Raw genomic sequence first — 57,141 nt, 5'->3', positions numbered from 1 at the left:
GGGTGCGGTCGCGGTCAACTGGCGGATCCTGCCGGTGTTCGCGGTGACCATGAGCGGGATCGTCGCCTACAGCGCGGTGTTCAAGCGCATGGGCTTCGCCGGGAACCTGAGCCGGGGCGTGCTCTCCGCGCTCGCGCTGGCGGTCGGCGCGATGACCGCGGTCCCCTGGCCGCCGTGGGCCCTCGCGCCGGTGGCCGCCGGATTTCTGTTGCACGACACCGCGTCCAACCTGATCGGCACGGTCCGGGACGTTGATGGCGACCGGGCGGGCGGCTACCGGTCGGTGCCGGTGCGGCACGGGGTGGTCGCGGCGGTGCGGCTGGCCGCGACGCTGTGGGCGGCGGGCATCGCCGCGCTGGTGGCCGGTGCGTTCCTGGCCCCCCGGCCCGGCCCCCAGCTGGCCCTGTTCACTGTCGCCGCAGTGGTCGGCGGCTGCGCACTGGCGACAGCCCGACCTGTCGGCCTGACCGCGCGCCGAGCGTTGCGCGCCCACGAACTGCTGGTGGCCGAACGGCTCGTGCTCGCGGCCGCCGTGGTGGCCGGGGCCACGGGTCCTGGCACCGCCCTGCTGGTGCTGCTGCCCGCGCTGGCGTTCTCGATCGTCGTCCAGGCCCGGATGCGGGCCCGCCACGAGTTCCCGGCGCAGGCCGGGGGAGGGGACCGGACATGACCTCGGCTCACACCGGCACGGAAGAGCTCGCCACCGCCATCGAGGAGGGCGCCGAGGCGTTGCTGGCGGCGCAGCGGCCGGACGGCGTGTTCGACTACGGGGCCAGCAGCCTGCGGTCCACCCTGGCCACCGCGGGCGCGATCACCGCGCTGCACTTCGCCGACCCCGGTGGCGCGCCCGACCTGATCGGTGCCGGTGCGGATCGCTTGCGCCGCACGCAGAACGAGGACGGCGGCTGGGCGATGGTGCCGGGCCTGCCGAGCGAACCGGGCCCCACCGCGGTGTCGGCGGCGGCCCTGCACCTGGTCGACCCGGCGGGCAACGCCGAGCAGGTCGCGGCGGGACGGCGCTGGCTGGACGACTACGGCGGCCTGGAAGCGATCCCGCATCCGGAGGTGGTGCTGTGGTGCCGCCAGTTCTACGGCTTCGCCGGCTGGCTGGCCCCCAGCCAGATGCGCCGCTTCCCGCTGGAGCTCGCGCTGGTGCCGGGGCTGTACCGCCGCCTGTTCGACCTGCGGCTGCCGATGGCCTCCGCGCTCGGCCTGGCCCAGACCCGGCACCGCCCGCTGACCCGGCTGCAACAGCGGCTGGCCCGTTGGGCCGAACCCAAGGCGCTCCTGTGCATCCGGCAGGCCTTCGAGCACGAGGGCTCGGCGGGTTCCTGGTCGGAGGACGCGTGGGTGACCGGCCTGGTCTGCGCCGGACTGGCGCGGGCGGGCCTGGCCCCGGACATGGTCGAGGCGGCGGTGGGCTGGTTCCGGCGCACCATGCACCCCGACGGCTCCTGGGCCTCCACCCCGCTGGACGCGGCCTGGACGATGTACGCCGCGCGCGGCCTGCTGGAGGCCGGCTACCGCGACCACCCGGGAGTGGCCGCCGCCCGGGAGTTGTTCGTGCGCCTGCAACAACACCGGCCGTTCCTGGCCTTCGGCTGCCCGCCGGGTTTCTGGGGCTGGTCGGGGCCCAACGGCTGGCCCGCGGTGCTGGAGACCGGCGAGATCATCTCCGTGCTGGCCCGCTCGCCCGGCACCGGGCAGGAACAGGCCATCGCCCAGGGTGTCGCCTGGCTCAGCGACCGCCAGGACAGCCGCGGTTCCTGGGGCCTGTGCGTGCGCAACACCAAGGTCGCCAACAGTGGCCCGTGCCCGATGACCACCGCGCAGGCCGTGGACGCGCTGCTGGACGCGGGCGTGCCCGCCGGGGACAAGCGGATCCGGCGCGCCCTGCGCTGGCTGGGCCGGGCGCAGCTGCCCGACGGCGGCTACGAGTCGGTCTGGTACCGGGAGCACACGATGGGCACCGCCGCGGTGCTGGAGACCTTTGTCCGATGTGGACAGACCGGGTCCACTGCCGCTGTGCGGGCGCGTGACTGGCTGCTCGGCGCGCGCAACGCCGACGGGTCCTGGGGGGACGGGCACGGTGCGCCCGGCACCGTCGAGGAGACCGGCTGGGCGGTGTCCTCGCTGCTGGCGGCGGGGGAGCGGGAGGCCGCCGCGGACGGCGTGCGCTGGCTACTCGCGGCTCGCCTGCCCGGTGGCGGGTGGACGCCGCACCCGGTGCACGAGTACGTCCGCCGGGTCAGCCGCTACGCCAACCCCGGCTTCACCCACGGCATGGCGCTGCGCGCACTCGGCCGGTTCCAGGCGGTCACCCGGTGAGCCGCATCGTGGTCGTCGGCGCCGGGGTGGCCGGGCTGGCCGCGGCCTGCGCGCTGGGCCGTCTTGGGCACCGGGTCCTGGTGCTGGAGAAGCGGCAGACCCCCGCCCGGGTGGCCAAAGGCGAGGTGCTGCAACCAGGTTCGCTGGCGATCCTGCGGCAGTGGGGCGTGACCGAGCTGCTGGACCAGGCTGGTGCGCTGCGACTGTCCACTCTGGTCGCCCGCGCCGCCGACGGTGAGCCGCGGATGGTCCTGGACTACCACCGGCTGCCTGCCGAACAGCCGTGGCTGCTCGCGCACGACTACCCGGTGATCCTCCAGGCGCTCACCGACGCGCTGCCGCCCAGCGTCGAGGTGCGCCGTGGCGTGGTGGTCCGCGAGCCGCTGCGCGCCGGCGACCGGATCACCGGCGTGCGCTGCGATGACGGTGACCTCCCGGCGGCGCTGGTGGTGGCCGCCGACGGCGTGTCCTCGCGGCTGCGGGAGGCGGCCGGGCTGAGCGCGCCGCGCCAGGACTACCCGCACCGGCTGGCCGCCTTCGAGCTGGCCGAGGCGGACGTGCCGCCCGACTTCTCCGCCTACGTCACCGACGGCGGGCTGCGCCTGCACTACCCGCTGCCCGGCAGGCGGGTCCGGCTCTACGTCCAGATCGGACCGGACGAGCTGCGCGGACTCGACCAGGACGGCCTGCGCCGGTGGGCCGACGGGGTGCTGGCGGGCTGCCCCGGCCTGGCACCCCTGGCCGGGGCCCTGCACGCGGGGCTGGCCCAGCGGCAGCTGCTGCCGGTGGGCCGCGCGCTGGCCGCCTCGCTGGTCGTGCCCGGCTTGGCGCTGGCCGGCGACACCGGTCACCTGGTGCACCCGATGGCGGCGCAGGGCATGAACAGCGCGATCGCCGACGCGCACGAACTGGCCGCGGTGCTGCGCCAGGGCGGCTCGCTGGCCCCCGAGGTGGTCGACCACGCGCTGCGCCGCTACGACCGCGCGCGGCGGGCCAACCTCGCGCACATCGGCCGGACCAGCCACAACGCCGCCCGGATGATCACCACCCGGTCCTGGCTCGGGGCCAGGGCGCTGGCGGGCACGGGCGGCAACGACCGCATCCGGCACGAGGTCCTGCACACCATGTCCGGCCTGGGCGTGCGCAAGCTGACCCTGCTGGACCGGCTGCACCAGGCGCGGCTGCTGCCGGATCCTCGGGCGCGCAGGCTGCCGGACTGGGTGCGCACCGCCGCCCCGGCACCGGCCGGGGAGGCGGCGCGGTGACCTCAGGCCTTGCCGTACCCCAGCACCACCAAGCCGTTGTCGCCGTCGGTGCGGTCCGTCCGCACCAGGCCCGCGGCCGCGGCCAGCTCGTCGAAGTCCGCCGGGCTGCGTTCGCGCCCGCCGAGCAGGGTCAGCGACTGCAGGTCGAAGGAGGAGTTGTTCTTGGCGTGCTCGGCGCCGGCCAGCACCTCCACCACCAGCACCCGCCCGCCCTCGGGCAGTGCCTCGGCGCAGCGACGCAGGATCCGCACGGCGTCCGCGTCGGGCCAGTCGGTGAGCACCCGGGAGACGACCAGCACCTGGTAGCCGGTGGGCAGCGGGTCCAGGAAGCTGCCACCGACGAACTTCGCCCGGCCGCCGAGCCCGGCCAGGAACTGCTCGGCCTCGGGCCGGACCTCGGGCAGGTCCAGCACCGCCCCGGTCAGGTGGGGCTGCGCGTCCAGGATGGCCGCCAGCAGCGCCCCGGTGCCGCCGCCCACGTCCAGCACGCTGGACACCCCGGCCCAGTCCGCGCGGGCGGCCACCTCCGGGCCGGTCTGCCAGGCGAAACCGGCCATCGTCTCGCCGAAGAACAGGCGCAGCCGCTCATCCGCCCGGTAGTCCGACCAGAAACCGGTGCCGTGCGCCACGCCGTAGCCGGACTCCCCGGTGCGCACCGAGTGCGGCATGCCGGCGTAGGCCAGGTCCATCTTCAGCCCGGGGCCGTCCGCGTCCAGCCAGGACCGCAGCAGCGCGTTGCGCTCGTCCAGCAGCGCCCGCGACACCGCGGTCAGCGCGTGCTGGCCGGGGGCGGGCTCGGCGAACAGGCCGACCGCGACCAGGTGGCGCAGGAGGCGGGCCAGCGCGTCCGGGTCGGCGGCACAGGCCTGCGCCAGCGCGGGTGTGGTGGTGTGCCCGTCGCGGATGAGCTCGGGCAGGCGCAGCGCGACGGCGGTGCGCACCGCGAACGGCGTGGCGAGGTCGACAAGCCCGGCCAGCGCGGCGGTGGCTGCCTGGTGGTCCGTGGTCTCACTGGTCACGGCGGTCCTTTCGGGAACGGCCCGGAGGTGAATTCACTGCTGGCGTGAGAATGGCATTTCCGAACTGAACCGGGCAAGGTCCCGGGGCTATTTGTCGAATCCATTCCGGGAATCGCGGAATGGTTATCAAGAATGCGTTTAAAGGAGTTCGCGGTATGGGTTCACTCGCTGTGCGGCCGTTGACCGGGGCGCTGGGCGCCGAAGTCCGGGGCGTTACCCTCGCCGAGGTCGACGACGCCCTGTTCGCGCAGATCCACCAGCTGCTGCTCGACCACCTCGTGCTGTTCTTCCCCGAGGCGGCCGGGCTCACCCCGGAGGCGCACAAGGCCTTCGGCAGCCGGTTCGGCCCGCTGGAGGTGCACAAGTTCCTGCCGAAGCTGGCCGGGCACGAGGAGATCGTGGTGCTCGACTCCGACCAGGGCGCCAAGGCCGACGTCTGGCACACCGACGTCACCTTCGCGCCGAACCCGCCGATCGCCTCGGTGCTGCAGATCGTCACCTCCCCCGAGGTTGGCGGGGACACCATGTGGAGCAACCAGTACCTGGCCTACGAGGCGCTGTCCGCGCCGATCCGGGAGCTGGTCGACGGCCTCACCGCCCGCCACGTCTTCGAGCTGCCCGGCGGCTCCTACCGCAGCGAGGCCGAGCACCCGGTGGTCCGCACGCACCCGGAGACCGGCAGGCGCTCCCTGTACGTCAACCGCATGTTCACCAAGCGCATCCCGCAGCTGACCGCCGAGGAGAGCACGGCCCTGCTGACCCACCTGTTCACCGTGTCGGAGAGCCCGCAACGGGTGTGCCGCTACCGGTGGATCGAGGGCGCGGTGGCGATGTGGGACAACCGCGCCACCCAGCACTACGCCGTCAACGACTACACCGAACGCCGGGTGGGCCACCGGGTCACGGTGCTCGGCGACGAGCCGAAGGGCGACGGGGCACGGTGGCCGGACCACCAGGTCACCGGGATGAGCGCGACCGCGGTCAAGGACTGAACGGAGAGCCCGATGAGCAGCATCACCGGCGAGGACTTCCTGGAGTCCTACTGGCGCGACCCGCACCCCGCCCTGGCCTGCGCCCGCGAGCACACCCCGGTCCGCGAGGTGACCTTCGAGACCGGGCCGACCTGGCTGGTCACCCGTTACGCCGACGTCCGGGCGGGGCTGGCCGATCCGCGACTGGCCAAGGACCGGCGGGCCAGCCTGCCCGCCGAGGAGCGCGCCGCGGCCCCGCCCGCCCTGCCCCCGCCCATGTCGCACATGCTCACCTCCCTCGACCCGCCCGAGCACACCCGGCTGCGCAGGCTGGTCACCCAGGCGTTCACCGCCCGCCGCGTGGCCGGCCTGCGCCCGAGGGTGCAGACCTTCGCCAGGGACCTGCTGGCCGGCCTGCCCTCGGACGAACCGGTCGATCTGGTTGCGCGCTATGCGATCCCGCTACCGATGGAGATCATCTGCGAGCTGATCGGCGTGCCCGAGCTGGACCGCGAGACCTTCGCGCACTGGTCGACGGTGCTGATCGACGAGTGCCCGGAGCAGGAGCTGGCGCGGGTCTGCGCCAAGATGGCCGACTACCTGGGCGAGCTCGTCGCGATCCGGCGGCGGGAGCCCGACGAGGCGCTGCTGTCCGGCCTGATCGCCGCCGCCGAGGACGGCAACCGCCTCTCCGACCTCGAGATCGTCGCGATGGCGCTGCTGCTGCTGATGGCGGGCCACGAGACCAGCGCGGTGTTCATCACCAACAGCGTCCGCGCCCTGCTCGCCGACCCGGCGGCCCGGCACCGTCTGTCCACTCCGGACTCCGCCGCCGCCCTCACCGAGGAACTGCTGCGCTGGGTCTCACCGGCGCTCAACGCCTCCGTCCGCTTCGCCACCGAGGACCTGGAGATCGGTGGCACCACCATCCCGCGCGGCGCCTCGGTGACCCTGTCCACCGGCGCGGCCAACCGCGACCCGGACCGCTTCCCGGACCCCACCCGGCTCGACCCGGACCGCGACCCGGCCGGCCACCTCGCCTTCGGCCACGGCCTGCACCGCTGCCTGGGCGCGGCCCTGGTGCGCCTGGAGGCCGAGGTCGCCCTACCCGCCCTGTTCGCCCGGTTCCCGCACATCCGGGCGGCCACGGGGGAGGAGGAGCTCACCTTCCGGCGCAGCGTGCACGTGCACGCGCCGCGGACGTTCCCGGTGCTGCTCGGCCCACCGTCCACAATGGAGTAAACGGAACCGACCGGCGACCTGACCGCGGAGGCCGGCTTGTAGCGCGGGATCAGACGGTGAGGACGAGCTTGCCCTGGAGGTGACCACGGTCGAGCAGCCGGTGCGCGTCGGCAACGCGACCAAACCGCGCAGCGCCAACGGATCCGGGTCCACCGCGATGCCGCTGAAGCGCATCCCGGCTGCCTCGAACTCGGCGATGAGCTCCGCGTCCTCCTCGCCGACTGCCGTGACCAGGTGGCCTCCGGGGCGGAGCACGCCGAGCGACCGTTCGAGGGTGTCACCGCCGATCGTGTCGAGCACCAGGTCGATGTCGCGGACGGCCCTGGCGAGGTCGACCGCGGTCACACCGCCGAGGTCGACCAGGCCCTGCCACGCCGTCAGCCCGACCACCGGCAACGCCGCGGCCACGACTTCGGCATAAGCGTTGGCCGCTCTGGGGAACAGCGGCATTCCGAACACCTCGTCGCCGGTCCGGAACCGCCCAGTCCGCGCCTGCTCGACCACGCCACCGATGTCCCAGCCGAGGACGAACGGCGGCCGGCCGAGCAACGGGAACTGACCGGCGCGCAGCCGCGCCTCCACCGGGTTCAGCCCGATCGCCTTGACCCGGACCAGAACCTCGGTCGGCAGCGGCTGCGGCGCGGGCGCGTCCACGATGGTGAGCGCCTCGGGACCGCCGAACTCCTGCTGGGTGATGACTCGCATGACTCTCCTACTGGCTCCGGACAGGCAAACCCCACGCTAGGTTTCCGACAGGAACCAGCAGGTACCTTTGGCGCCACGAGCGGGTCCGGTCCCTTCCTCGCCGACTGCCCGGCGCGCCTGGCGGTCGAGCTGATCGCCGACAAGTGGACGGTGGTCGAGCCGATCCACGTGCTGGCCGAGTGGGCAAGGGCGAACGGTGAGGCGGTGCTCGACGCCCACTCCGATCCGGTCACCCGCGGCGACTGAGACTCCCGCTGGGGCGTCCCCGCGCGCCTGCGGCAGCCGGCAGCGAGGACCGCAACCGCCGGATGACGGCAAAAGCACTAGCGCATTAGGCTGAGCGGATGGGGAGTTCCTTCGTCCGAGCCGCCGCTGCTTGCGTTCTGCTGCTGGTCGCCACCGCCTGCGGTGGGTCCGAACAGCCGCCCAAGCCGTCCGGCCCACCCGAACTGAGCGTCGCGGACTACCAGCAGAAGCTCGACGGCCTGGTGGCGGCGATCCGCCCGCTCACCGAGCAGCTGAACCCGGCCGCCACCCTGGAGCAGGTCAACCAGGTCCGCGGCCGGCTCGGCGCCGTGCTGGGCGAGCAGCACACCGCCTTCAGCGCTTTCGCGCCGCCCAAGTCCGCCGCCGTGCCCCACCGGGCCCTGATCGAGGACCTGTCCTCCTTCGGCACCGACCTCCGCAAGCCCATCTCCGGCACCGGCGACAACTCCTGCGGCGTGCCCTCGCCGGAAGCGCTCAGCCTGCACGAGGCCAAGGTCGCCACCCGCAAGACCCTGGGCCGCCCCACCACCGCGCCGCTGCCCGAGGCATTCACCAAGGCCGGCCTCCAGTTCGCCGGCTGGCCGCTACCGCCCGAACCGGCCATGCCCGAGCTCGAGACCCGCAGGCCCGGCAACGGCGAGCTCCTGCAACGCGGCCCCGGCGGCCCCACCACGGTGACCATCGCCAACAACAGCGGCAAGCTGGACGCCGTGGTCTTCGCCGTGGCCGGTGAGGACCCCGCCCGGCCGCTTGCCAGTGTCTTCGTCCGCCGCGACAGCACGGTGACCCTCTCCGGCCTGTCCGTCCCGTTCGAGCTGTACTACAAGTTCGGCAACGACTTCGACGCCCAGCGCCGCGGCTTCACCCGGGACTGCGAGTACCGCAGGGTCCATGGCGCGCTCGACACCCCGGGCCGCTGGTCGGTCGGGATCGACACGAGCACCCTCGGCAAGTCCATGCTGCTGAGACTGACTCCCAGCGGCGCCAGCGACTACCGGTCGGTCAGGATCGCCGAAGCCGCCCCCTTCTGAGCGTGCCGCGCGCGAGCGCCTGACCCGAACCGGCCCGGAGACGACGCCCTGGGTGCGTGAGAACGAGTACCGGTTCAGCCAGGACTTCACGGCGTTCGCCGAACACGGAAAGGACCTCCGCGATCGCGCCACTGGGGGTTGAACGACCGGCCATGGTGCGAGTCGGAAGTCAATAGCATCCGGGCCATGACAAGACGAAGTTTATTCCGCAGATCCGTGGCCGGTGTGGCCGGTTTAGTGCTGTGCCTGCCGTTGCTGGTGACGCCCGCCGCGGCCAGCGCTTCGGCACAATCGATCACCAGTGCCCCGTATCCGATCAACGAAACCGCAGCCAAATCGCTGACCCCGACCTTTTCCGTGCAGGTCGAGGCGATCGGCAGCCAGCGTCCGTCGGTCGAGTTCGAGGTCTACAACGCCGAGCAGACCACCCGGCTGGCGAGCGGGACCGGCACTTTCGACGCGACCGGCCGGGTCAATTGGACGGTGCCGAATGGAGTATTCGCCGACACGAACGAATACGCCTGGCGCAGCAGAGCCGTCACCGGCGGCCAGGAGGGGGAGTGGTCGGAGCTCCACCCCATCGCGGTTGACCTCACCGACGGCGTGGACCTGCCCGCGAGCCCGCCGAAACCCGGCGCGGTCGACGGGCTCGTGGTGACCCCCGCCGCCGGCGGCGCCTACCTGACCTGGCAGGCCGCGGACGGCGGTCCCGGCGCGGCCGTGACGCACTACGTGGTGCGGGCCCACCAGACCGGCAGCGGCAGTTCGCCCGGGGCCGAGGTGGTGGTGCCGGCGGGCCAGGACCACGCCGTGGTCAGCGGACTGTCCAGCGAGCTCGAGTACCGGTACAGCGTCACCGCGCACAACGACTGGTTCCCCGGCCCGGAAGCGGTGTCCGGCGCCGTGCGCCCGGCCACCACGCCGTTGCCCGCGGCCCAGTTCACCGCCATGGCCACGGACTACGTCAAGGCCCGCGGCCTGCTCGCCAGCGGCGGCGCGACCAGCCCGGCGCAGGCGGTGGAGGCGAGCCCGCACCGCGAGGTCATCCGGGCGGCGGTGCAGGCCGACGGTCCGGCGGACCTGAAGCAGCGCGAGCACCTGGTGCGGCAGAACCTGTTCGTCGGCTCGCACACCACGAACCTGTCCGAGATCGCGGTCATCCCCGGCCAGGGCGGCACGGTCACCGTGCACGCCGACGTCTACGAGAAGCTCGACCAGGAGGCGGTGGTCAGCACCGCGGAGAAGGTCCAGGTGCCGGAGGAGCGCATCCGCCGTTTCACCTTCGCCTTCACCGTCTCCGGCACCGCCTGGACGCTGACCTCGGCCACCACGCCACTGGAGGGAGAGGGGCAGCCCGATCCGGTGGTGGAGACCCCGGACGTGAAACCGGTGGCCATGGACAAGAACGGTTTTGTCGAAGGCCCGCAGCTCATGTCCAGCACCGCCGCGGTCAACCACGGCAGGATCGCCGCCTACGGCCGGGCGTGGGCGCTCAAGGACAACCCGCATTACAAGATCAAGGGCAATGACTGCACGAACTTCATCTCCCAGGCCCTGCGCCACGGATATTTCCCGATGAAGCGCGGTTTCTACCGCAACGACGGCGTCTGGTGGTACACCGGCGCCAGGCCGATCTACGGATCGTTCACCTGGTACGCCGCGCACAACAGCTTCAACCACATGTGGAAGAAGAAGCGCGCGGACTTCCGCTCCTATTTCAACCAGGCGGTGCCGGGCGACATCCTGTACTTCGATTTCCAGGGCGACGGCCACCTCGACCACGCCGCCGTGGTCACCAACGTCAAGGGCAACCACATCTGGTACTCCCAGCACAGCCCCAAGAAGAAGTACCGCCACCTGCAGGACGTCCTGCCCGGCAACCCCAACCTCAAGCTCTACATCGCCCACCCCAAGGGCTGAACCGCCTCACGGACAGGCCAGTGACGGGTGCCGGACGGCGTCGGTTCGCTCCGGGCGGCCGAGCAGGTCCTGAGTGGACGGTGGGACGGTCCCGGTTCGCCGGTGCCGCCCCACCGCTCCGGCGGGCACGGCGACACCGATCGGGTTGTGGGCGCGGTGAACCGGGGCAGAGCGGGTAACCGGTGCGCACGTGTGTGCGTGCTGCCGTAGAGCTCGATGCGAGAGGAGGACCGTGCAGACCTTCCTTCCCTGTCCCGATTTTCACCAGACAGCCACGGTGCTGGACCCGCTGCGGCTCGGCAAGCAGCGGGTGGAGGCGATACAGGTGCTCCGTGCGCTCACCGTGGCCGGGTACGGGTGGCGCCACCACCCGGCCGCGGCCATGTGGGCGGGCTATGAGGAGGCGCTGGTCCGCTACGGGCTGGAGATCTGCGCGGTCTGGTGTGCGGCGGGCAGGCAGGACACCTGCCAGTCCACCCTCCGGCAGGACCTGCACCGGGTGACGGGGCTCGAACTCGTGCGCACCCAGGCCGAACTGGCGGAGGCGGGTGAGCTCCCACCGTGGCTCGGGGAGCGCGACCTGCACCGCAGCCACCAGTCCGCGCTCGTGCGCAAGGCTGCCGAGCACTATCGCCCGTACTTCCCGGACGTGCCCGACGATCTGCCCTACGTCTGGCCGTCCTCGGACCGGCCACGCAAGGAACCGGTTGCCCGCTGACCGCGTGGTGTCAGCGGAAGTCCGCGACGTGGTCGCGGGCCCACTCCGCGAAGGTCCGGGCCGGGCGGCCGGTGGCGGACAACCGCTGTCCCAGATGAGACATCGTCACGGCGGGTATTTCCGAGACCAAGCCGATTAGGATCCCGTCATGACGAGTTTCCGCGCAGCGGTCGAAGCCCGGGATCCGGAAGCCCTCGCGGCCGCCCTGGCCGACAACGTGGTGTTCACCAGTCCGGTGGCTTTCCGTCCGTACCAGGGCAAGCCGATCACAGCGGCGATCCTGCGCGGCGTGCTGCGGGTGTTCGAGGACTTCCGCTACGTCCGCGAGATCGGCGGCGACCGCGACCACGCGCTGGTCTTCGAGGCTCGCATCGGCGAGACCCTGGTGGAGGGCTGCGACTTCCTGCACCTGGACGAGAACGGACTCATCGACCAGCTGACCGTGATGGTGCGGCCGCTCTCCGCCGCCCAGGCGCTGGCCGAGGCCATGGGAGCGCAGTTCGACCGCGTCAAGCAGGAAGCCATGGGCGGCTGAGACGCCGACCGCAGACCGCGGGAAGTTACTATCTCGCCGTACTGGGGGCTCAACGGACGGTGCCGGTTGTGATGAACCTGATCACGGCGGTTCTCTGCACGCGGCATCGCACGACTGCGCGAGGCAGCTCACCGATGCGCGCCCAGCGCAGCAGCAGCGTGGCCATTCTGAATGGGGGACCGATGAACCAGCCACCACCGGCCGGAGAACCACCACAGGAACCGGAGACCAGCGGGCTTCCCGCCGCTCCGGAGCAGCCTCCCGCAGCGGAGGAACCCACCACACCAGCCGTCGGCTTCCAGACACCACCACCCGCACCCGCCGCGCAGCCGGCCCCCGCCCGGTCGCGCAAGCGCCTCTGGTGGGTCGTCGGCGCTGCCGCGGTCGTCCTGGTGGTGGCAACGGTTGTCACCTGGTCGATGTGGCCCTCGGGGATGAACGCGGTGCCGGGCACGGTGCAGGCCAGCGTCCTGCCGGCCGAAGACGTCAGCAAGGTGCTCGGGCAGACCCTGCAAGCCCAGCACGGCATCAGCGAACCACCACCGGCGCTGACCGCCGACCCGCTGGAGTGCGCGGTGGCGGTCGGTCCGGCCACCCAGGCCGTCTACGCCGGCGGCTGGACGAGTTTCGGGTCGGTGACCTACCAGGACTCCGACTCCCAGGCCGACCACACCGTCACCCAGGTGATCGGCCTGTACCCCACCAGCGACCACGCCCGCCAGGTCTTCGGCACCCTGACCAACGGCATCGCCAACTGCCCCACCGCGGTGCGGGCAGGCGGGGCGGCAAGCACCCGCGCCTCCCAGTGGAACTACGAGCTCCACAACGCCACCGCGGAGGCGGTGAGCTGGGTCGCGACCCAGGACGCCGGCGACGGCTGGGCCTGTCACCGGCAGGCACGGCTGAAAGAACGCGCCGTGCTCCAGGTCGCGGTCTGCCAGGCCGGTGACAGCCGCCAGGCCGCGGCCGCGATCGCCGACCAGCTCGTCAGCAGAGTGAGTGGGTGAGGATGAAGCGCCGCAGTTTCCACACCGTGCTGTTCTTCAGGCGTGCCTTGGCCGTCCTGTCCGTCGCCGTGCTGGTTCTCCTGCCCGGCGGGGCAGTGGCGGCCGCCGACACCGCCGTGCTGGCGCCCCCTCGCCCCGGCGGGATGGACCTGGCCGGCCAGCTCGACCCCAAGTTCCTCGCTGAGCTCAAGGCGATCGAGGCAAAGGTGCTTCAGGAGCAGCAGCAAGCTCAGCAGCTGACCCAGCAGAAGCAAGCCGAAGAAGCCAAGATCCAGGCCCACAACCAGAAATCCGCCGCGGTCCGGCAGAAGGCGGCCGGCTGGAACGGCAAGGCCGCCGCGCTGAACCAGGAGGTCGCGGCCCTGCAGGTGCGGATCAACGCGCACAACGCCAAGCCGAACACCTTCCGGCTGCCCCAGCAGCAAGCGGCGTACGCGGCCTACAACGCCGAAGCCGCCCAGCTCCGGGCCGCGCAGAGCCAGATGCAGGCGCGGCAGAGCGCGCTCAACGCCGAGAAGGCCGCCACCACCGCCGAGCAGAACCAGGTCAACGGTGAGGGTCAGCAGCTCGAGCAACAGAAACAGCAACTCAACCAGCGGATCACGGCCCACAACAACGGGATGACCGCCCTGCAGTCCCAGATGCGGAACCTGCTGGAGCAGATGGCCGCCGCGCTCCAGCAGGCCGCGACGGCACCGCAGGAGAACGGCCAGGCAGCCGATCTGGCGGCCGGCGGCGACCAAGGACGGCCCGCGAAGGTGTCCGCGGACACCGGGCGGGCCGGCAACGACGGCGGTGACCCCAGCTCTCCGAAGGCCATCCGCGACGCCCTGACCCAGTACGGCCAAGCCCAGGGCGTCACCGTCCACCCGCAACCGGTGCGGGTGCTGCTCACCCCCGGCACGGTGAAGCGACTCGCGCCGGACAAGGCGGCGGGGCTGGCCCCCTACCGGTCCTACGACGGCCTGATCTTGAACCCGGGCGGTACGTTCACCGCGCTGCAGGTCGTCGCCCCCGGAGCCCCGCCGGATCCCGTCTCCCAGGCGATCAACGACGGCGGGCAGGCCACCGCCTTCGTCGACGGCAGGATGCTCAACATCATCCGGGTCCAGCCCGTGCCCGGTGGCCTTCCCACCGGGGAACGACCCAAGAAACCGGTCGATTGCGGCCCGCAGGGCTGGGACCGGATCCAGGCCACCGACGCCGCCAACGGAAACCGCGCCCAGGGGATCACCGCGTGCCTGAACCGCGGGTACCTGGCCAGCCACACCGGCACCCCGGCCAGCGCGCAGCCGCCCGGCTACCAGTGGGCGCAGAGCTTCGCCACCAGCAAGGGCCTGAGCCAGACCCGCAACATCAACGCCTGCCACCTGCTCGGCAAGCAGCTCGGCGGCTCCGGCAGCGACCTGCGCAACCTCTCGCCCTGCGCACGCAGCGCCAACGCCAGTCAGCGAGACTCACAGCAGTACCGGTTCAACCACATGGCCCTGTGGGAGAACCAGATCAAGGCTGTGATCGACTCCGGCGACGCGCAGGTGCTGTACAGCGTGACTCCCCGGTACGCGGGCAACAGGACGGTCCCCACGGGCTACCACGTGACGGTGCAGGGCACCTATCCCGACGGGACCCCGGCGATCGGCCTCAACGCCATCGTGCCGAACATCCTCTCCAACGGGTACAACCTGGGCACCCAGACAGACGCGGGCGTACCGGTCCCCACCGCAGGCATGCCGTGACCGGGGGAAGGAGCACCGGATGAGCTCGGCAGCCGATGTGGACGTGCTGGTGACGTTGATGCCGCCGCCACCCACCGGCGGGCCACCCATCGACTGGGCGGAGATCGCCCGGTCCTGGCAACGGCCGTTCCCGCCCGACTACCGGCGCTTCATCCAGGTCTACGGCGCCGGGACGGTCGAGGACTTCCTGGAGGTCGTCCCCCCACAGCCGAAGGCGCCGCTGCACGAGGCCGGCTGGGACGGCATGGTCCACGAGACGGGCAACGCGGAGGACACCTGGGAGATGGCGTTCAAGTCCGCCGAGCTGGCCGGGACGTCCCCCTCGCTGATCGCGTGGGCGGCCTCCAGCGGCGCGGACATGTTCTGCTGGGACGCCACCGCGACGGACCCGGCGGAGTGGCCGGTGCTGGTGTTCGACCGCGGCGAAGGCAAGTTCAGCCGCTACGACTGCGGCATGGCCGAGTTCCTCACCCGCATGCTGCGCGGTGATTTCCCCACCAGTCCCCTGGACGGGAACACCGTCCTGTGGGGCAGGGGAGCGGCGACCTGGAAGCAGCTGTGACAGCCGGCCACACGCTCGGGCACCAGTTCCCGTAGCCGAGTTGTGGGCAGCAGGCCCAGGTCGGCCTGGAGGAGGCGGCTGAACCGGTCGAAGGTGCGGACGGCCTCGGACTGGTTGCCCTCGGCGAGGTGCACGCGGATGAGGGCGGCCTGGGCGCTTTCCCGGAGTGGATCAGCCCTGATGACCGCGACGGCCGCCGCCGTGGCGTCGCCGAACCGGCTTGCCTGCACCAGGCCGTCGACCACGGCCTCCAGGGCGTGCAGGCGGAGCTGGCGCCAGTCCTCGGCCTCCAGCAGCACCCAGTCGTCGTACCAGAGTGGCAGGAGTTCCAGGGAGAGGGTGGCGATCGCGGTCGCGCTGAGGTCGAGCGCCTCCGGTGGGCCGGTGCGGAGCAGCCGGTGGGCCAGCGCCTGGGCGTCGTGCAGGTCGACCACCACGCCCCGGGTGAGCTCCAGGCTGCCCGGGGTGGTCCGCAATGTCCTGCGGCTGACCCGGTCCATGCGGCTCAGGGCCGAGCGCAGGGCCGCGTAGGCATGTCCCTCCGATGAGCCGGGCCAGAGGGAACCGGCCACGACCAGCCGCCCGACCACCTGGGAGCGCGTGGCCACGAACGCGAGCAGGCGCTCGGCTCCGCCGGGCACGGGCAGGACCTCATCACCTGATCGCAGCTCGAACCCGCCGAGGAGCCCGACCCGCACCCCGGACCCGCGTGTGCTCAGCAGCGTCACGGGGTGCGGGCCGGTGTTGCCTGGTGGAGAGTTGAGGAGGTGAACACGGAGGTCCTCTCACTGCGGCTCGCTGCCGGCTGAATTCTTCGATTACCACGGTACGGCACGGCACAAATCGTCGTGGCGCACGCCGAAATGGCCCGATCCCCTGGTGGGGTCCGGGCCATCAATATGTTTATAGTGCTGCTGGCGAACAGGACATCCGGGGATGCCCGACCTGCTACGACTCGCAGCTGCTGCGCAGGTCCGGGGGTACGCCCACGGGGCCACAGGAATCGGTGTTGTCACCGCCGTTGAGCGTGTCCTGGGCGACGTCGGTGCCAGGTCCGCTCAGGGTGTCGTTGCCCGCGGAGCCGTTGAGCGTGTCGATGCCCAGGTCGCCGTAGAGCGAGTCGTTGCCAACGCCGCCGGTGAGGGTGTCGTCGCCGTCACCACCGCGGATGATGTCGTGGTAGACGGTGCCGGTGATGGTGTCGTTGCCGCCGTTGCCGAGGATGGTTTTAGCGGGGTTGGCGCTCGTGCAATCGATGGTGTCGTTGCCGCCGGAGCCGGTGACGGTCGTGTCGGTCTGCGTCACTCCGGGTCCGATGGTGCAGTTGACGGCGGCGGAAGCGGTGCCGACCCCGATGAATCCGCTCGCGGCCAGGGCCCCGGCGAAGGCAAGGGCGCACAGGTTTCGATTTCGCATCTCATTCTCCTTGTCCGTGGTGACTTGTACGTATGTATCGTGTTCTGGCCGGCGTCACCGCCGCGTGACGCCGCTCATTCCAGCGAATCCCGCCTGTTCGCATTTAGGGGAATCTTTGCGCAGCCGGGTGAGTGGCCGTGTTGTGCCTTTTCATCTCGCGCACCGGAGCGGAGGCTGGATCACCGAGGGTGTTGGTTGGCTCCGGTGCTCTCGCACAGCGACACCGGGCAGTGGCCCCAGACCCCGGTCACCACACCACCCCCGCGGGTCCGCGGCAGATCGGCCCGGACCCACCCCACGGGTGGAGGCTGAACATGAGATCGACAACGCGCAGCAGCACAACGGGCCGGGTTTGCCGTGCCCTGATCGGCCTAGGCACCGCCGCCGGGTTCGCCCTGGTGGCGCCTGCCGTGGCGCACGCCGACCCGGTCGGCTGCACCCGGGCAGGCGAGAACATCACCTGCACCGCGGGCATCCCGGCCGGTGAGGTCCTCACCGGCAGCGCCAACGCCAACGTCATCACCATCACCGGCGGGCCGGTCAACGGCACCATCAACGCCCTGGCAGGCAACGACACGATCAACGTCACCGGCACCACCGGGGTGAACGGCGGCAACGGCGCACCAGGCGCCCCGGGCACCGTGGGCACCCCGGCCGGTAGCGCCGGCGGCAACGGTGGAGTCGGGAGCGGCGGCGGCGCCGGAGTCGGCAGCGGCGGGATCATCGACGGCGGCGCGGGCACCGACATGATCACCGTCAAGGGCGGTCCTGGCGGCAACGGTGGCAACGGCGGGACCGGCGGCCTCGGACTCGCCAGCGGCGCCGGTGGTGCCGGTGGCAACGGCGGAGTCGGCGGTGTCGGCGGCACGGCCAGCGCCGGGACCATCATCGGCGACGCGGGCGCCGACACCATCACCACCACCGGTGGCAAGGGCGGCAACGGCGGCCTGGGCGGCCTCGGTGGCAACAGCGGGAACGTCGCGGGCGGAGCCGGTGCCGGAGGTATCGGTGGCGCAGGTGGCGCAGGCGGGGTCGGCAACTCCGGGACCGTCAACGGCGGTGCCGGTGACACCGGCATCGACACCGTCACCACCACCGGCGGTGCGGGCGGCACCGGCGGTGCGGGCGGCATCGGTGGCTGCGGTCACGGTGGCGGCGCAGGTGGCGTCGCTGGCGCGGGCGGCGCGGGTGGTATCGGCAACTCCGGGACCGTCAACGGCGGCCCGGGCAACGACATCATCAAGACCAACGGCGGCATCGGCGGCAACGGCGCGGCCGCGGGCAAGGGCGGCAACGGCATGTCCGCCGTCCAGCCCGGTGGCGCTGGTGGCGTAGGCGGCGCTGGCGGTGCCGGTGGTATCGGCAACTCCGGGAACATCAACGGCGAAGCGGGCAACGACGGCATCACCACCACCGGCGGCAAGGGTGGCAACGGCGGTGGCGGCGGCAACGGCGGCACCGGTTGCGCCGGTCCGGGTGGCTTCGGCGGCCTCGGTGGCGCGGCTGGCGCGGGTGGGGCCGGCAACACCGGCACCGTCAACGGCGGCCTTGGCACGAACACCATCGCCAACGTCAACGGCACTGGCGGCCTCGCCGGCGGCAATGGTGTCGCCGGTACCAACAACGGCGGGATCTGCTCCTGCTGAGCAAACGGGGAGGTGTTGCGGGCGCTGGCCTTCGGAGATCTCCGGAGGCCAGCGCCCCGGCGCGTGGCAGGATCGGGCGGCGCGGCGTTACCGCGGCGTGGTCAGGGATTCGCTGTTCGCCGGATCCGCTTGCGCCGGCGGCGGAACAGCACGCCCTGCGCTGGCGTTCAGGAGAAGTGCGGCGGCCCGCCCGCGAGGCTCAACGCGTGCGCGAGATCCGGCTGGGCGTCCAGCACATCCAGCAGGCCGGTGACGCCGAGCACCCGGCGGAGCAGCACCGTGCCTGCCACCACCCGCAGGTGGACGCCCGCCGCCTGGGCACGGGCCTGGACGGCCAGCAGCACGGTGAGACCGGTCGCGCCGAGGAAGCCCACCTCGGTGAGGTCGATGACCAGCAGCCTGGTGGCGCGGGGGAGCTGGGCGAGCAGCCGGTCCCGCAGTAGTGGGCTGGTGTGCAGGTCGATCTCACCGCGCACCGAGAGCACCAGCGGTCCTGGCGGGACCGAACACACGGTGACGTCGAGGATCTGTTCTGGGGCAAGGAGATCCGGCGCGGGGGTGATCGCCTGGGGTGGTCTGGCGGTAGAAGGCGGCCGCTGGATGGTGGTCATGGCCGAGGCTGCCCGGTCGCGACCGTGGCGCCCTTGGCCGGCGCGGTGAGCCGGGCCTGCCGGGCCGGGTTGCTCCAGCGGACCTCGGTGGCCCAGCCCGCCTTCTCCAGCAGCCAGATCACCCTGGCGGAGACGTCGAGCTGACCGCGCAGCACGCCGTGGCGGGCGCAGGTGGGGTCGGCGTGGTGGGAGTTGTGCCAGGACTCGCCCAGGGACAGGATGGCCAGCGGCCAGAAGTTCGCGGCCTTGTCCCTGGAGCGGAAGGGCCGGTCACCGATCAGGTGGCAGATCGAGTTGACCGACCAGGTCACGTGGTGCAGGAAGGACACCCGCACCAGCCCGGCCCAGAAGAACGCGGTCAGCACACCCTGCCAGGAGGAGCTGATCAGCCCGCCCAGCGCCATCGGCACGGCGAAGCCCACCGCGACCCACAGCGGGAACAACCGGTCGATCACCCGCAGGTCCCGGTCGGCGAGCAGGTCGGGGGCGAACCGCTCGGCGTTGGTGCTGACCCGCTCGAACAGCCAGCCCATGTGGGCGTGCCAGAACCCCTTGGCCAGGGCCACCGGTCCGGTGCCGAACAGCCACGGCGAGTGCGGGTCGCCCTCCTTGTCGGAGAAGGCGTGGTGCCGCCGGTGGTCGGCGACCCAGACGATCACCTGGCCCTGCGCGGCCAGCCCGCCGGCCACCGCCAGCGCGATGCGCAGCCCGCGGTTGGCCTTGAACGCCCGGTGGGTGAACAGCCGGTGGTAGCCCACGGTCACCCCGAGGCAGGACACCACGTACATCCCCGTGGCCAGGGCGAGGTCGGTCCAGCCCAGGCCCCAGCCCCAGGCCAGCGGCACCGCCGCGATGAGCGCGGCGAAGGGCAGCAGCACGAAGACCTTGACCAGGATCTGCTCACCGACCGTCCGCCCGGGAATGGTCATCGGCTGCGACTCGGCGCCGAGCGGTGGGCGAGTCGGTGCGGAGGCGGTCATGACCGTGCGGGACTGGTCACGTGGTCGCGGAGCCGGGCGATCAGCAGCTCCGCCTCGGCGGTGGTGATGAGGGCGTTCCCGGCGGCGCGCAGAATGGCCACGACGGTGCTCTGGTGCGGCTCGGCAACACCTGGAAAAGACATGCCCAAGCGGACTGAATCAACTTGTGCCATCGGGACAACCCTTCGGTCGGCAGAGGTCACGCCGGGGTCCGGGGCACTTGAGGTGAGCGTACTCGCTTTTGCGGCACCGCGCACCCGCGGACCCGCGCGCGGACCGGCGCGCCGATTTCCCGGATCCGCCCACCGCCCTCGCCGGCGTATTTCTCTGATTATCCGGAAATGTGACGACCGGCACTTCGTCTGCGACATTCGGCCAATCGGCGTACGGCGGTGTACTCGCACCAGATAAGGGCGTAGCTTGAGTCGTGCAACCCTGGACCCCGGTGCCGCAGTTTTTGCGAGCCGGGGTCCTTTTCGTGCACAGCTAATTTGTGGGAACAGAAGGCGTTATGCGAAAGATCCGCACAGCCGTCAAGGCCTTGCTCGGCGCCACTGTCGTGGTCGGCGGCATGACGATAGTCGCGCCGGCCGCGCACGCCATCACGATCCCGGTGGCCTGCAGTGAGACCGCCCTGGTCGCGGCGGTCAACCTGGCCAACTCCACCGCCGCCGCGGACACCTTGGCCCTGGCCGGTGGCTGCACCTATGGGCTGACCTCGCCGCACGGTGGCCTGAGCAACGGTCTGCCGGTCATCACCACCCGGATCGAGATGCTCGGCCCGGCGACCATCACGCGGAACTCGTTGCTGCTCTTCCGCATCGCCGAGGTCAGCAGCACCGGCAACCTCACCTTGACCACCTCGGTCGCGATCACCAACGGCAGTGTCGTCGGCGACGGCGGCGGCATCCTCAACCGGGGCGCGGTGACCTTCACCAGCAGCAGCCTGAGCGGGAACCTGGCCACCCTCAACGGAGGCGGCCTGGCCAACGCCGACACCCCGCGAGGGGGCGCGCCGGCCGCGACGTTCACCAGGAGCCCGGTCTCCGGCAACACCTCGCTGCTGCGCGGCGGCGGCCTCTACAACGGTCTGCGCGGCACGCTGACCACCACCGGCGTCTCCGGCAGCCCGATGCCCGTCAACGGCAACACCGGATCCGAGGGCGGCGGCATCGCCACGGTGAACTCGACCGCGACCACCATGACCCAGACCGCGGTCTCCGGCAACCTCGCGTTGCTGACCGCGGGCGGTGTCTTCCGGTTGGGCGGCACCATGACCACCACCAACTCGCCGATCAGCGCCAACACGCCGAACAACTGCGTCGGCAGCGTCCCGGCGGTCCCGAACTGCACCGGGTAACCCGGCTCCGCGATAGCCAGGTGCCACCCGGTCAGGAGTGAAGCCGCCCGTACGCCACGGGCGGCTTCACTGTGTTCAGCCGAGTTCCCGTGGCGGCTCCTCGACCCGCCAGAGCACGGCCAGGTGCAGGGCCTGGGCCACCATTGTGCTGCTGAGCAGGCCCGGGCTCGTCGGGGCGGCCGGCCCGGACAGCGCTTCGGGGTGGTCCCAGACCCGGACGAACACGCCGATGGTGATCAGCTCGGCGGCCAGTTCGTCCTCGGTGATGGCGTAGCAGGCTTGGAACACCGCCTCGCTGAGCTGCTCGTGCAGTTCCACCATGGCGGCCCACTCGCGGTCCTGGATCCGGGTGAGCAGTTCAGGGAACGACGCGGTGAAGCAGTCCCCGGGCATGGCAGCACTTCCGATCTGAAGTCGTGGTGCCGCCGGGGTCTGGGGCGGTGAGAGATGAGAGCGTTGAGCATAGTGCCGGTCACCCTTGGTGATGATTCGCGACCGGGTGACGTGCGTGCCCGTACGGGGGAGGACTAGGGTGGTCCTGCCAGGATCGCAGGTGGCGAGAGGTGACCGACGTGGGCCCGGATCGGCACCGCGACATCCTGGTGATGATCGATGAGATCGCCAGGTCCGACCGCGAACCGGTCAACGTCAGCCATGTCTGTCTGGCCTGCCGGGACCGGTTGACCGCGGTAGGTGTGGCGATCTACCTGGTCGGCACCGCGCAACCGCTCGAGGTCGTCGGACCGGTGGGAGACGAGATGGCCGAGCTGCAGGTCACCTTGGGCGAGGGCCCCGTCTCGGAGGCCGTGCGGCAGAACCGGCCGGTGTTCGTGCCGCAACTGGCCAGCGCCTGGAACGCCACCCGCTGGCCCGCCTTCGCCCCGGCCGCGCTGGCCGCCGGTGTGGCGGCGGTGTTCGTGGTCCCCCTGACGCTGGGGGCGATCGCGCTCGGCGCGCTGGAGATCTGCCGGGACGTCAGCGGCCACCTCACCCGGGACGAGCTCGCCGACGCGTTGCTGTGCGCGGACACCGCGACCGCGCTGTTGCTCAGCCGGTCCGCGACTCCGGTGGCGGAGTTGTCGCACAGCGAGCCGGAAGGCCGCTGGGCGGTGGTGCACCAGGCCACCGGCATGATGTCGGTGCAGCTGGACACCGATCTGGGCCAGGCGCTGCTGCGGTTGCGGGCGCACGCCTACCTCTCCGGCCGGCGGCTGTCGGAGGTGGCGGCCGACGTGGTTGCGCGCAGACTGAGATTCACCCCGGAGACCAATGAGAAGCAGAGGTGAGTCACGTGTTGGACCGGCGGGTCGCGCAGACCTTCGTCGAGTTGTCGGACACGCTCGTGCTGGGGTTCGACACCATCGACTTCTTGCACACCCTGACCGAGCGCTGCGTCGAGCTGCTGGAGGTGGACGCGGTCGGGATCCTGCTGGTGGACCAGCGGGGTGCGCTGAACCTGGTGGCGGCCTCCACCGAGCAGGCCCGGATGCTGGAGCTGTTCCAGTTGCAGGACGAGGAGGGTCCCTGCCTGGACTGCTTCCGCACCGGCGTGGCCGTGGAATGCGCGGACCTGAGCACAGCGCCGCAGCGCTGGCCCCGGTTCACCGTCGCCGCGCGGGAGCAGGGTTTCGCCGCGGTGCACGCGGTGCCGATGCGGCTACGTGAGCAGGTCATCGGCGCGCTGAACCTGTTCCGGACCTCCCCTGGCGCCGTCCCGGCCGAGACGACCGCGCTGGCGCAGTCCTTGGCCAATGTGGCGACGATCAGCATCCTGCAGGTGCGGGCGCTGCGGCACAGCGAGATGGTCGCCGAACAGTTGCAGACCGCGCTCAACAGCCGGATCGTGATCGAACAGGCGAAGGGGATCCTGACCGAACGCCTGCAGATCGGCATCGCGGACGCCTTCTCCTTGATGCGGAAGTACGCCCGCGACAACAACGAGTTCCTCTCCGATGTCGCGCAGCAGGTGATCGCACGATCGCCCGCGGTCGCCGGACTGACCAGGACCACTCCACCGCGCCCGGTTCCGTAGCCGAGCCCTTCGGCCTATCCACACCCCGGAGCCCCTGGCCGAGCGTGGTGCGGACGAACGTGATCGGTGGGTTCGGCTCGGCGGGCTTGACTTCGTGTTCGGCTTCCACAAGACCACTGGCGTCGCCATCGGGCTGACCACGATCGTCGGCGCGCTGACCGCGATCGTCGCCGCCGTCACGAAGCAGCCTTGACCTCGCCTCGCCGGTAATACCTAACGGACCTCAACCGCACGAGCGTGCAATTGCGAGACATCCTTTAGTCATACCCCGCGGGTTCGAGGAACCCAAATAGTGGGGAATCACGCAGTCTCGATACCTCTTTGTGCGCCGGATACCGCCACGTCGCCCCGCGTGCGCGGGCAAGATCTCCAGTCAGGTGCCGTGGAAACTCTGAACCGCACCTGCGATCAGAAGTCTGCCACTAGAGTTCTCCGCTCATTCGGCTTCATCGAACCGGCATCGGGGGGGACGGTGGTGGGGCACTCCGTGGTCGAGCGGACCGTTGACGGCGGGCAGGTCTCGGTGGAGGCCAGCGGCGAAGTTGTGTGGCCAAACCCAGCAACGACGTCCCCGCCACTTCGCGCTGTCCCCGATGGGCAGGTGAACGGCGGCGTCGCAGTCGTAGGAGCCGACCCGGACGATTACGAGAGATCGAAGGGTGCGGGGGAGTGGCCTGCCCAGATCTGGCGGGATGCCTGTTCGGGGTAGGGCAGAGTCTTCGACTCGGTGTCCAGGACGCGGGTGAGGCGCCCGCCGGGCCGGTGAGCGGACCAGCCCGGGTCGCCGGTGGTGACGAAGCGGACCCATGCCTCCTGGAGTTCGCGGGAGAGCGCGACGGCCTCGGCAGTGGGCTCCTCGCCGATGAGCTGGGTGCCGACGGGGCTGTCCAGCGTGCCGAACGCCAGCGGCATGTCGAGGCTGTGGCAGGCGCCCAGGATGCCGCCGAGGACCGGGGCAACCCAGCACAGTTCGAACAGGTACGAGGTGCCGCCGGCTGCGGCGTTCGCCTCGGCCAGCTTCTGTGACGGCATCCGGAAGAGAGCGTCGGAGTACACCGTCTCCACCAGCTCCTCCGGGCCTGCCTGCGGGAACGCGGCACGGTAGGCCCGCGCGCCGTCCGGCTGCGGGGCGAGCAGTTCCAGGGCCGCGTGGGCGTCCTCCTCGGTGAAGGTGCCGTGCCGTCCGCTCATGACGCTGAAGTACCGGAACTCGTCCCGGGCGTGGCCGACGAGCAGCTCGGTCCCGCTCGCGCGCGCGCCGGTCAGCGCGGGCCAAGGCATTTCCGGGAGGACCTCGCCGTCGACGACGGGGCACAGCGCGGAGCCGGCCTCCGTGAGGCGTCCCCAGCTCTCCCGGTGCGCGTGGAGGCCGGCGTTGAAGGAGGTGAGCTCGGCGGCCAGGTGCCACGGGTCGATGTCGCGCAGGGCCTCGGCGGTGGGGGCCGCCGCGCCGAGCCGGTCCGCGAACGCGGCGGTGACCTGCCGTGCCAGCGCGGGGGTGCTGTACAGCCCCGGCACCGAATGGGCGATGGCCCGCCGGAACAGGCCGCGCGCGGACTTCATCGTCAGCAGGGCGGCGACCGAGCCCGCCCCGGCGGACACCCCGCCCACGGTGACCCGGCCGGGGTCGCCTCCGAAGGCGGCGATGTTGCGCTGCACCCACTCCAGCGCCGCGATCTGGTCGAGGAATCCGCGGTTGGGCGGCACGTCGTCGAGGAACGCGAATCCCTCCGCGCCCACGCGGCAGTTGATGGTCACCACGACGACTCCCGCCTCGGCCAGCGCTGCCGGGTCGAACATCGGGTCGCTCGACGCCGCCGAGAGGTAGCCGCCCACCGGGATCCACACCAGCACCGGCAGTCCCGCCGCGCCGGGATCCGGAGTGCCGACGTTGAGCGTCAGCCAGTCGGCGCCCTGCGGGGGCACGTCGATCGGCAGGGACAGCGGCACCACGGGGCCGAACTCGACCGCCTGCCTCGTCCCGTCCCAGCGGTGCGCCGGCGCGGGCGCGGCGAAGCGGAGCGCTCCGACCGGGGGCTGGGCGTAGGGGATGCCGCGGAACACCGCGTGCCCCTGCCGCCAGAGCCCCTGCACCACGCCTTCCGTGGTCCGCACCTTTGGCTGTTCTGACATGACGATTCCTTCCGTCGGGTGACCTCAGGATTGCGGGTCAGGTGTATTATGTCAACTGTATTGGAACAGTCCCGGGGGACGAGGGAGGGGCAGGCGATGCCGAAACAGGTGGATCACCGCGGCCGCCGCGAAGCGATCGCCCGCGCACTGTGGCGGGTGGTGGAGCAGCGCGGCGTCACACAACTGACGATGCGCGTGGTGGCGCGGGAGGCGGGCATGTCACTCGGGCAGCTGCAGCACTACTTCGCCTCCCGGACCGCCATGCTCTCCTTCGCCATGGATTTCGCCTCCGAGCAGACCTCGGTGCGCGTACAACAGGGGCTCGACAAACTCGGTGACCGTCCGCACCCCCGTGACGTGCTGCGACTGACGCTCGCGGAAATGCTCCCCCTGCATGCCGACGCCCGTGCGACCAGCCGGATGAGCGCCGCCTACGTCCTGGAGGCGCTGCACGACGAGGCCGTGCACGAGCAGGCGCGCCGCGGCCTCGGCCAAGGGCGGGCCCTCGTCGAGCAGTTGGTCCGCCAGGCGATCGCCGACGGGCACATCGACTCCGGCCGCGACCCGGCGACCGAGACCAACCTGCTCCTCGCCCTCACCGGCTTCACCCCCCTGATCGAACTCGACGTGATCGAGCCCCGGGACGCGCTCGCCGCGATCGACGTGCATCTGGACCGGCTGTTCAGGAGTACGTGACCTGCCCCCGGACCCGGGGCAGGTGGGGACAAGATCAGCCACGCCAGGAAGCGGGGAACGTGCTGACCGGTGGCGTCACACCGACGTCGGGTTCGCGCTGTCCTGGATGGCGCCGAGGTGTTCGCGGAGGTACCGGGCGGTGAGGCTGTGCGGATCGCGGGCGAGCAGTCGCGGTGTTCCGGTGGCCACGATCCTGCCACCGGCGGTTCCGCCGCCGGGGCCCATGTCGACCACGTGGTCGGCGTTGGCGATCATGTCGAGGTCGTGCTCGATGACGATGACGGTGGCGCCATTGCCGGTGAGGCGCTGGAGTACCGACAGGAGCGTGCGGATGTCGAGGGGGTGCAGGCCGACGCTGGGTTCGTCGAGGACGAAGAGGGCGTCGGTCTGGTCGCGGTCGAGCTCGGCGGCGAGCTTCAGACGTTGCGCCTCGCCGCCGGAGAGCGCGGTCGTGGCTTCGCCGAGGGTGAGGTAGCCCAGCCCCAGGTCGATGAGCGTCTCCAGCCGCTTCCGGACCCGGCGCATGTCCTGGACCTGTCCGACCGCCTGCCGGACGGTGAGGGCGAGCAGGCCGGGCAGGGAGATCTCCGCCGCACCAGGACAGGCCCGCCGGTGTGCGCTCGCCGCCGGGGCGTAGCGGGAGCCTTCGCATTCCGGGCAGACGATGTCGACATCGGGCAGGAACTGCACGTCGAGGGACACCTGGCCGGTGCCTTCGCAGCGGGGACACCGCAGCGATCCGGTGTTGTAGGAGAAGTCGCCTGCGGCCAGCCCGTGCTCGCGCGCCGTGGGGGTGGCCGCGTAGGCACGTCGCAGCTCGTCGAGGACGCCGCTGTAGGTGGCCACGGTGGAGCGGACGTTGGCACCGATCGGGGTGGCGTCGACGACGTTCACCCGGCCGATTCCCTCGGCGTCCACCGTCCTGACCCAGGCGGGAGGCCTGCCGCCGGAGGTCACCGCCTCGAGTGCCGGGACGAGGCTTTCCAGGATCAGCGTGGTCTTTCCCGATCCGGACACGCCGGTCACCGCGGTCAGGCGACCCCGCGGGATGTCGAGGTCCAGGGCGTGCACCGTGTGCAACGGGGTTGTCGCGAGGTGGATGCGTCCGTGGTCGAACACCTCGTCGTCGGCTGGCTGGGGGCGGACGACAACCGGCTCCCGCCTGGCGAGAAAGCCGCCCAGCAGGGACTGCGGGTGCTCGGCGAGGGTGGCCACCTCGCCGGTGGCCAGGACGCGTCCGCCGTCGGCGCCGGAGCCGGGGCCGATCTCGATGAGCCAGTCGGCCTCGCGCAGCACCTGGACGTCGTGGTCGACGAGAACGACGGAGTTCCCGTCCTCCAGCAGATCCCGCATCACCCCCAGCAGTCCGTCCACATTGGATGGATGCAGGCCGATCGAGGGCTCGTCGAGCACGTAGAGCACACCCGTCGTCTCGTTGCGCACCGCGCGCGCGAGCTGGACGCGTTGCCGCTCACCGGTGGACAACGTCGACGACGCCCGGTCCAGGCTGAGATAGCCCAGGCCCAGGTCGGCCAGCCGGCGCGCGGTCTGCCGCAGCTGGGCGACGATGCTCCTGGTCATCGGGACCATGTCCGGCGGCAAGGTGCGCTCGATCCCTGGCGCCCAGGAGGTCAGCTCGTCGAGGGTCTTGGCGGTGGCCTCGGCGAGGTTGATCCCGTCGACCTGGGAGGCTCGCGCCTGTTCGCTGAGTCGCGTGCCGTGGCAGGTGGGGCACACCTGGCTGCTGATGAACCTGTTCACCCGGTTCAGCCCGCGCTCGCTGGTGGCGTTGTCCAATGCCTCCTGCACGGCATGCCGGGCGTTGCGGTAGGTGAAGTTCAGCTCGAACAGCTTGCCGTTCTTGGACGGGACGGCGATGTGCCGCTTCTCCGCCGGACCGTGCAGCACGATGTCGCGCTCGTGCGCGGTCAGCTCCGCGTACGGCACGTCGACGCGCACCCCGAACTCCGCGACGACCTGCGGCATCACCGTCAGCCCGAACATGGACCACGGGGCAACGGCTCCGTCCGCGATGCTGAGGGACGGGTCGGGGACGAGACGTTCCTCGTCGATCTCGCGGACGACCCCGGTTCCCGTGCAGTGCGGGCACGCGCCGTCGGAGTTGAAGGCGAAGGACTCCGCGCCCGGCGGGTAGAACGAGACCTCGCACACCGGGCAGGTCAGGTTGAGGTTGAGCGCGACGTCGATCGTCGGCTGCTGGCGATGGCCGTTCGGGCAGCAGTGGGAACCAAGCCGGGAGTACAGCAGGCGCAGGATGTTCAGCAGTTCGGTGGAGGTGCCGAACGTGCTGCGCACCCCGGGAACGCCTGGGCGCTGCCGCAGGGCGAGCGCGGCCGGGACGTGCCGGACGCTGTCGACGGCCGCTCGCGGGGCGTGGGACATCCGCCGGCGCGTGTAGGTCGAGAGTGCCTCGATGTAGCGCCGGGACCCTTCCGCGTACAGGACCCCCATCGCCAGGGAGGACTTGCCGGACCCGGACACCCCCGCGACCGCGACGAGCTTGCGCAGCGGCACGGTGACGTCGACATCGCGCAGGTTGTGCACCCGCGCCCCGCGCACCTCGATCGCCAAAGGCTGGTCATCGTCGCCCATGAGCGCCTCTCATCCGGCTACGGCTCCATGGCTATTCCACAGAACTTGCTTCCAAGGAAACTATACACAGTGGACAGTCGATCACCCGTGCCGGGCGTGCTTCGCGTGGCGGTCTTCGCGGTGAGCTCAGGCCGGTGGTCTGTCCGTTCGCGCCGGTGGTCAGCGACGGTGGTCGTAGGCTTCGCGGGCGGTGAGCACTTCTTCGATGTGCTTCTCGGCCCAGTTCCCCAACGCGCGCAGCGGTGCGTGCAGGGTGTGCCCGAGCGAGGTCAGCTGGTACTCGACGCGCGGTGGGACCTCGGCGAACACGTGGCGGCTGACGAGGCCGTCCCGCTCCAGCTCGCGCAGTGTGTCGGTGAGGACCTTGCCACTGATGCCGTCCACGGCGGAGCGGAGGTCGGAGAACCGCAGCCGGCCGTCGCCGAGCGTGGAGACCACCATGGCTGTCCACTTGTTGGTGATGCGGGCGAGCGAGGTACGTGACGGGCAGGTCGCCGTGAGCACGTTGAACTCGGGGTGCTCGGCCATTCTTGCTCCCTGTCGGTCACGTACGGGTGGTTGACAACCGTACTCGCCTCCGCGTGCGTTGTCCTTGGTGCTGTCCTATGCTCACCGCTGGTAACCGGTCACCTCAACGTAACCAATGAGCGGATGTGGCCCTTGTCGCAGAATCCCAGATGGGCCGCCTCGGCAGCGATTTGGTCGACGCGCACGTCGCTGGCGCGCATGGACAACAAGTGGACGGCCATGGTGGTGATCGCGCTCGGGCGTGGCGACGGCCTGCGCTTCCGCGACCTGCGTGCGGTGGTCGAGGGGATCAGCGCGAAGGTGCTCACCGAGACCCTGCGGGACCTGGAGCGCGACGGGATCGTCGCGCGGCACGAGTACGCGGAGATGCCGCCCAGGGTCGAGTACGAGCTGACCGCTCTCGGGCGCACCTTGCACGTGCCGCTGCAGGCGCTGGGCCGATGGGCGGAGGAGCACACGGCGGAGGTGCTCGCGGCGCGCGAGGCTTACGACGCCGGCGGTCCCTGAGTCCGGGCAAAGATCCACGGAAGTTGGTTCCGTGAAATCAACTTCCGAGGATCGTACCCGGCTGGTGCCGGGCCTGCGGGTCAGGAGGCGATCTCGGCGAAGGCCGAGACGCGCTGCATGCGCAGCCGGCACACCAGCATGTCCGGGCTGGAGTTGCGCCTGCCGTACTCCGCCGCCCTGCCCTCGGGGACGTATCGCTCTGCGAGCCTGGTGTTCCATTCGAGCAGTTCGTCCGGATCGTCGGTCAGGGCAACCGGGCCGCGGACGGTGACGTACGCGTACGGGAACTCGTCGCTGTCCACGGTCAGCGCCGCGCGAGGGTTGGCCGCCAGGTGTCGTCCCTTGAGGCTGTCACGTCCGGTGCTGAAGACCACGTCGTCACCGTCCACTGTGAACCACAGCGGCGCGAGGCTGGGGGCGCCCGACGGTGACGCGGTGGCGAGCTTTCCCGCGCGGGTGCCGAACATGAGGAACTCGATCGCTTCGTCCCTGGACATCTTTCGCATGGCACCAGCTTGCCGCCAAACCCGGCTGGCCGCACCGGCAACCGGTATGTCCTCTGTGGACTCTCGCGCCGCGGATGTGATGTGCGTCATGCGACTCTGTTGGTTACGTTGAGGTGACTGGGCGCTGACGGTGACCATTGGAGCCACAGGGGACAGTCTCCGGCACTCGTCGCGGTGGCGAGGCTCGTCGCCACACTTGTCACAGCGAGAGCGGGAGTTTCCGTGAGCAACGAGCAGGCCAACAAGGAAATCGCCATCGAGGCGTACCAGCGCATTTTCGGCGACTTGGACGCGGCTGCGGTCGATGAATTTTTCAGCAAAGATTTCAAGCAGCACAACCCCACGATCGCCGACGGCCCGGAGGGCGTGAAGGCGCTTGTGGGAGCGCTGTCTTCGCAAGGGGTGTCGAAGCAGAAAATCGAGTTCAAGCATGTCGTTGCCGAAGGTGACGTCGTGATCCTCCACTCGCGCTATGAAATGGCAGGGGCCGAGTGGCGGTTCATCGACATCTATCGTGTTGAGAACGGCAAGTTGGCCGAGCACTGGGATGCGATGATGCAGATGCCGGAAGTGCGTGCGAACACGAACCCGATGTTCTGAACAGGACGGTTCTCCGGCTCTTTCGACCCGCCGGCCGTGCCGGCGGGCCGATCGAGTTCAGCGGTTCAGCGGGATCTCGAAGTGCACGGTCTGGAAGGTGAGCGGGTTGCCGTCGCGGTCGTCGTGCACCTCCACGGCCAGTGACCGCCAGAACTCCTCCGCCCCGGGCACCCGGGTGTCGGTGTGCAGGTACAGCTTGTCGTAGCTGGGTTCGTCCGCCACGAACGCGGTGGCCGCCCGCACCAGGGCGCGGGCCAGGCCGCAGCGGCGGTGGTCGGGGCGGATGTAGACCCGGAACAGCTGGGCGGTGCGGTCGCCGCCGTAGCGCTCGACCAGCCAGGCCGGGTGCGGCGGGCTGGACGGCGCGGTGGCGCGCACGCCGGTGGTGCCGACGACCTCATCGCCCTTGGCGGCCACGAACAGCGCGTGCCGGGGCGGGGCGAGGTAGGCGGTGCCGGGGTCGATGACATCGGCGTGCCATTCGGGTCGGTAGCCGTAGCCGAACTCGTGGTAGAAGGTGTCCAGCATGACGCTGCGTGCGCCGTCCAGGTCGCGTTCGCTGGCCTGGCGGATCTCGTAGGGGCCGACGTGGCTGATCAACTTCATTTCTCCTTGACTGTTTCCGTGCTGTGGCCGAGCAGGCCGAGGGTGACGGGATGTCGCGGGGCGCCCAGCACCTGCCGCGCTGGGCCGTGTTCAACGACGTGGCCCTCGTGCAGGACCGCGATCCGGTCGGCCAGGCGAGCGATCACGCCCAGGTCATGGCTGATCACGATGAGGGCGCAGGGCATGGCGGCGAGCTGGTCGAGCAGGCCGGCCTGGGTCAGCGTGTCCAGGCCGGAGGTGATCTCGTCGCACACCAGCACCTCCGGCTGGGCGAGCAGGGCGCGGACCAGGGCGGCGCGGCGGAGTTCGCCCCCGGAGAGGCCACTGGGCCTGCGGCAGGCGGTGTCCTCGTCGATGCCGAGCCCGGCCAGCTCGATCAGCGCCTCGGCGCGGGCGGCGGCGATCGGCTTGCCGCGCAACCGGACGGCGGTGCGGCACACCTGGTCGAGCACGCTCCGGCGCGGGTCGAAGCTGGCGCTGGCGTCCTGGAAGACGTACTGCACCCTGGCCAGCTCCGCGCGGGAGCGGCGGCGCAGCGAGGCGGCCAGCGGCACCCCGTCAAGCAGCACGTGGCCGGTGCGCGCGGAGTGCAGCCCGGCCACGCAGCGGGCGAAAGTGGTCTTGCCGCTGCCGGAGCGGCCGACCACGGCGAGGCGTTCCCCGGCGCCCACGGCCAGGTTCACGGCGTGCAGGACGGTGGTGGCGCGGTGCCGGGCGCTCAGGTCGCGCACGGCCAGCAGCGGCGGGCAAGACGGGCGGGGAGTGGCCACCGTGACCTTCGGCTGGGCCGCGATCAGCGCGCGGGTGTACTCGTGCTGGGGCGCCGAGAGCACCTCGCCCGCGTCCCCGGCCTCGGCCACCGTGCCAGCGCACAGCACCACGATCTGATCGGCCAGCGCGCGCACCACGTCGAGGTCGTGGGTGAGCAGGACCAGCGCCACACCCTGCCGGACCACCTCCGCCAACTCGGCCACGACCTCGTCCCTGGTGATGGCGTCCTGCCCGGTGGTGGGTTCATCGGCCACCAGCACCGCCGGATCACCGACCAGGGCCTGCGCCAGCACGACCCGCTGCTGCTGCCCGCCGGAAAGCTGGTGCGGGTAGCGGCGCAGCAGGCCCGCGGGCACCCGGGCGCGGCGGAGCGCGGTGGTGATCAGCTCGTCCCGGTCGCCGTCGTGCCGGGCGGCGATCTCCCGGAAGACCGCGCCGATCCGGCGAACCGGGTTGAGCGCGGCCGAGGGGTGCTGCGGCACGAAGGCGGCCCGCCCGGCAACGGTGACCGTGCCGGTGACCGTCACCCCGGGCGGATGCTCGCCCAGCAGCGCGAGCCCGGTGGTGGTCTTGCCGCTGCCGGAGGCGCCGACCAGCGCGAGCACCCGCCCGGCGGCCAGGGTGAAACCCACCCCGTCGACGAGGCGGTGGCTGCCCGCCACGGCCCGCAGTCGCTCGACCCGCACGACCTCGGTCATGGCCGCACCTCCCGCCGGGTACGCAGGGCGCGGTCGAAGACCAGGTTCAGCCCGATGGACAGGCACACGATCAGCACGGCAGGCACCACGACCGCCCACGGTTGCAGGAACAGCCCGGTGCGGTTGCGGTCCACCATCACCGCCCAGTCGGCGGCATCCGGTGGCACGCCGACGCCGAGGAAACTGGCCGAGGCGACCAGGTAGAGCGCGCCGGTGAGCCGGACCCCCAGGTCCGCGGCGAGGGTTCGCGACATCGACCGTCCAATGTAGACAACGAAGATCCGGTACCGGGACTCGCCCTGGAGCCGCATCGCCTCCAGGGCCGGACTGCTGGCCAGTTCCAGCGCGGCAGCCCGGGAGATCCGCGCGACGTCGGGAAAGTTGATCAGTGCGACGATGCCGGTGAGCACCAGCACGCCCTGGCCGGCGATCGCGGCCACCAGGATGAGCAACAGCAGGGACGGCACCGCGAGCAGCAGGTCAAGCGGCCGCATGAGCGCCTCGTCGAAGATCCGCAGCCGCGCGGTGGCCGCCAGCACACCCCAGGGCACGCCGGCCAGGTAGGCGCCCGCGGTGGCCAGCAGCGCGACCAGCACCACGGTCTGGCCGCCGGTGAGCACCTGATGCCAGGCGTCCCGGCCGACGAAGTCGGTGCCGAGCAAGCCGCCGGGCAGGAACGGCCCGCGCCGGGGTGTGTCCGCCGGCACGAACAGCGGGCCGAACAGGGCGAGCAGCAGCGGGACCGCGATCAGGACTCCGCCAGGACCGTAGCGGCGCAACGACTTCACCGTGCCTCCACCGAGCGCGGGGCCAGCCGGAAGGCCGCCAGGTCAGCCAGCAGGTTGACCAGCACGGTGGTCGCGGCGAACACCACCGCGAGCCCCTGCACCACCGGCAGGTCCCGGCCGGCCACGGCGTCCACCAGCGTGGTGCCCAGGCCGGGGATGACGAACACCGCCTCCACCACGATCACCCCGCCCAGCAACCAGTCCGTGGTCCGCGCGACCTGCTGCAGCGCGGGAGCCAGCGCGTTGGGCAGGGCGTGCGCGTACCGGATCCGGGTGCGGCCGATGCCGAGCCTGCCGGCGTGCCGGACGTACTCGGAGTTCAGCGCCTCGATCATGCCAGCGCGCACCAGCCTGCTGATCGAGCAGATCGGCCTGGCCAGCAGCACCACCAGCGGCAGCACCAGCACCGCGGGCTGGGCCAGCAGGTCACCACCGGTGCCCACCGCGGTCGGCGGCAACCAGCGCAACTGGAGGCTGAACACCGCGACCAGCACCACCGCCAGCGCGAACTCGGGCACCGAGTGCAGGCCGACGCTGACCGCGGTCAGCGACCGGTCCAGCGGGCCCCCCTCGCGCAGCGCGGCGAGCACTCCGACCAGCACGGACAACGGAACCAGCAGCACCAGGGTCAGCGCGGCCAGCAGCAGGGTCGGCGCCAGCCCGTCGGCCAGGAACGCCGCTACCGGCCGGCCGGAGAACAACGAGACCCCGAAATCCAGCTGCGCCAAGCCCCACAGCCAGCTGCCGAACCGCTCCAGCGGCGGCCGGTCCAGCCCCATCGCCGCCCGGATCTGCTCGATCCGCTGCGGGTCCGGGTTGTCCCCGGCCAGCGCCACCGCGGCGTCCCCCGGCAATGCCTGCACCAGGAGGAACACCACGGTGGCCACGGCCAGCACCTGGCCCAGCCCGAGCAGCAGGCGCCGTACTGCGTAGCGGCCCAGGCTCACCCGAGCCACACCTTGTCGAAACGCGCCCAGTCCAGGGAGTTGGCCGGGGCGGTGGACACCCCGTGCACAGTGCGGGTGGTGCCGACGATCCAGTCCGCGAAGCCCCACATCAGGTAGCCGCCCTCGGCGTGCAACATCCGCTGCATCTCCGCGTACACCGCACCCCGCGCGCCATTGTCCACAGTGGACACCGCTTTGTGGTAGAGCGCGTCGAACTCCGGCCGCGCCCACTTGGTGACGTTGGTGCCCGCACCGTGCAGCAGCCGCTGGGCGATGTGCGTCTCGATCGGCATGGCCCCGGAGCGGTAGCTGGACAGCGAACCGTTGTTGAGGGTGTCCGACCAGTAGCTGTCCTTGTTCCCCATGGCCACCTCGATGGTCAGCCCGGAACCCTTCACCTGGTCGGCGAACACCGTTGCCGCCTCGACCATCCCGGCCGCCGCGGCCGAGGTGTCTAGCTTGACCTTGAGCCCGGCGGCGCCGGCCCGGCGGATCAGGTAGGCCGCCTTGTCCAGGTCGCGGGCACGCTGCGGGATGTCGGCGGCGTAGTACTGGTAGCCCTTGCCGAACAGGTCGTTGCCGATCTGTCCGCTGCCGGAGAGGGTGGTCTCCACCAGCTGTGGCCGGTCGGCCAGCAGGAACAGCGCCTCGCGCAGGTCGCGGTTGTCGAAGGGCGGGCGGTCCAGCTTCATCGCGAAGGCCTGCACCGCGCTGTTGGGAGCCCGGTGGATGGTCATCCGGTCCCCGCCCGCGTGGCTGCGCGCGGTGGTCGGAGTCAGGTCGTGCGCGTACTCCACCTGCCCGCCGAGCAGGGCGCTGACCCGGGCCGACTCCTCGTTGGCGATGACGAACTCCAGCTCGTCCAGGTGCGCCGCACCCTCCCAGTACTCGGCGTTCCGCTTGAGCAGCAAGGACTTGCCGGGTTGGAAGGAGACGAAACTGAACGGCCCCGAGCCGACCGGTTTGCTGAAGTCCTCGGTGCCCTCGGGCACGATGTAGGCGCCGAAGGCGGCCAGCACGTTGGGAAACTCCACGAACGGGCGCTTGAGCGCGAACTCCACGGTCCGCTCGTCCACCGCGCGGCTGTTCGGCAGGTCGATCAGCGCCAGGCTCGACTTCGCCCGGAACGCGCGTTTCGGATCCAGGACACGGGCGTAGCTGGCCAGCACGTCCTGGGCGCGCACTGGCTTGCCGTCGTGGAAACGCGCCTGGCGCAAGGTGACCCGCCACTTCGTCAGCGTGGCGTCGGGCTCCCACTTCTCGGCCAGCCTCGGCTGGGCAGAGATGTCCGTGCCGAGGTCGGCGAGCTTGTCGAACATCGCCTTGGCTCGGGAGGCTTCGACGAACAGGTTCGCCAGGTGCGGGTCGAGCACCTCCTTGGCGCCGCCACCGGCGAAGGCGGCGCGGAGCCGGCCACCGCGGCTGGGCGTTGCGGAGCCGGCGGGGGAGTCGCCGGAGCCACAGCCCGCGACGGCGCCCAGCGAGAGCCCGGCGGCCAGGCCGAGGAAACCTCGACGGTTCCAGGAGGGGGAGGCAGCGTGCATGTCGTTCCCTTCAGTGGGCGCGGGATTGCCGGTGAGCAGGTTCGCGCCAGCGGTCTCGGTGGTCATCGGACTGCCTCCGGTTGCCGGGCCGGGAGCATGCCGCGGTGGTGCAGCAGGAACATCCCGCCCGCGCACCCCAGGCCGATCCCGGTGCACAGCAGACAGGCCAGGACGGCGCTGACTTCCATCGCGGCGCCGATCACCGCGTTGCCAGCCGCCGCGACGATCCCGGAAGCCAGGTAGAACACGCCGAAGTAGGTCCCCGTCAGCTCCAGGCGGCCGAAGGCGGGGATCAGCTCAAGGACGAAGGGCTGAGCCATCATCACCCCCACCGCCAGCAGCAGCGTGGCGATCAGCACGCCGGCCGGCCCCGAGGCGGGCCACCAGACGGCGAGCGCGGGCGCGAGGAAGCCCAGGCCCATCACGGCCAGCCCGGCCGCGATCGCCCGGCCCTTGGCCGCCCGGCGAGCCAGCACCCTGGTGATGCGCACCTGGCCCAGCACAGTGGCCACCGTGGACACCAGGAACAGCGCGGCGACGCTGGCCGCCGTGCCGGTGGCCCGCTGCGCCTGCATCGGCAGCACCAGGTACAGCTGGTTCTGCAAGGCGAACATGCCGGTGAGTGCGAGGGTGAAGACGAGAAAACGGTGGTTGGTCAGGCATTCCCGCCAGTCCCCGAGCACGGTGCCGCGCGGGACCGGCGCTGGACGTCGCGGCAGCACGGCCGCCTGCGCCACGGTGAGCGCGGCGAAGATCGCCGCCGCGACCACGGCCGCGATCCGGAAGTCCCACCACAACAACACGCCGCCTAGCACCGGCCCGAGCAGCGCGCCCGCCTGGGCGAAGACGCCGAAGAGGGCGAACGCCTCGGCCCGCCGGGACTCGGTGGCCTCCACCGCGAGGTAGGCACGCACCGCCGGGTTGAACAACGCGCCCGCGAGTCCGCTGAGCACGGCCGCGGCCAGCAGCACCGCCACCGACTCACCCGCGGCGAACAGACCGAAACCGAGAGCCCGCAACGCACAACCAGCGATGATCACCCGTCGCGGCCCGAGCCGGTCCGAGGCCGAACCGCCGAGCAGGAACAGGCCCTGCTGGCTCAGCGTCCGCACACCGAGCACCACGCCGACCACCGCCGCGGACATGCCGAGCTCACCGCCGAGATAGCCGGCCAGGTAGGGGATCAGCAGGTAGAAGCCGGTGTTCACGCCGAACTGGTTGACCAGCAGCAGCCGCACGGACAGCGGGTAGCTCAGGAACGTCCTCATCCGGCCGCCATCCCGAGCCCGGGCCTGCCGCTCAGCCGCACCACGAGCGGCACGTCCTGTAGCCGCTCCACAGAGGACAGTAGTGCGGGCAGGTCGTTGGTTTCCGCGGTGCGCACGTTGTCCGCGGCCGGCAAGGGATGCGGGCCGGTGGCCGGTGCGGAGCGCAGGTAGTGGCGCGGGTCCCGGGTGCGGAAGGTGAAGCGGTGGCCGGACTCGCGAATCGCCCTGGGCGACAACGTGCTCATCGCTCCGACCCAGCTCTCGATCATCAGCAGATGGCCCACACGCGCTCCCTTTGGTCAGCGACCGGCGTCAGCCAGCAGCCGAGGGCAAATGATAATCATGTTCGAACAGTAGTCGCTTGGCCTGTCAAGGTGACGTGGTGGTGCGGTCAGGAGTCGCCGCTATCCGTTGAGCGACAGAGGTCAGGGCGACGACGAGCGTGAGCACCGGCGAGCTTGTGCTTTTGTTAGGCGCATCGCATAATGCCCCTTGCTGAAAATGGTTATCAATGTGGCTCGGTGCTGGCGGGTACCTCGGCGAGGAACTCGCGGATGGCCGGGGCGACCGCGAGGGCGAGGTCCTCGGCGGTGCGCAGCTCGGCGGAGAAGGCCGTGGGCGCCAGGCGCCCGGCGGGCAGCAGCCGGGCGAGTTCCTCGGCGAGGGCGCCTGGGTGCCGGTGGTCGATGCCCGGGAAGATCAGCGTGGGCACGGTGATCCCGGCTAGTTCCTCGACGCTGGCGAAGGCGCGGTCGCGGCCGATGGCCGCCGCGGCGGCGATGCTGGCCGGATCGGAGCGGGGGATGGCGTCCCGGACGAGGGCGCCGATGACCGGAGCCAGCTCGGGCAGGACCGGCGCCCACGCGGCGTCGATGCCCTGGGTGCGCGCACGCTCGGCGAAGGCGTCCAGGAACGCCGTCTCCGCCGCTTTGGCCGCATCGTCCTCGATGTCCTCGACGCTGATCAGGACGGCGGCGGTGAGGCGGCCGGGGTGCGCGAGCGCCATCCGCATGGTGATCGTCGCGCCCATGCCGGTGCCACCCACGGCCGCCCGCGGGACGCCGAGGTGCTCCAGCAGGGCGAGCACGTCCTGGACGTACTGGTCCCAGGTGTGGCGGGCCGGGTCGGTGCACACCGATCGGCCGTAACCGCGGACGTCGGGCAGCACCACGGTGTGCCGGTCGGCGAGCAGGCGGGCCAGCGGGATCAGGCTGCGGTGGTCAGGGCCGCCGCCGTGCAGCAGCACGACCACCGGGCCGTCCCCGATGGAGCCGGAGCGCAACGGCTGGCCGTCGTGCCCGTGGTAGCTGAACTCGATCACGAGGCTTCCCTTCGGCGGCGTGTATACGGGGGTAGGGTACCCAGCTCGATCGTTGGCAGGGATCTTGCATGTTTCGATTCCTGTTGCTGCCAGGAGATACGGATGTGGCCACCTTGGTCACTCACAGGGTTGTAAACCGTACCCCCCTAGGGTATAAATTCGTCCGTGCCGGTGATCGTCGACGGAGCCCCCTACGGGTAGGGGGTACGTTGAAGGTTCCGGTGTGCACAACCCAGGGAGATGCGAGATGCACGGATACAGCAGCGACAAGAACGGCTACCTCAAGCGGCTGCGCCGCGTGGAGGGCCAGATCCGCGGGCTACAGCGGATGGTGGAGAACGACGAGTACTGCATCGACATCCTGACCCAGATCTCCGCGGCCACCAAGGCGCTGCAGGCGGTCTCCCTGGGCCTGATCGACGAGCACCTCAAGCACTGCGTGAGCCAGGCGATCGCCGAGGGCGGCGAGACCGCCGAAGCCAAGGTCCGCGAGGCCAGCGAGGCCATCGCCCGCCTGGTCCGTTCCTGACCCGGCGCCGGGTCACCGGCAACACCCGAACACGAAGGAGTCCGCCATGTGCGACACCTGCGCCACCACCGCCAGCACGGAGGTCACCTGCACCGTCACCGGCTGACGGACCGACCGGGGCTTTCCGCCCCACAGTGAGGAAAAGACCATGAACACAGCAGCGAAGCTCTCCGCCTACGGTGCGGCACTCGCTCTGGTCGCCGTCGGCGGCTGGGCGGCCGGAACCGCTGTCGGTCCCTTCGCCGAACCGACCGGCACGCACTCCGGTGCGACCGGCGGCGGCACCCCCGGTGGCGAGGACGCCGGGCACGGGGACACCTACAGCGGCACTGTCGCGGAGGCAGCGCGGAACGACCAGCCCGGCGGGCTGGCGTCGTCCAGGGGCGGCTACACCCTCACGCCCACCAGCACGACGCTCACCGCGGGAACCAGCGAAACCTTCTCCTTCCGCATCCTCGGACCCGATGGCAAGCCGGTGACCGGCTTCGACGTCGAGCACGAGAAGCGCATGCACCTCATCGTGGTCCGCCGCGACACCGCCGGGTTCCAGCACGTCCACCCGGAACTGGACGCCGAGGGCACCTGGCGGGTGCCGCTGACCCTGCCGGCCGCGGGCAGCTACCGCGCCTTCGCCGACTTCAAGCCCACCGGCCAGAAGGCCACGACGCTGGGCGTGGACCTGTCGGCGGCCGGGAACTTCCAGCCGGTGACCCACACCCCGTCTCGTGTGTCCACAGTGGACGGATACCAGGTCCGGCTGGACGGCGACCTGGTGCCTGGCCGCTCTTCCAAGGTGACCCTGACCGTCACCAAGGACGGCCGCGAGGTGACCGATCTCCAGCCCTACCTCGGCGCCTACGGCCACCTGGTCGCGTTGCGCGGCGGCGACCTCGGTTACCTGCACGTGCACCCCGAAGGCAGCCCTGGCGACGGGAAGACCGCGGCCGGACCGGCGATCACCTTCTTCGCCGAGATCCCCTCCGCGGGCTCCTACCGGCTGTTCCTGGACTTCCAGCACCAGGGCAAGGTGCGCACCGCGGAGTTCACCGTGGACTCCGCCGGGCAACCCGTGACGCCGAGCCCGCGGCAGACCACCCCGGCCCCGCCGGCCACGCCAGCCGACGGCCACGCCGGTCACGGCGGCTGACCCCGATGCGGAAGGAGCACACCGTGACCACGGAGCTGTCCACATCGGACACCGCCAACCAGGTCGAACTGTCCATCACCGGGATGACCTGCGCCTCCTGCGCGGCCCGGATCGAACGCAAGCTCAACAAGCTCGACGGCGTGACCGCCACGGTCAACTACGCCACGGAGAAGGCCAAGGTCGTCTTCCCGGACGACCTCGACCCCGGCGTGCTCATCGAGCAGGTCGAGGCCGCCGGATACACCGCCGAACTGCCCCGGCCCAAGACCGCCGATGCCACCCCGGCGATCGAGGCCGGCGCGGACGACCCGCTCCGCACGCTGCGGCAGCGGCTGATCGGCTCGGCGGTGCTCTCGGTGCCGGTGATCGCCCTGGCCATGATCCCGGCGCTGCAGTTCACCTACTGGCAGTGGATCTCGCTGACCCTGGCCGCACCGGTGGTGGTGTGGGCGGGCTGGCCGTTCCACCGCGCCGCCTGGGCGAACCTGCGGCACGGCGCGGCCACCATGGACACCCTGATCTCCCTGGGCACCCTGGCGGCGTTCCTGTGGTCGCTGTACGCGCTGCTGCTGGGCACCGCGGGCACCCCGGGCATGACGCACGCCTTCGAGCTGACCATCCAGCGCGGCAGCGGTGAGGCCAACATCTACCTGGAGGTCGCCGCCGGGGTCACCCTGTTCATCCTGGCCGGACGCTACTTCGAGGCCCGCTCCAAGCGGCGGGCGGGCGCGGCCCTGCGCGCCCTGCTGGAGCTGGGCGCCAGGGACGTGGCGGTGCTGCGGGACGGAAGCGAGCAGCGCGTCCCGATCGAGCAGCTGGCGGTGGGGGACCGGTTCGTGGTGCGGCCGGGGGAGAAGATCGCCACCGACGGTGTGATCGAGGAGGGCAGCTCGGCGATCGACGCCAGCATGCTCACCGGCGAGTCCGTGCCCGTCGAGGTGGGCGCGGGGGACGCGGTGGTCGGCGCCACCGTCAACGCCGGCGGGCGCCTGGTCGTGCGCGCCACCCGGATCGGCACCGACACCCAGCTGGCCCAGATGGCCCGGCTGGTCGAGGACGCCCAGAACGGCAAGGCCGAGGTGCAGCGCCTGGCCGACCGGGTCTCGGCGGTGTTCGTGCCGATCGTGATCGCGCTGACCGTGGGCACGCTGGCGTTCTGGCTCGGCGCGGGCGGTTCGGCCGCGGCCGCCTTCACCGCCGCGGTCGCGGTGCTGATCATCGCCTGCCCGTGCGCCCTGGGCCTGGCCACCCCGACCGCGCTGCTGGTCGGCACCGGCCGCGGCGCGCAGCTGGGCATCCTGATCAAGGGACCCGAGGTGCTGGAGTCGACCCGGCGGGTGGACACCATCGTGCTGGACAAGACCGGCACCGTCACCACCGGGCGGATGAGCCTGGTCGAGGCGCACCCGGCCGAGGGCGTGGCCGAGCTCGACCTGCTGCGCCTGGCCGGCGCCCTGGAGAACGCCTCCGAACACCCCATCGCCCAGGCCATCGCCCGCGGCGCCCGGGAACGCCTGGGCACGCTGGCCGAGGTGGAGGGCTTCACCAACACCGAGGGCCTTGGCGTGCAGGGCGTGGTGGACGGGCACGCCGTGCTGGTCGGGCGGACCGCGTTGCTGGAGCGGTGGAGCCTGCACCTGCCCGCGGAGCTGGCCGAGGCCAAGGCCGCCGCCGAGACCCGTGGCCGCACCGCGGTCGCGGTCGCCTGGGACGGCCGGGCCCGCGGAGTGCTCGTGGTCGCCGACACCGTCAAGGCCACCTCGGCCGAGGCGATCCGGCAGTTCCGCGCGCTCGGGCTGACCCCGGTGCTGCTCACCGGCGACAACGAGGCCGTGGCCCGCTCGGTGGCCGCCGAGGTCGGCATCGAGCAGGTCATCGCCGAGGTGCTGCCCAAGGACAAGGTCGAGGTGGTCACCCGGCTGCAGGGCGAGGGCAAAGTGGTGGCGATGGTCGGCGACGGGGTCAACGACGCCGCCGCCCTGGCCAAGGCCGACCTGGGCCTGGCCATGGGCACCGGCACCGACGCGGCCATCGAGGCCGGTGACCTGACCCTGGTCCGCGGCGACCTGCGCGCCGCCGCCGACGCGATCCGGCTGTCCCGCCGCACGCTGGGCACGATCAAGACCAACCTGTTCTGGGCCTTCGCCTACAACGTGGCCGCGCTGCCACTGGCGGCGGCCGGGCTGCTCAACCCGATGATCGCCGGCGCGGCCATGGCGTTGTCCTCGGTGTTCGTGGTGACCAACAGCCTGCGCCTGCGGTCCTTCCGCAGCGTGAACACCACATCGGAGGCGGCGGAACGGGAATCGGTTTCCGCTGGCTGATCGACAGCAACGTGGTGTGCCGCCGAGCCTGTGGCGTTCGGCGGCACACAACGCCCGCCTCGCGGCAGCTGAGGGAATCGAGCCGGTGGTGAACCTCGGGGCCGGTCTGGTCACCCAGGCCAAGCAACGCTTGGTCGAGCGCGTGGTGGGGGCGGGTGGCCCGGTCCGGCCGTCCAGCGGCGCACTTGCACATTGTGCAAGTCGGCCACTATGGTCTGACTTGAACAATGTGCAAGTGCGCGTCTGGGGGTTGTGATGGCAGCTTTGACAGTGGTGTCGTTGGTGCAGTCGCTGCTGGCCGTGACGTTCTGGCTGGTCCCGTTCGCTGGCGCGCGTCGCGGAGCGGCTGCGCAGCGGGCGGCCGAGGGCGAGGTGGTCCGGCAGGGCTTCCCAGCCGCGGTGCTGACTGGGCGCGGGGTTGACTTCGGTGCGAGCACGGCCAGCCTGGTGCTCGCGGCGTCCATCGGCGTGGTCTTCGCGGCGCTGGGCGCGCTCAACCTCGCCGGTGCGGACCTGGGCCGGACGCTGACCTGGATCGCGCAGCCGATCATCCTGGTGCTCGGCCTGATCGTCATGCCGGGCGAGATCTGGACGACCCGCTACGTCGAGGCAGGCTTCCGGAAATCCGGCGATCCAGCCGTGCGCGGCCTGGACGTCGGCTCGATGGTCGAGGCAGCGCGCCGGGCTTACCCGGCCTGGCTGCACCTGGCGATCATCGCGCGATTCGCGCTGGCCACGGCGGGTTCGACGGTGATCATCGTATTGCTGCTGGCCTGACTTGGGCAGCGACCCGGTTGGACGTGCTGCCTCAGTACTTGGCCGGGCCGGGCCACCGGCGCGCCAGGCCGAACCGGATCCACGCAGCCGCCCGGTCATGCACGTCGGCCAGCCCCTGGGGGCGACACCGCAGCGACCCGGCCTGCCTGCCGGCGCCCGCCGCGACGCACCGGCCGCCGAGATGTCGCGCTAAGGCCACGTAAGTTCGGCGCCGGCGTTCTTGCGCATCCGTACCGCACAGGATTACCTCAACACATGGGATACGGCCTCGTGGTTCCGCGCGTGCAGGGCGTGCGGCATGACGACCAGCCGCCGAATCCCCAGCCGGCCGGCAGCGCGGCCTAGCACGCCTGCGCGCCGGTCGGCACCTGACACCTTCTCGCGGAAGCCCCGCGCCTTTCCCTGTCCCAGTGCGCCTTCGTGCGCTCCCTCTGTCCTTTGTGGATGGTTGATGTCTGATTCACCGATCGTTCTGGTGACCGGTGGCAGCGACGGAATCGGCTTTGAGACCGTGCGTCGCCTGCTGACCGCCGGTGCCACCGTCATCCTGCACGCCCGCTCCGCCGAACTGGCCGAGGACGCGGTCGAGCGGCTGGTGAAGGCGGGGGCCGAACCCCTGCGCCTGCACCAGGCCGTCGCCGACTTCACCCGGCTGAGCGCGGTCACCGCGCTCGCCGCCGAGATAGCCGAGCGGCACCCGAGGCTCGATGTGCTGGTCAACAACGCGGCCATCGCAGGCCCGCAACACCGGCTGCTCACCGAGGACGGGAATGAGGTGACCTTCCAGGTGAACTACCTGGCCGCCTACCTGCTCACCCGCTCGCTGGAGCCGCTGCTGGCCGCGGCGCCACGGGGCCGGGTGGTGAACCTGTCCTCGTCGCTGCACCGCGGCGGAAACCTCAACTGGTCCGATCTCAGCCGTGCCAAGCGTTACACCCGGGGCGCGGTCTACGCCCAGTCCAAACTCGCCCTGACGGTGTTCACCACGGCCTTGGCCGACGCCGGGCGCCCGGCGGTGAGCGTGCACCCCGGCATCATCAACACCCCGCTGCTCAAGCACTACAGCTACCGCGGCAGGCCCGCGGCCGACGGCGCCGAACCAGTGGCCCACCTCGCCCAGCCGCGCACCGCGGTGCTCGACGGCGGCTACTACGAGGGCCGGGTCCCGGCCAAGCCCGCCCCCGTGGTCGAGGACCGGCGCGCGGCACAGCGGTTGTGGAAGGTGAGCGCACAACTGACCGGGATGGCCGCCTGATGTCCAAACGCGCCAGGAAGAAAGCCGCCCGCCGCAAGAAGAAGGCCAACCACGGGAAGCGACCCGGCTGTCAGGGCTGCTGGCAGCCGAGGGCGCGGCGCGGTTCCACCGGACTGGGGCCGGTGGAACCGCGCCTTTTCTCGTTCCGGCGCGGGAGTCGTGCCAGCGCGCTCCCGGTCGTACTCCGAGACCTGGTGCACCCACCGCTTCCCGACATACGGCACATCGCACACGATCCGCGGCGTCGCGTACCCCGGCAGATACCCCATGATCGCGTGCTGGAGCTCCTGCGCCTCCCACACCGCCACCCGCCAGTGCTCCGCGTTCGGGATCATGTCGCACATGTTCAGCGGGACGAGGTCGGGCACGACTGGATTCAGTATGGCGAGTACCTCCAAAGTACCTGGTATCACCCTCCTCAAAGGGGGACATCACCTCTGTGGCACAGCGGATGGTGCAGGACTGTCCGCCGCCGCACGCGAGGGGATGACAGGACGGAGGCGGCCTGGTCGTTGGGGGGCGTGCCGCGCCACTTCCCCGTTCCGAACCGGTCAGCACCCGCTCGATGGGGTACTTGCTGGTCACCGCCAGCTCGACGCGGAGGCCCGCTGGCATGGTCGAGCTCTGTGCCCGGCGGATGTCCCAATGCTCGCCGAGGGCCTGGTACCCGGTCACCGCGGCCCGCAGTGCGACACCAGCCTCGGGCGCGGAGCCATCGTCGGCGTGTAGCACCGCCGCCAGCTCACGACACAGCGCGCCCGGCAGGGCGTGCCCACCTCGTCGTTTAGCGCTGCCGAGGAGGTGAGCCGGTCGGCTGCCCGCGCGCAGTCCAGCACGGTCGCCGCGGCCACGGCACTGGGCGGCCGCACGTGCTGCGAGGGCGAGGTGAATCGGCGGGCCAACGGAGCCAGTGCCTGTGTGCGCCCGGCCCGCGCCGCACTGGCCAGGGCAGGAGTGGGCGGTGCGCGGTACGGCCGATCGATGAGGGCTGTGCAGGACCTCGTCTACGCCTAACCCAATCAGTTCAACGGCGCTTAGACGGTGAAAGCACGGGTATCGCCTTGATGACGTTCCCGCACCGAGGAGGAAGCAGTGGCTGCGCACAAGCCAGGCAAGCTCGTGAAAGCAGCGCTGAAGAAGGCGGTGGAGAAGGTCGTCGAACTGGGGAGTTCGCCGATCCCCGGCGCCCCCAGCAGCGCACCCCCGTCGCTCGAGGAGCCGACCGCCCCGCGCGGGCCGTTGCCGCCGAAGGCGGATCAGACCAGTCCCGAGACGGTGTCCCCGACGGGGGCGCCCACCGGCGCCCCGAAGATCGCCAACGGGCAGCAGGGCGAGTTCCTCACGACGTCGGCCGGCGCGAGGGTGTACGACACCGACCACTCGCTCAAGGCAGGCGAGCGCGGCCCGACGTTGCTGCAGGACCACCACCTGCGCGAGAAGATCACGCACTTCGACCACGAGCGCATTCCGGAGCGTGTCGTGCACGCCCGTGGCTACGGAGCGCATGGCGTGTTCGTGGGCTACGGCACTGCCGCGAACGTCTGCAAAGCCGGCTTCCTGGGTGACGGCGTCCAAACGCAGGTGTTCGTGCGGTTCTCCACCGTCCTGGGCTCGCGAGGATCGGCGGACACCGTCCGCGACACGCGCGGGTTCTCGACGAAGTTCTACACCGAGGAAGGCAACTTCGACCTGGTCGGTAACAACATCCCGGTGTTCTTCATCCAGGACGGCATCAAGTTCCCGGACATCATCCACGCGGCCAAGCCGCATCCGGACCGGGAGATCCCGCAGGCACAGAGCGCGCACGACACGTTCTGGGACTTCGTCTCCACGCACACCGAGGCCACCCACCACGTCATGTGGAACATGTCCGACCGCGGGATCCCCCGTTCCTACCGCATGATGGAGGGCTTCGGCGTCCACACGTTCCGCCTCGTCAACGCCGCCGGCGAAACGGCGCTCGCGAAGTTTCACTGGAAGCCGAAGCTCGGCGTGCACTCCCTGGTCTGGGAGGAGGCACAGATGCTCAGCGGCGTCGACCCCGACTTCCACCGCCGCGACCTCGCCGACGCCATCGAGTCCGGCGCGTACCCGCAGTGGGAACTCGGCCTGCAGATCATGCCCGACACGCCAAAGCAGACGTTCGAGAGCATCGACCTGCTGGACCCGACCAAGATCGTGCCGGAGGAGCTCGCGCCGGTGCAGCCGGTCGGCATCCTCACACTCAACCGCAACACGACCAACTTCTTCGCCGAGACCGAGCAGGTCGCGTTTCACCCCGGCAACCTGGTGCCGGGCATCGACGTGACCGACGACCCGCTGTTCCAGTCCCGGCTGTTCTCCTATTTGGACACTCAGCTGTCCAGGCTGTCCGGGCCGAACTTCAACCAGATCCCGATCAACCGCCCGCACGCTCCGGTCAACGACATGCTGCGGGACGGGTTCCACCAGCACGCGGTGCACGCCGGGGTCGCCCCCTACCGGCCCAACACCCTCGATGGCGGCAACCCGTTCGAGGCAGGTGCCGAGGACCGGCCGTTCGTCGAGGTGGCGCAGCCGCTGCCCAGGTCGACGAAGACCCGGCAGTCGCCCACCTCCTTCGCCGACCACTACACGCAGCCGAGGCTGTTCTGGCTGAGCCTCTCCCCGGTCGAGAAGGAGCACCTGGTGCGCGCCTTCACCTTCGAGCTCGGCAAGTGCTATGAGCAGACCATCAAGGAACGCGAGCTGCTCGTGCTGGCCAACGTCGACCCGACGCTGTGCGCCGAGGTGGCCAGGGGGCTCGGCATGCCGGCGCCGGCCGCCACCGTGCGACCCAAGAAGGTCGAGCCGAGTCCGGTCCTGTCCCAGATCGGGCGGAGGTGGCCAACCGACGGTCGCGTCATCGGGATCGTGGTCGATCCGGCCCAGCTTGACGGCGTGCGGGCCGTCCGTGAGACCGTGCTGGCAGGTGGGATGGTGCCCCTGCTGATCGCCCCGACCGGCGGGCCGCTCGACGCCGACAGCGGTCTGGTCGCCCAGCGCACCCTGCACACCGCGCGGTCGGTCGAGTTCGACGCCCTGCTGCTCGCGGGCAGCCCACCCTCCGGAGCGGACGCGCCGGGAGGCCCCGTCGAACCGGCTGACACGATCGACCCGCGCGTCATCCGCATGGTCCAGGAGTGCTACCGCCACGCCAAGGCGATCGGTGCGTGGGGCTCCGGCCGGCTCGCCGTTGAGGCCGCCGGGTACGCCACCCAGCCGGGCATCGTGATCGACGACGATCCGGCGGATGTGCTCAAGGCGTTGACCGTGCTGCTCGGAGCACACCGGGTGTGGGAACGCTTCCCCGCGACGATCGCCTGAGGAGTCCGGTCATGGCCGACGAGCTCACCGACGAGGAACTCGCGTTCCTCAACTCGATGTTCGACCTGGCACGGGCTGGGGAGACGGCCCGGCTGGCGGAGGCGATCGACGCGGGGATACCGGTGAACCTCACCAACAGCGCGGGTGACTCCCTGCTGATCCTCGCCAGCTACCGCGACCACCCGGACACCGTCCGGATGTTGCTGGAGCGAGGCGCGGACACCGGGCGCGTCAATGACCGGGGACAGACCGCGCTCGGAGCGGCGGTCTTCCGCCGTTCCGAGCGCACCGCCGGTCTGTTGCTCGACGCGGGCGCGGATCCCGCGCTCGGGCCGAGGTCGGCGCTCGACGTGGCCAGGCACTTCGACCTGCCCGAGATGCTGGAGCTGTTGGAGGCCCGCTCCGCCGCGACGGCGGGAACGGGCGAACGGACCGCGTAGACGTGGTCCAGGGGCCACGCGTACCGGACGCCGGCCCCGTGGTCCAGGTGGCCGGATGCGGTGATGGACACGCGCCACGGCAACAACGTCACTGTCACTGGTCGCGAGGACAGCCCGACGGCACTGCTCGCCCACGGGTTGGGCTGCGACCAGAATCTGGCGCGCCCGCCGGGCTGCCCCGGTCATCGCGATAGAGACGGCAGGACAGACGGGGTTCCTGACCCGGCGCGGCGAAGGGGTCTCTGCCGTCGAGGAGCAGGGTCAGTGAATCCGGGCCTCAAGTCCGGGATCGACTCTGCACTGGCCAGGTGACGTTCTCGGCAGCGCGACGCGAGCCCTTCGCGCCGCGCGGTGCACAACCCGCAGCACGGCCACCTCCCCGCGTCACCGGCGTGGCCAGCGCGGTCTCCTGGTGGTGCGACCACACCACTGGTTGTCGTGCCGCAGCAGGCGGATCAGCCGTACTGGGTGTGGCGGAGGTCGCCGGGCTGGTGCGCGGGGACGGGGCGCGGGTGGCGCCGGAACAGCTCCTGGCGGCCGGGAGGTAACGTCGGCGGGGTGCTGCGGGTAGAGGTGCTGGGTCCGGTGCGGGCCTTCGGTGCGGACGGGGTCCCGGTGGAGCTGGCCGGGGCCCGGTTGCGCGCGCTGCTGGCCCGGCTCGCGCTCTCGGCGGGGCGGGTGGTGCCCGCCGAGGTGCTGCTGGCCGACATCTGGGGCGCGGACGGGGTGCCCAACACCTTGCACGCCTTGGTGCACCGGCTGCGGCGCGCGCTGCCCGCCGGTGCGGTCGAATCGCTGCCCGCGGGGTACCGGCTGGCGCTGCCCGCCCACATCGTGGACGCGCACCGGTTCGAGCAGCTGGCCGCCCAGGGCAGGCGGGAGCTCGAGGATCCGGCGCGGGCCGCGGGCACGCTCGCGGAAGCCCTGGAACTCTGGCAGGGCACCGCGTTCGCCGATGTGGACGCGGTGTTCGCCGAGGCCGCTGGGGCGCGGCTGGCCGAACTGCGCGCCGGGGCGGCCGAGGACCGGTTCGAGGCGGAGCTGCGGCTCGGCCGGTCCGGCGAACTGCTGGCCGATCTGGAGGCGGCCTGCGCCGCGCGTCCGTTGCGGGAGCGGCTGATCGGGCTGCGGATGCGGGCGCTGGCCGCGGCGGGCCGCCAGTCCGAGGCGCTGGCCGTCTACGAGCAGGCCCGCGGCAGGCTGGCCGAGGACCTGGGCGTCGACCCCTCGGCCGAACTGCGCGGCGTCCAGCTCGCGGTGCTGCGCGGCGAGCTGGACCGCACCGGCCCCGCCCCGGGACGGCTGCCCGCGCGGCTGACCTCTTTCGTTGGCAGAGAAGGGGAACTGGCGCTGCTGGCGGGTCTGCTGGACTCCGCGCGGCTGGTGACCGTCACCGGGCCCGGCGGCGTCGGCAAGACCAGTCTGGCGGTGGCGGCGGCCGCGCGGCACCGGGCGCACCGGGACGGGCGGCTGTGGCTGGTGCCGCTGGCCGCGGTGGAGCACCCGGCCGGGATCGCCACCGCCATCCTGGGCGCGCTCAGCGCAGGCGACCGCTCCGGCGGCTCAGGTGATCCACTTGCCCGGGTGGCCGCACTGCTCGGCACCGGGGACGCCGTGCTGGTGCTGGACAACTGTGAACACCTGGCCGCCGGGGCCGCCGAGGTGGTGCGCGCGCTGCTGGAGGCCCGGCCCCGGCTGACCGTGCTGGCCACCAGCCGGGAACCGCTGGAGATCATCGGCGAAGCGCTGTGCCGCCTCGGCCCGCTGGCCCTGCCGCCGGAGGGCTCGGCCGAATCGCCCGCGGTGCGGCTGTTCCTGGACCGAGCGGCCGCGGTCCGGCCGGGCTTCGCACTCGATGAGTCCACTGTGGACGATGTGCTGCAGGTGGTGCGGCAGCTGGACGGGCTGCCGCTGGCGCTGGAGCTGGCCGCGGCCCGGTTGCGCTCGATGGACATCGGCCAGATCGCACGCAGGCTGGATGACCGCTTCCGCCTGCTGGCCACCGGGAACCGGGCGGCGCTGCCCCGCCAGCGCACACTGCGCGCGGTGATCGAGTGGAGCTGGGAACTGCTCACCGAGGCGGAACGGGCGCTGGCCCGGCGGCTGTCCTTCTTCCCCGCCGCGGCCGGGGCGGAGGCGGTGGAGGCGGTCTGCGCCGAGGGCGCGTCGGCCTACCTGCTGGACGCGCTGGTGGACCGCTCGCTGGTGGAGCGCACCGGTTCGGGCTACCGCATGCTGGAGAGCATCCGCGCCTTCGCCGCCGAGGAGCTCACCGAGGCGGAGCGGGCGCGGATCCGGGCCCGGTTCACCGCCCACTACGCCGCACTGGCCGCCGAGCACGAACCCCTGGTCCGCACCGCGGCGCAGGCTGGTTCGCTGCCGCTGGTCACCGCCGAGTACGGCAACCTGGTCTTCGCCCTGCGCTCGGCCCTGAACAGCCGGGACGCCCCCGCGGTGGCCCAGCTGTTCGGGCTGCTGCACTGGTACTGGTACGCCTTCCGCTACGACGCCCGCACCGAGTCCTTCCTCGCCGAGGCGCTCACCCTGGGCGCGGCCCTGCCCGCCGAGACCCGCGCCGCCCTGGCCGCGCTGGACGCGCTGATCGGCGCGCACAGCCCCAGCACCGACCCGGCCCTGGTGCGGGCGCTGATCGAGGACTGCCTGCGCACCGGTGCGCACGAGCGCTACCCGCTGCTGTTCACCGTCACCCAGCCCGTCGCGCACCGCCTCGGCCTGACCGACCTGGCCGAAACCCTGCACCGCCGCGCGCAACCAGACCCCTGGGCCGCCGCCGTGCTGGCCCTGCTGGCCGCCGAACCGGACGCGGCGGAGCGCTTCGCCGCCACCGGCGACCGGCTGTGGACCGCGGTCGCCCTGGCCCTGGGTGCACAGGCGCACAGCCTGCGCGGTGATCACGCCACCGCGATCGCGGACGCGGCCCGGGCGATCGAACTGGCCGCAGGCGCGGAGTCCCAGCACGACGTGCCTTTCCTGGTGCTGCTGGCCACCCTGCGCCTGCGCGCGGGCGACCTGCCCGGCGCGGCCCGCGAACTGGACACCGCCGAACAGTTGACCGAGATCCGCGGCCTGCGGCACACCGCGCTGGAACTCTGGCGCGGCCGCGCCGAACTGCACCGCCGCGCGGGGGAGTTCGACCGCTCCCGCCAGGCGCTGGCCCGGCTGGCCGGCCTGGCCGAGCAGCTGTGCCTCCCGGAAGCCGACCGGTTGCTGGCGCCCGCCCGGCTCGCGCTCCGGCTGAGCGAGGGCGGCCCCGCCCGCGCCCTGTTCCCGGCCGCGCTGGCCGCCGCCGTGGCCAACGGCGAACCCGCCACCGCCGCCCAGTTGCTGGCCCGGCTGCGGCACCAGGAGGGCGACCACCCCGGCGCGGCCACCGCCCTGGGCCTGAGCCAGGCCCTGCGCGGCAGCTTCGACCACGGCGATCCCGAGCTCCGCTCGCTCATCGCCCAGCTCACCGCCGGACTCGGCGAAACCGCCTACCACCAGGCATTTCAGCTCGGCGCGGAGCTGAGCGCGGAGTCCGCGCTGACACGCCTGGCCGACCCTGTCAGCGCGGTATAAGCCCGCTGTCATCGCCGCGGAGCACGGTGTGCCGGACACCCGAGCTCGAAAGGCAGTGACATGAACGACTTCCAGAGCCCCGGCCGCCCGAAGGTGCGCGAGATCCTGGACTGGGCGGTGACCGAGGCCGGCGCGCCCAGCCTCGCGGTGCGCATCCAGGACAACGACGGCGTGTGGTTCGGTTCGGCGGGCTTGGCCGACCCGCTCACCGGGGCCCGCCGGGTGCCCGGCGAACAGCTCAACGTGGGCAGCATCGCCAAGGGCTTCACCGCCGCCACCGTGCTCACCCTGGCCGCCGAGGGCAGGCTGACCCTGGAGGACACCGTCGAGCACTGGCTGCCCGGTTCGATGGACGACAGCCCCTACGACGCCACCAAGATCACCATCCGCCAGCTGCTGGCCAACACCAGCGGCCTGTTCGCCACCGGCATGGCCAAGGAGTTCCAGCGCCGGGTCAACATCCGCAGCGGTTTCCTGAAGCACCGCTTCGACGCCTGGGAACGCCAGGACGTGCTGCGCGTTGCCCTGTCCGAACCCCCGGTCGGCCGGCCAGGCGAACGCTTCTTCTACTCCAACGGCGGCTTCAACTTCGCCGCCGCCATCGTCGAACAGGTCACCGGTAACACCTTCGAGTCCGAAGTGGACAGAGCAGTGGTCCGGCCTCTGGGCCTGGCAGGCACCTTCGCCAGGGACCGCTGCGAAACCGGCTACCGGGGCCGTCACCCCCGCCTGTTCTCCAAGGTCTTCCTGCGCGAGGGCGTGCAGCCGGAGGAGGTGACCCCGGACAACTGGCAGACCAAGATGGAGGACCCCGCCCTGCCGCCCCTGGACACCACCGAGTGCAGCAACTCCTGGGCCTTCGGCGCGGGCGATGTCGTGTCCACTTTGGACGATGTGACCTCGTTCCTGCGTGCCGTGATCACCGGGGACCTGCTACCTGCGGCGCAGCACGCGGACATGTGGACGACGGTGCCGACGACGGGTGCGCACTGGCTGGCCGACACCCGGTACGGGCTGGGCGTGTACGAGCTGCGCCTGGCCAACGGGGTGGTGCTGCGGGGGTCCAGCGGGGCCAGCACGGGGACGATGACCCTGGCCATGGGGACTGTGGACGGCAGCCACCTGGTGACCGCGCACGTGGCCAACGACTACTCCGGGTTCCCGATCTTCGACCGGTTGCTGGCGGCCGAGTTCGGCGCCGGTGGGCTGCGGCTGGAGGGCTGAGCGCGGCGGCGCCTGCCGGGTGCTGCCAGGCAGGCGCCGCCGTGGCCACCGGGTTCGTCACCTGGTGCCTGTGCAGCGGCTTCCGGTGGTGACCTCTATATCCACATGGCTGACTTGAGCGGGAACGTGACGTGCCAGCCACCGTGGGCGCGGGCTGCTCCATGTCCTAGGAGGACGGCTGCGATCAACGCTGTCAGAAACGCCGACCGTGGATCCGAGCCGCTGAGTCTGGTCACGCCAAGGCGTGGGCGGACCTGGTGCAATCGCACGAGTCGACCGGGCGCACGGAGAGAGCGGAGGAGTTCGCTCGCCGCAGCACCGATGCAGGACAACCCGGTGAGTGTACGAGCCTGGCTCAAGATCGCTTCGCGGTTCTGGTGGTCGGGTCAGGTGAATCTGCGGCCCCCTCGATGAGAAGGCGCTTGGGTCGTCGGTCCGGGGCTGGAACGGGGCTGAGTGCTGCCGAGCTGTTCTGGCCGGTTTGTCGGGTAGACGAGGGCCAGCCCGAACCACCGCGCTTGGTTCCCGGGGCGACGGGCTGCTCGACTTCCAGCGGTGCTGATGAGCACTGCCCAGGGATCCAGGTCAGCACCGGCAACCATGTGTCGAAGTCCATCGGGCGGCACAGCCTGGCCGAGTGGCCAGGTCCGTGCTGGGTTCGACTGGCGCGCCTCGCGACGAGCCCTCGCTGTCGCTGCCCAGGGCCGGTGGCGCGATCCGAGGCATGGGCGATAAGTTCGCCACCAACCCGGTCACTGGGACGGCGGCGGTGTCCGTGCCGGTCGCGCTGACCGCGGGCCGTCCCGGCGTGGCACCCGAGTTGACGCTCGCCTACGACTCCGGGGCTGGGAACAGCGTGTTCGGGCGCGGCCTGGACGCCCGGGTGGCTGATCCGGCGGCCCCGGCCCGGGTGTACAGCTGGCTGCTTGAGGAGACCCGTGACGACCGGGGCAACCTCGTGCGGTACGAGTACAAGACAGACGGTGCCGCGCGGCACCTCAAGCGCGTGCGCTACGGCCTCCGGCAGGCAGGAGCGGCCGACTTCCTCTTCGAGGCCGTGCACCGTGTGGTGGTGCGGATCAGGTCAGTGGAGTGCCGAACCAGCGCCGCAGGGCTTGGTCCAGGCCGTCCGGATCGGCCTGCCGGGCGGTGAAGGCGATGTGGCCGTCGGGACGGATGAGCACGGTGGACAGGCCGTTGAAGCCCTCGGCCAGCTCGACCAGCCGGACCCGGTCCGCCCAGCGGGCGGCGGTGCCGGCCAGTCCGGCGCCAAGGTCGAGCAGCACGCCGCGGGCCTGGCGCAGCAGGCTGAGGGAGTCGGCGGTGCTGCCGTCGGCCAGCCGCAGCGGTGCTGGCGGGAGCCGGGTGCCGACGAGTTCGCCCTCGCCGATCGGGTAGCGCACGGCGACCGCGCTGAGCTCGTCGGACATCTGCCGGTTGGCTTCGGGGGTGCTCAGCAGTTCGGCCACCACCGTGCGCAGGGCCTCGATCTCGGGGCCGCCGCGCATCAGCGCGTCCTGGGCGCGGGTGTTGAGCAGCACCCGCGCGGCCACCGGGTGCCGCTCGGCGTGGTAGCTGTCCAGCAGGTCCGCGGGCGCGGTGCCGGTCACGGTGGCGGCGAGTTTCCAGCCCAGGTTCACCGCGTCCTGGATGCCCAGGTTCAGGCCCTGGCCGCCGAAGGGCGGGTGCACGTGCGCGGCGTCCCCGGCCAGCAGCACCCGGCCGCGCCGGTACTGGGTGACCTGCCGGGTGCCGTTGCCGAAACTGCTCAGCCACACCGGTTCCGCGCCCGAGATGTCGATCCCGGAGATCCGCCGGACCGCTCGGCAGACCTCGGCGAAGCTCGGCGGTTCCGGCCGCCGCGCCGCGGGCCGGTCGAACTCGCCTGCGATGATCCGGATGACGTCCGGGCGGTTCTCCGCCACGGCCACCACGGACATGGCCAGCCAGCCGTCCGCGCCGCGCTGGTAGGGGAAGGGGCGGCCGCGCAGCACGGGCAGGTCGGTGGGCAGTCCGGCCACGTCGGCGAGCAGGACCTCGGTGGTGGCGGGCGTGCCGGGGAAGTCGAAAGCGGCCAGCGCGCGCACGCTGCTGCGGCCGCCGTCGCAGCCGATGAGGTACCGCGCCCGCAGGTCGCGCACCCGGCCCGCGGTGTCCCGGGTGGTGACGGTGACCCCGCTGCCGTCCTGGTCCACGGCCTCGACCCGGTGCCCGCGCACCACCTGTGCGCCCAGGGAGATCGCCCACTCGGCCAGGCCCTGTTCCAGGCGGGCCTGGGGCAGCAGCATGACCGCGTCCTCGCTGCCCGGGGTGCTCAGGTCGAGCGGGACCGGCAGCAGCGCGAAGTGGCTGAACCGGCCGAACCGCTTCTCCGGCAGGTGGTCCAGCACCCCGCGCTGGCGCAGCACCTCGATGGTGCGGGCGTACACGCCGGGCGCGCGGGACTGCCCGGCGGGTGCGGGCTCGGCCTCCAGCACGAGCACCTCGACGCCGCCCAGGCGCAGTTCCGCGGCGAGCACCAGCCCGACCGGGCCGGCGCCCGCGATGATCACCGGTGCGGACTCCGTGGTCACGGGTGGGCTCCTTCGGCGGAGTCGGTGGCCAGCAGCGCGTTGATGTGCTCGGCGAGCTGACCGGCGGTGGGATGTTCCAGCAGGGCCTTGGCCGGCAGCAGCAGGCCGGTCGCGGTGACCAGCCGGTTGCGCAGCTCCAGCAGGGAGAAGGAGGACAGGCCGAGTTCGAGCAGGCTGCGGTCCGGGGTGATCAGGCCGGTGCTGTGGTGGCCGAGCACGTCCGCGGTCTGCCGCTGGATCAGCTCCAGCAGCGCGCCGAGCCGTTCCGCCGCGGGCAGCCCGGCCAGCGGGTTGTCCGGCTCGGTCTCCTCGGGCAGCGGGGGTTGCTCGCGGCGGTACCAGTCGGCGAAGGCGGGCAGCAGCGCCGCCAGCGCGGTGCGTTGTTCCGGGGCGGTGAGCTCCAGCAGCTCGGAAACCTTGTCCAGGTCGGCGTTGTGCAGGGCGTCGTGCAGCACGTCCTTGGTGCGGGGCGGCCTGGTCCGCAGCCAGAACCGGGTGCGGCGGAACGGGTAGGTGGGCAGTTCGGCCTGGCCGGGGGGCAGCAGTTCGGGCCAGCGCACCGGGATGCCGGAGACCCACAGCTTGGCCAGTCCGGCGAGCAGGCGTCGTTGCTGGGGTTTGCGGCGCTGTGCCAGCGCGATCAGCACCGGTGCGCGTTCCCCCAGGGCTTCCTGGGCCATGGGGATGAGGGCTGGGTGCGGGCCGACCTCGATCAGGTGGGTGATACCCCGGTCGGCGAGGGTGGCCAGGCCGTCGGCGAAGCGGACCGTGCCGCGGACGTGCTGGACCCAGTGCTGGGGGTCGGTGAGGGTGGTGGCGATCTCGCCGGTGAGGTTGGTGATGACCGGGATCCGGGGTTCGTGGTAGGTGAGTTCCCGGGCGACGGTGGCGAACTCGTCCAGGATGGGATCGAGGTGCGCCGAGTGGAAGGCGTGGCTGACGGTGAGCTGGTTGGTGCGGAAGCCGCAGTCCCGCAGGGCTTCCACCTCCTCGGCGTTGCCGGAGACGACCACCGAGGTCGGGGTGTTGACGGCCGCGATGGAGACTCCGGCGGTGAGCAGCGGCAGGACT

48 protein-coding genes and 4 pseudogenes (1 of these 52 only partly in view) are annotated in these 57,141 nt (G+C 71.5%); 30 read left to right on the top strand and 22 right to left on the bottom strand.

What is annotated here, in order from left to right; translation table 11 throughout:
* The 3 genes in view from M8C13_RS15820 to M8C13_RS15810 are tightly spaced (each overlapping or abutting the next) and all read left to right on the top strand, a layout consistent with a single transcriptional unit that may run on beyond the window.
* Positions 1–670, top strand: the 3' portion of a protein-coding gene (locus M8C13_RS15820) for a UbiA family prenyltransferase (protein WP_252481348.1). It extends 332 nt beyond the left edge of the window; the window shows 670 of its 1,002 coding nt (coding positions 333–1,002); its start codon lies beyond the left edge, outside the window; its stop codon occupies positions 668–670.
* On the top strand, positions 667–2,328 hold the full coding sequence (locus tag M8C13_RS15815) for a prenyltransferase/squalene oxidase repeat-containing protein (protein WP_252481347.1): 1,662 nt from the start codon (positions 667–669) through the stop codon (positions 2,326–2,328). The genes M8C13_RS15820 and M8C13_RS15815 overlap by 4 nt, the downstream gene beginning before the upstream one ends.
* Entirely contained in the window at positions 2,325–3,593 is a 1,269-nt protein-coding gene (locus M8C13_RS15810; protein ID WP_252481346.1) for an NAD(P)/FAD-dependent oxidoreductase, read from the top strand. Before M8C13_RS15815 ends, M8C13_RS15810 begins: the two co-directional genes overlap by 4 nt.
* A 2-nt stretch (positions 3,594–3,595) precedes the next feature.
* Here the strand turns inward: M8C13_RS15810 and M8C13_RS15805 are convergent, their stop codons facing one another.
* Positions 3,596–4,612, bottom strand: coding sequence for a methyltransferase (locus M8C13_RS15805; protein WP_252481345.1), 1,017 nt, complete (start codon positions 4,610–4,612; stop codon positions 3,596–3,598).
* 155 nt (positions 4,613–4,767) lie between these two features.
* Between M8C13_RS15805 and M8C13_RS15800 the strand changes: the two genes are divergently transcribed.
* Both M8C13_RS15800 and M8C13_RS15795 read left to right on the top strand, forming a co-directional pair.
* On the top strand, positions 4,768–5,604 hold the full coding sequence (locus M8C13_RS15800) for a TauD/TfdA family dioxygenase (protein ID WP_252481344.1): 837 nt from the start codon (positions 4,768–4,770) through the stop codon (positions 5,602–5,604).
* Positions 5,605–5,616: 12 nt separating this feature from the next.
* Complete coding sequence (locus M8C13_RS15795; RefSeq protein WP_252481343.1) at positions 5,617–6,825, top strand: cytochrome P450; 1,209 nt, start codon at positions 5,617–5,619, stop codon at positions 6,823–6,825.
* Between the two features lie 49 nt (positions 6,826–6,874).
* Here M8C13_RS15795 and M8C13_RS15790 read toward each other — a convergent pair.
* Positions 6,875–7,530 (bottom strand): annotated as a pseudogene (locus tag M8C13_RS15790) (alcohol dehydrogenase catalytic domain-containing protein).
* Between the two features lie 344 nt (positions 7,531–7,874).
* Here M8C13_RS15790 and M8C13_RS15785 point away from each other — a divergent pair.
* The 7 genes from M8C13_RS15785 (at position 7,875) to M8C13_RS15755 (ending at position 15,306) form a co-directional block, all read left to right on the top strand.
* Positions 7,875–8,828 carry a hypothetical protein gene (locus tag M8C13_RS15785; protein ID WP_252481342.1) on the top strand — a complete coding sequence of 318 codons (954 nt, stop codon included), beginning with the start codon at positions 7,875–7,877 and terminating at the stop codon, positions 8,826–8,828.
* A gap of 186 nt (positions 8,829–9,014) precedes the next feature.
* The gene (locus tag M8C13_RS15780; protein ID WP_252481341.1) at positions 9,015–10,748 is read left to right on the top strand and encodes an amidase domain-containing protein; all 1,734 of its coding nucleotides are present in this window, start codon (positions 9,015–9,017) and stop codon (positions 10,746–10,748) included.
* A gap of 232 nt (positions 10,749–10,980) precedes the next feature.
* On the top strand, positions 10,981–11,466 hold the full coding sequence (locus tag M8C13_RS15775) for an MSMEG_6728 family protein (RefSeq protein WP_252481340.1): 486 nt from the start codon (positions 10,981–10,983) through the stop codon (positions 11,464–11,466).
* Between the two features lie 148 nt (positions 11,467–11,614).
* Positions 11,615–12,001 (top strand): nuclear transport factor 2 family protein, encoded by a 387-nt coding sequence (locus M8C13_RS15770; protein WP_252481339.1) that lies wholly within the window; start codon positions 11,615–11,617, stop codon positions 11,999–12,001.
* 392 nt (positions 12,002–12,393) lie between these two features.
* Positions 12,394–13,008, top strand: a complete 615-nt coding sequence (locus tag M8C13_RS15765) for a sensor domain-containing protein (protein WP_252481338.1) — start codon at positions 12,394–12,396, stop codon at positions 13,006–13,008.
* A 2-nt stretch (positions 13,009–13,010) separates the two neighbouring features.
* On the top strand, positions 13,011–14,744 hold the full coding sequence (locus tag M8C13_RS15760) for a DNA/RNA non-specific endonuclease (protein WP_252481508.1): 1,734 nt from the start codon (positions 13,011–13,013) through the stop codon (positions 14,742–14,744).
* A gap of 19 nt (positions 14,745–14,763) precedes the next feature.
* A complete protein-coding gene (locus M8C13_RS15755; protein WP_252481337.1) occupies positions 14,764–15,306 on the top strand; it encodes an SMI1/KNR4 family protein in 543 nt (180 codons plus the stop codon).
* A gap of 35 nt (positions 15,307–15,341) precedes the next feature.
* Here M8C13_RS15755 and M8C13_RS15750 read toward each other — a convergent pair.
* Positions 15,342–15,806: pseudogene (locus M8C13_RS15750) on the bottom strand (BTAD domain-containing putative transcriptional regulator); the annotation flags it as partial.
* Positions 15,807–16,254: 448 nt separating this feature from the next.
* On the bottom strand, positions 16,255–16,722 hold the full coding sequence (locus tag M8C13_RS15745; protein WP_252481336.1) for a calcium-binding protein: 468 nt from the start codon (positions 16,720–16,722) through the stop codon (positions 16,255–16,257).
* Between the two features lie 314 nt (positions 16,723–17,036).
* On the opposite strand from M8C13_RS15745, the gene M8C13_RS45065 reads away from it, so the two are divergent.
* Positions 17,037–18,368 (top strand): hypothetical protein, encoded by a 1,332-nt coding sequence (locus M8C13_RS45065; RefSeq protein WP_305883961.1) that lies wholly within the window; start codon positions 17,037–17,039, stop codon positions 18,366–18,368.
* Between the two features lie 167 nt (positions 18,369–18,535).
* On the opposite strand, the gene M8C13_RS15735 is transcribed toward M8C13_RS45065, so the two are convergent.
* Together M8C13_RS15735 and M8C13_RS15730 are read right to left on the bottom strand one after the other, a co-directional pair.
* Positions 18,536–18,979: an STAS domain-containing protein gene (locus tag M8C13_RS15735; RefSeq protein WP_252481335.1), complete on the bottom strand. Its 444-nt coding sequence runs from the start codon at positions 18,977–18,979 to the stop codon at positions 18,536–18,538.
* A complete protein-coding gene (locus tag M8C13_RS15730) occupies positions 18,976–19,959 on the bottom strand; it encodes an acyl-CoA desaturase (protein ID WP_374213084.1) in 984 nt (327 codons plus the stop codon). The genes M8C13_RS15735 and M8C13_RS15730 overlap by 4 nt, the downstream gene beginning before the upstream one ends.
* A gap of 511 nt (positions 19,960–20,470) precedes the next feature.
* Here M8C13_RS15730 and M8C13_RS15725 point away from each other — a divergent pair.
* The gene (locus tag M8C13_RS15725) at positions 20,471–21,319 is read left to right on the top strand and encodes a hypothetical protein (protein WP_252481333.1); all 849 of its coding nucleotides are present in this window, start codon (positions 20,471–20,473) and stop codon (positions 21,317–21,319) included.
* Between the two features lie 75 nt (positions 21,320–21,394).
* Here the strand turns inward: M8C13_RS15725 and M8C13_RS15720 are convergent, their stop codons facing one another.
* Positions 21,395–21,712 carry a hypothetical protein gene (locus tag M8C13_RS15720; RefSeq protein ID WP_252481332.1) on the bottom strand — a complete coding sequence of 106 codons (318 nt, stop codon included), beginning with the start codon at positions 21,710–21,712 and terminating at the stop codon, positions 21,395–21,397.
* 170 nt (positions 21,713–21,882) lie between these two features.
* Between M8C13_RS15720 and M8C13_RS15715 the strand changes: the two genes are divergently transcribed.
* A complete protein-coding gene (locus M8C13_RS15715; RefSeq protein WP_252481331.1) occupies positions 21,883–22,605 on the top strand; it encodes an ANTAR domain-containing protein in 723 nt (240 codons plus the stop codon).
* Positions 22,602–23,351, top strand: coding sequence for an ANTAR domain-containing protein (locus M8C13_RS15710; protein WP_252481330.1), 750 nt, complete (start codon positions 22,602–22,604; stop codon positions 23,349–23,351). The genes M8C13_RS15715 and M8C13_RS15710 overlap by 4 nt, the downstream gene beginning before the upstream one ends.
* Positions 23,352–23,993: 642 nt before the next feature.
* Here M8C13_RS15710 and M8C13_RS15705 read toward each other — a convergent pair.
* A complete protein-coding gene (locus M8C13_RS15705) occupies positions 23,994–25,484 on the bottom strand; it encodes a carboxylesterase/lipase family protein (protein WP_252481329.1) in 1,491 nt (496 codons plus the stop codon).
* A 96-nt stretch (positions 25,485–25,580) separates the two neighbouring features.
* On the opposite strand from M8C13_RS15705, the gene M8C13_RS15700 reads away from it, so the two are divergent.
* Positions 25,581–26,180: a TetR/AcrR family transcriptional regulator gene (locus M8C13_RS15700; protein WP_252481328.1), complete on the top strand. Its 600-nt coding sequence runs from the start codon at positions 25,581–25,583 to the stop codon at positions 26,178–26,180.
* 75 nt (positions 26,181–26,255) lie between these two features.
* On the opposite strand, the gene M8C13_RS15695 is transcribed toward M8C13_RS15700, so the two are convergent.
* Positions 26,256–28,793, bottom strand: coding sequence for an excinuclease ABC subunit UvrA (locus M8C13_RS15695; RefSeq protein ID WP_252481327.1), 2,538 nt, complete (start codon positions 28,791–28,793; stop codon positions 26,256–26,258).
* A gap of 159 nt (positions 28,794–28,952) precedes the next feature.
* On the bottom strand, positions 28,953–29,321 hold the full coding sequence (locus tag M8C13_RS15690) for a helix-turn-helix domain-containing protein (RefSeq protein WP_252481326.1): 369 nt from the start codon (positions 29,319–29,321) through the stop codon (positions 28,953–28,955).
* Between the two features lie 198 nt (positions 29,322–29,519).
* On the opposite strand from M8C13_RS15690, the gene M8C13_RS15685 reads away from it, so the two are divergent.
* The gene (locus tag M8C13_RS15685; RefSeq protein WP_252481325.1) at positions 29,520–29,828 is read left to right on the top strand and encodes a helix-turn-helix domain-containing protein; all 309 of its coding nucleotides are present in this window, start codon (positions 29,520–29,522) and stop codon (positions 29,826–29,828) included.
* A gap of 80 nt (positions 29,829–29,908) precedes the next feature.
* Here the strand turns inward: M8C13_RS15685 and M8C13_RS15680 are convergent, their stop codons facing one another.
* Positions 29,909–30,325 (bottom strand): PPOX class F420-dependent oxidoreductase, encoded by a 417-nt coding sequence (locus tag M8C13_RS15680; protein ID WP_252481324.1) that lies wholly within the window; start codon positions 30,323–30,325, stop codon positions 29,909–29,911.
* A 231-nt stretch (positions 30,326–30,556) separates the two neighbouring features.
* On the opposite strand from M8C13_RS15680, the gene M8C13_RS15675 reads away from it, so the two are divergent.
* Complete coding sequence (locus M8C13_RS15675; RefSeq protein ID WP_252481323.1) at positions 30,557–30,934, top strand: nuclear transport factor 2 family protein; 378 nt, start codon at positions 30,557–30,559, stop codon at positions 30,932–30,934.
* A 57-nt stretch (positions 30,935–30,991) separates the two neighbouring features.
* Here the strand turns inward: M8C13_RS15675 and M8C13_RS15670 are convergent, their stop codons facing one another.
* The 8 genes from M8C13_RS15670 to M8C13_RS15635 all read right to left on the bottom strand — a co-directional run bounded on the left by M8C13_RS15670 (position 30,992) and on the right by M8C13_RS15635 (position 38,877).
* Positions 30,992–31,540 (bottom strand): GNAT family N-acetyltransferase, encoded by a 549-nt coding sequence (locus tag M8C13_RS15670; protein ID WP_252481322.1) that lies wholly within the window; start codon positions 31,538–31,540, stop codon positions 30,992–30,994.
* Positions 31,537–33,009, bottom strand: coding sequence for an ABC transporter ATP-binding protein (locus tag M8C13_RS15665; protein WP_252481321.1), 1,473 nt, complete (start codon positions 33,007–33,009; stop codon positions 31,537–31,539). Before M8C13_RS15665 ends, M8C13_RS15670 begins: the two co-directional genes overlap by 4 nt.
* The gene (locus M8C13_RS15660; protein ID WP_252481320.1) at positions 33,006–33,797 is read right to left on the bottom strand and encodes an ABC transporter permease; all 792 of its coding nucleotides are present in this window, start codon (positions 33,795–33,797) and stop codon (positions 33,006–33,008) included. Before M8C13_RS15660 ends, M8C13_RS15665 begins: the two co-directional genes overlap by 4 nt.
* On the bottom strand, positions 33,794–34,744 hold the full coding sequence (locus tag M8C13_RS15655) for an ABC transporter permease (protein ID WP_252481319.1): 951 nt from the start codon (positions 34,742–34,744) through the stop codon (positions 33,794–33,796). The genes M8C13_RS15660 and M8C13_RS15655 overlap by 4 nt, the downstream gene beginning before the upstream one ends.
* Positions 34,741–36,354, bottom strand: coding sequence for an ABC transporter substrate-binding protein (locus tag M8C13_RS15650; protein ID WP_252481318.1), 1,614 nt, complete (start codon positions 36,352–36,354; stop codon positions 34,741–34,743). Before M8C13_RS15650 ends, M8C13_RS15655 begins: the two co-directional genes overlap by 4 nt.
* A complete protein-coding gene (locus M8C13_RS15645) occupies positions 36,351–37,556 on the bottom strand; it encodes an MFS transporter (RefSeq protein WP_252481317.1) in 1,206 nt (401 codons plus the stop codon). The genes M8C13_RS15650 and M8C13_RS15645 overlap by 4 nt, the downstream gene beginning before the upstream one ends.
* A complete protein-coding gene (locus M8C13_RS15640; protein ID WP_252481316.1) occupies positions 37,553–37,840 on the bottom strand; it encodes a hypothetical protein in 288 nt (95 codons plus the stop codon). Before M8C13_RS15640 ends, M8C13_RS15645 begins: the two co-directional genes overlap by 4 nt.
* Before the next feature lie 224 nt (positions 37,841–38,064).
* On the bottom strand, positions 38,065–38,877 hold the full coding sequence (locus M8C13_RS15635; RefSeq protein WP_252481315.1) for an alpha/beta fold hydrolase: 813 nt from the start codon (positions 38,875–38,877) through the stop codon (positions 38,065–38,067).
* A gap of 247 nt (positions 38,878–39,124) precedes the next feature.
* Here M8C13_RS15635 and M8C13_RS15630 point away from each other — a divergent pair, with 247 nt between their 5' ends.
* The 6 genes and pseudogenes from M8C13_RS15630 to M8C13_RS45785 form a co-directional block, all read left to right on the top strand.
* Positions 39,125–39,406 (top strand): metal-sensitive transcriptional regulator, encoded by a 282-nt coding sequence (locus M8C13_RS15630; RefSeq protein WP_252481314.1) that lies wholly within the window; start codon positions 39,125–39,127, stop codon positions 39,404–39,406.
* 148 nt (positions 39,407–39,554) lie between these two features.
* On the top strand, positions 39,555–40,553 hold the full coding sequence (locus M8C13_RS15625) for a DUF748 domain-containing protein (protein WP_252481313.1): 999 nt from the start codon (positions 39,555–39,557) through the stop codon (positions 40,551–40,553).
* Between the two features lie 23 nt (positions 40,554–40,576).
* Positions 40,577–42,877 carry a heavy metal translocating P-type ATPase gene (locus M8C13_RS15620; protein WP_374213083.1) on the top strand — a complete coding sequence of 767 codons (2,301 nt, stop codon included), beginning with the start codon at positions 40,577–40,579 and terminating at the stop codon, positions 42,875–42,877.
* 273 nt (positions 42,878–43,150) lie between these two features.
* Positions 43,151–43,654 (top strand): hypothetical protein, encoded by a 504-nt coding sequence (locus tag M8C13_RS15615; RefSeq protein ID WP_252481312.1) that lies wholly within the window; start codon positions 43,151–43,153, stop codon positions 43,652–43,654.
* Between the two features lie 451 nt (positions 43,655–44,105).
* A complete protein-coding gene (locus tag M8C13_RS15610) occupies positions 44,106–44,909 on the top strand; it encodes an SDR family NAD(P)-dependent oxidoreductase (RefSeq protein WP_252481311.1) in 804 nt (267 codons plus the stop codon).
* Positions 44,909–44,974, top strand: a pseudogene (locus M8C13_RS45785) (50S ribosomal protein bL37); the annotation flags it as partial. The gene M8C13_RS15610 and the pseudogene M8C13_RS45785, both read left to right, overlap by 1 nt.
* Positions 44,975–45,076: 102 nt before the next feature.
* On the opposite strand, the pseudogene M8C13_RS15605 reads toward M8C13_RS45785, so the two are convergent.
* Positions 45,077–45,253 (bottom strand): annotated as a pseudogene (locus M8C13_RS15605) (lysine 2,3-aminomutase); the annotation flags it as partial.
* A 748-nt stretch (positions 45,254–46,001) separates the two neighbouring features.
* On the opposite strand from M8C13_RS15605, the gene M8C13_RS15600 reads away from it, so the two are divergent.
* The 5 genes from M8C13_RS15600 (at position 46,002) to M8C13_RS15580 (ending at position 54,650) form a co-directional block, all read left to right on the top strand.
* Positions 46,002–48,254, top strand: coding sequence for a catalase (locus tag M8C13_RS15600; protein WP_308202803.1), 2,253 nt, complete (start codon positions 46,002–46,004; stop codon positions 48,252–48,254).
* 11 nt (positions 48,255–48,265) lie between these two features.
* Positions 48,266–48,694, top strand: coding sequence for an ankyrin repeat domain-containing protein (locus M8C13_RS15595; RefSeq protein ID WP_252481310.1), 429 nt, complete (start codon positions 48,266–48,268; stop codon positions 48,692–48,694).
* A gap of 558 nt (positions 48,695–49,252) precedes the next feature.
* Positions 49,253–52,273: a BTAD domain-containing putative transcriptional regulator gene (locus M8C13_RS15590; RefSeq protein ID WP_252481309.1), complete on the top strand. Its 3,021-nt coding sequence runs from the start codon at positions 49,253–49,255 to the stop codon at positions 52,271–52,273.
* Positions 52,274–52,333: 60 nt separating this feature from the next.
* Positions 52,334–53,497: a serine hydrolase gene (locus M8C13_RS15585; protein WP_252481308.1), complete on the top strand. Its 1,164-nt coding sequence runs from the start codon at positions 52,334–52,336 to the stop codon at positions 53,495–53,497.
* Between the two features lie 637 nt (positions 53,498–54,134).
* Positions 54,135–54,650, top strand: a complete 516-nt coding sequence (locus tag M8C13_RS15580) for a SpvB/TcaC N-terminal domain-containing protein (RefSeq protein ID WP_252481307.1) — start codon at positions 54,135–54,137, stop codon at positions 54,648–54,650.
* Here the strand turns inward: M8C13_RS15580 and M8C13_RS15575 are convergent.
* Both M8C13_RS15575 and M8C13_RS15570 read right to left on the bottom strand, forming a co-directional pair.
* Positions 54,577–56,070 (bottom strand): FAD-dependent monooxygenase, encoded by a 1,494-nt coding sequence (locus M8C13_RS15575; protein ID WP_252481306.1) that lies wholly within the window; start codon positions 56,068–56,070, stop codon positions 54,577–54,579. The genes M8C13_RS15580 and M8C13_RS15575 overlap by 74 nt on opposite strands.
* A partial coding sequence (locus M8C13_RS15570; RefSeq protein ID WP_252481305.1) for an acyltransferase domain-containing protein occupies positions 56,067–57,141 on the bottom strand: 1,075 nt, incomplete at its 5' end. The genes M8C13_RS15570 and M8C13_RS15575, both read right to left, overlap by 4 nt.

Source organism: Crossiella sp. SN42 (assembly GCF_023897065.1).
GTDB lineage: Bacteria > Actinomycetota > Actinomycetes > Mycobacteriales > Pseudonocardiaceae > Crossiella.
Note: the sequence above shows the minus strand (reverse complement) of the source record. Positions and strands in the feature narration are given on the sequence as shown.

What these genes read in the sequence shown, in the direction of transcription:
- M8C13_RS15815 (WP_252481347.1), top strand. Translation starts at nt 667, where the DNA reads ATGACCTCGGCTCACACCGGCACGGAAGAGCTCGCCACCGCCATCGAG.
- M8C13_RS15800 (WP_252481344.1), top strand. Translation starts at nt 4,768, where the DNA reads ATGGGTTCACTCGCTGTGCGGCCGTTGACCGGGGCGCTGGGCGCCGAA.
- M8C13_RS15795 (WP_252481343.1), top strand. Translation starts at nt 5,617, where the DNA reads ATGAGCAGCATCACCGGCGAGGACTTCCTGGAGTCCTACTGGCGCGAC.
- M8C13_RS15785 (WP_252481342.1), top strand. Translation starts at nt 7,875, where the DNA reads ATGGGGAGTTCCTTCGTCCGAGCCGCCGCTGCTTGCGTTCTGCTGCTG.
- M8C13_RS15780 (WP_252481341.1), top strand. Translation starts at nt 9,015, where the DNA reads ATGACAAGACGAAGTTTATTCCGCAGATCCGTGGCCGGTGTGGCCGGT.
- M8C13_RS15770 (WP_252481339.1), top strand. Translation starts at nt 11,615, where the DNA reads ATGACGAGTTTCCGCGCAGCGGTCGAAGCCCGGGATCCGGAAGCCCTC.
- M8C13_RS15760 (WP_252481508.1), top strand. Translation starts at nt 13,011, where the DNA reads ATGAAGCGCCGCAGTTTCCACACCGTGCTGTTCTTCAGGCGTGCCTTG.
- M8C13_RS15755 (WP_252481337.1), top strand. Translation starts at nt 14,764, where the DNA reads ATGAGCTCGGCAGCCGATGTGGACGTGCTGGTGACGTTGATGCCGCCG.
- M8C13_RS15745 (WP_252481336.1), bottom strand. Translation starts at nt 16,722, where the DNA reads ATGCGAAATCGAAACCTGTGCGCCCTTGCCTTCGCCGGGGCCCTGGCC.
- M8C13_RS45065 (WP_305883961.1), top strand. Translation starts at nt 17,037, where the DNA reads ATGAGATCGACAACGCGCAGCAGCACAACGGGCCGGGTTTGCCGTGCC.
- M8C13_RS15735 (WP_252481335.1), bottom strand. Translation starts at nt 18,979, where the DNA reads ATGACCACCATCCAGCGGCCGCCTTCTACCGCCAGACCACCCCAGGCG.
- M8C13_RS15730 (WP_374213084.1), bottom strand. Translation starts at nt 19,959, where the DNA reads ATGACCGCCTCCGCACCGACTCGCCCACCGCTCGGCGCCGAGTCGCAG.
- M8C13_RS15725 (WP_252481333.1), top strand. Translation starts at nt 20,471, where the DNA reads ATGCGAAAGATCCGCACAGCCGTCAAGGCCTTGCTCGGCGCCACTGTC.
- M8C13_RS15720 (WP_252481332.1), bottom strand. Translation starts at nt 21,712, where the DNA reads ATGCCCGGGGACTGCTTCACCGCGTCGTTCCCTGAACTGCTCACCCGG.
- M8C13_RS15705 (WP_252481329.1), bottom strand. Translation starts at nt 25,484, where the DNA reads ATGTCAGAACAGCCAAAGGTGCGGACCACGGAAGGCGTGGTGCAGGGG.
- M8C13_RS15700 (WP_252481328.1), top strand. Translation starts at nt 25,581, where the DNA reads ATGCCGAAACAGGTGGATCACCGCGGCCGCCGCGAAGCGATCGCCCGC.
- M8C13_RS15695 (WP_252481327.1), bottom strand. Translation starts at nt 28,793, where the DNA reads ATGGGCGACGATGACCAGCCTTTGGCGATCGAGGTGCGCGGGGCGCGG.
- M8C13_RS15690 (WP_252481326.1), bottom strand. Translation starts at nt 29,321, where the DNA reads ATGGCCGAGCACCCCGAGTTCAACGTGCTCACGGCGACCTGCCCGTCA.
- M8C13_RS15685 (WP_252481325.1), top strand. Translation starts at nt 29,520, where the DNA reads ATGGACAACAAGTGGACGGCCATGGTGGTGATCGCGCTCGGGCGTGGC.
- M8C13_RS15680 (WP_252481324.1), bottom strand. Translation starts at nt 30,325, where the DNA reads ATGTCCAGGGACGAAGCGATCGAGTTCCTCATGTTCGGCACCCGCGCG.
- M8C13_RS15670 (WP_252481322.1), bottom strand. Translation starts at nt 31,540, where the DNA reads ATGAAGTTGATCAGCCACGTCGGCCCCTACGAGATCCGCCAGGCCAGC.
- M8C13_RS15665 (WP_252481321.1), bottom strand. Translation starts at nt 33,009, where the DNA reads ATGACCGAGGTCGTGCGGGTCGAGCGACTGCGGGCCGTGGCGGGCAGC.
- M8C13_RS15650 (WP_252481318.1), bottom strand. Translation starts at nt 36,354, where the DNA reads ATGACCACCGAGACCGCTGGCGCGAACCTGCTCACCGGCAATCCCGCG.
- M8C13_RS15645 (WP_252481317.1), bottom strand. Translation starts at nt 37,556, where the DNA reads ATGAGGACGTTCCTGAGCTACCCGCTGTCCGTGCGGCTGCTGCTGGTC.
- M8C13_RS15630 (WP_252481314.1), top strand. Translation starts at nt 39,125, where the DNA reads ATGCACGGATACAGCAGCGACAAGAACGGCTACCTCAAGCGGCTGCGC.
- M8C13_RS15625 (WP_252481313.1), top strand. Translation starts at nt 39,555, where the DNA reads ATGAACACAGCAGCGAAGCTCTCCGCCTACGGTGCGGCACTCGCTCTG.
- M8C13_RS15610 (WP_252481311.1), top strand. Translation starts at nt 44,106, where the DNA reads ATGTCTGATTCACCGATCGTTCTGGTGACCGGTGGCAGCGACGGAATC.
- M8C13_RS15595 (WP_252481310.1), top strand. Translation starts at nt 48,266, where the DNA reads ATGGCCGACGAGCTCACCGACGAGGAACTCGCGTTCCTCAACTCGATG.
- M8C13_RS15585 (WP_252481308.1), top strand. Translation starts at nt 52,334, where the DNA reads ATGAACGACTTCCAGAGCCCCGGCCGCCCGAAGGTGCGCGAGATCCTG.